Origin of the sequence: Micromonospora arborensis, from assembly GCF_003205615.1 — a bacterium.
In the GTDB taxonomy this organism is placed as follows: Bacteria; Actinomycetota; Actinomycetes; order Mycobacteriales; family Micromonosporaceae; genus Micromonospora; species Micromonospora arborensis.
Map to the genome: position 1 here is coordinate 231,740 of NZ_PYBV01000005.1, position 47,383 is coordinate 279,122.

A 47,383-nucleotide genomic window follows, 5' to 3' on the forward strand; every position below is an offset into this window, starting at 1 on the left:
CGTTCGCGGCGACTGCCAGGCCACGATCGCCGCGAACTACAAGGTGGAGCGGCTCACCGCGGCAAACCAGACCGGGCAGTTGGACCAGATCGGCGAGCCGCACGGCCTCACCATCGCGCCGGACGGCACGGTCTTCTACGTCGGCAAGGCGGCCTGCCCGAGCGGCCCGATCGCCGACTGGAACGACCCGAACGTCGGCCTGGGCTGCGGCACCATCCACTCCTGGGACCCGCGGACCAAGCAGGTCAAACTGCTCACCACCCTGGAGGTGATGGGCAACCGGGGCAGCGGCTCCGAACTGGTGAAGAACGAGGAGGGCCTGCTCGGCATCGTGCCCGACCCCGCGTTCGCCGAGAACGGGTGGCTCTACGTCTACTGGATGCCACACGAGTCGGTCGACCGGGTGCAGCGGGTCGGGCAACGCACCATCTCGCGGTTCACCTACGACCGCCAGGCGCAGACCATCGACCAGGCCACCCGCAAGGACCTGCTGCAGTTCCCGGTGCAGATCCACAGCTGCTGCCACGCCGGTGGCGGCATGGCGTTCGACGCCAAGGGCAACCTCTACGTCGGCTCCGGCGACAACAACTCCTCCGAGGGGTCGCAGGGCTACTCCGGCAACAACTGGACCCAGGAGTACCAGGGGATCTCGTTCCAGGACGCCCGCCGCACGTCGGGCAACACCAACGACCTCGCCGGAAAGATCATCCGGATCCACCCGGAGGCGGACGGCACGTACACCATCCCGGAGGGCAACCTTTTCCCGCCGGGCACCGAGAAGACCCGGCCGGAGATCTACGTGATGGGCGTACGCAACATCGCCCGCCTGCAGATCGACCCGGTGCACCAGTGGCTGACCGCCGGCTGGGTCGGCCCGGACGCCGCATCGCCCAGCCCCACCCTGGGTCCGGCCAAGTACGAGACCGCCACCATCATCACCTCGGCCGGCAACCAGGGCTGGCCGTACTGCATGGGCAACCGGCAGCCGTACCGGGATCGCAGCAGCACCGACGCGACGGTGCTCACCGGTTGGTACGACTGCGACAACCTGAAGAACACCTCGCCTCGCAACACCGGCCTGGTGGACATCCCCGCGGCCCGGGACAACATGATCTGGTATTCGCCGGACGGCGGCGGCCCGGTGTTCCCCAAGCGGACCGACGGCAGCGGCCTCCCGACGTACGTCGCGGCCGACGCCACCTACACGCAGCCGTACCTGCGCGGCGGCGGGCAGGCCATCATGTCCGGCCCGACGTACCACCGCGAACTCGTCGACACGAACAGTGGCGTGGCCTGGCCGGAGCACTGGGACGGCAAGTGGTTCATCGGCGACCAGTCGAACGCCAACAACCGGGTGGCGGTCACCGTCGACCCGGCCGGAGTGCCGCAGGCCGCCCCACCGGTGTACGCCGAGTCGCTGCGGGCCATCATCCCCGGCGGCAACGGTGACACCCGGCTGCAGAGCTGGATGGACGCCAAGTTCGGCCCGGACGGCGCGCTCTACCTGCTCGACTACGGCGGCGGGTTCTTCAGCCTGCACGACAACCAGAAGCTGATCCGGGTCACCTACACCGGTGGTGCTCCCACCCCGGCGCCGGCCGCGACCTCGGTCGCCGTGCAGAACAAGCCGTTGACCATCGCCTTCAACGGTTCCCGCTCCGGCGGCGTCAGCCACCGGTGGGAGTTCGGCGACGGCGCCACGTCGACCGAGGCGAACCCCCGGCACACGTACGCCAAGGTTGGCACCTACTCGGCGAAGCTGACCGTCACGTACGCCGACGGTGAGACCGCGACGGTGCAGAGCACGGTCACGGTGGGCTGCGCGGTGCCGGACAGCCGGCAGAACGTGTGGCTCGGGGACACCGACACCGGGGTGCCCAGTCGTACGGTCGGGCAGGGCTGCACCATCAACGACCTGATCGACGACGAGAGCACCTGGGCCGACCACAACGGATTCGTCCGGCACGTGAGCACGGTGACCCGTGCGTTGCAGGACGACGGCCTGCTCAATGCCCGCGAATCCGGCACGCTGACCCGCCTGGCCGCCGCGTCCGAGGTCGGCCGGGACGGGCACACCGGGTACGAGCCCCTCTACGACGGCACCCCGGAGTCGCTGCTCGGCTGGCAGCAGGCGCCGACGGGATCGTTCAGCATCCAGCCGGACGGGGCGCTGCGCTCCAGCGGTGGCATGGGCATGCTCTGGCACACCAAGGAGTTCGGTGACTTCTCGGTGAAGCTGCAGTTCAAGGACATCGCGCCAGGCACGAATCGGGCCAACACCGGCGTCTTCACCCGCTTCCCGGACCCGCGGATCCCGCTGGAGCAGCGGCCCGAGGGCAGCTGCGGCACCGTCGGATCGGCCCGTACGTCGCAAGCCTGGGTGGCGATCTTCTGCGGACACGAGATCCAGATCTACGACGGCGAGACCGGTGAGCCGCAGAAGACCGGTTCGGTCTACAACTTCGACTCCGTGCCGCTCGCCCAGGCCGGTGTGACTCCGAAGAACCAGTGGAACGACTACGAGATCCGGGTCGTCGGGCAGCACTACACGATGATCCGCAACGGTGTGGTGATCAACGAGTTCGACAACACGCCGGGCAAGCAGTCGTCCCGGGCCGGCGACCCGCCGACCGACCTGCGGCAGTTCCTCCGCGGCTTCATCGGCCTGCAGAACCACGGTGACAACGACCTGACCGAGTTCCGCAACGTCCGCGTGCGGGAACTCTAGGAGTGACGATGACCCGACGACTGACGGCCGCGCTGGCGGCGCTCCTGCTCACGGTGATCCCGTGGACCGCGACGCCCGCCTCCGCCGCCCCGCGCGTCGCCGCCGACCAGGTGTTGACCTGGACCGCCGACGACAACATCACCCGCTACAAGTCCGCACCCACCTCGGCGGTGGCCGGTGCCACCACCATCATCTGGGAGAACAGCGCGGCCACCGGCAACACCACCGGGATGCCGCACACGCTGACCTTCGACACCTCCACCGAGGGTTACAACCACGACGTCACGCTCAACATCCTGGCCAGCCCGTTCGACGCCAACGACGGCCGCCACCAGGCGACCGTCAACCTGACCCCGGGCCGGTACCGCTACTTCTGCTCGATCCCCGGCCACAGTCAGATGGTCGGCGAGCTGGTGGTCACCGAGGGCGGAGGTGGCGGCGACACCACACCGCCGACGGTCGCCGGCACCGTGGCCGGTGAGCGCGACCAGGACGGCAACTACCTCGGTGCGGCCACGGTGACCGTCACGGCCACCGACGCCGACTCCGGCGTGGACACCGTCGAGTACCAGGTCGACGACACCAGCTTCCAGCCGTACACCCAGCCGGTGCAGGTGACCGCGATCGGCGACCACTCGGTGCAGTTCCGGGCCACCGACCAGGCCGGTAACACCAGTGCCGTCGGCTCGGTGTCGTTCCGGATCGTCGAGCCGGGGGAGGAGGACACCACCGCTCCGGTGGCGACGGCGACCCTGGCCGGCGACCGTGACGGCGACGGCAACTACATCGGTACGGTCACCGCCACGCTGGCCGCCACCGATACCGGGTCCGGCGTCGCCACCATCGAGTACTCGTTGGACGGGGCCGCCTTCACCGCGTACACGAACCCGATCGTCGTGACCGCGGCCGGGATGCACATGCTGCACTACCGGGCGACCGACGTCGCCGGGAACACGTCGGCCGAGCAGATGGAACACTTCACCGTCGTTCCGCCGGCGGCCGAGGACACCACGCCACCCGCGGTGTCCGCGACGGTCACCGGCGAGCGCGACAGCGCCGGCGCGTACGTCGGCGGTGCGACCGTCACCGTCACCGCGACCGACGACGACTCGGGTGTGGCGTCGGTCGAGTACGCGGTCGACGGTGGTGGCTGGACCGCGTACGCCGGCCCGGTCTCCGTCCGGACCGTCGGCGCGCACACCCTGCGGTACCGGGCGACCGACACCGCGGGCAACGCCTCCACCGAGCAGTCGACGACGTTCACGGTGGTGGCCGACGGCACCGACGGCTGCGCCGACTCGGACACCCGGGCCACGGTGATCATCGACGGCGACGACACCGGGGTGGCCAACGTCGACACCGGCGACGGCTGCACCATCAACGATCTGATCGACGAACACGCCGACTACCCCGGCCACGCCGATTTCGTCCGGCACGTCGAGGCGGTCACCGCCGCGCTCGTGACCGACGGCACGCTCAACCGGCGGCAGCAGGGCACCATCGTCCGGGCCGCGGCCCGATCGGACGTCGGCGCATGAGTCCTCGAATCTCATCGACAGGGAGTACAACGATGCCCGGACGTACCGTCGTCAAGCTCGCCACCGTGAGCGCCTTCGTCGCCGCCTCGGTGTTGGCGGTGGCGCCCACCGCACACGCCGACCTGGTCACCCACTGCATCGGCACCGGCGGTGCCGTGACCGTGCCCAACGACCTGCTGGTGCCGGCCGGCCAGTCGTGCGCGCTGACCGGCACCACGATCACCGGCAACGTCACCGTCGCGGCCGGCGGCAACCTGGTGGTTGCCGGTGGCCGGGTCAGCGGCGAGATCCGCGTTGCCGCGGACGGCTACCTCGACGCCACCGAGACGACCATCGACGGCCAGGTGGTGCTGGCCGCCGGCGGCTACGGAGTCTTCCTCAAAGACGCCCGCAGCGGCAACGTGACCGTGCGGCCGAAGGGCTCCGCGACCATCGACAGCTTCCTGTTCGTGGAGGAGTCGACGATCGTCGGGACGGTCAACGCGGGCGCCGGTGAGGTGCGGCTCGACCGTGGCACCCAGGTGGAACGCAACGTCAGCAGCACCGGCACCTACTACACCGACGTGCACGACTCCTTCGTCGACGGCACGCTGTCGGTGCTGAACAGCGCCACCGGCAGTGTGGTGTGCGGCAGCGCGGTCCGTGGCCAGGCCACCTTCGCCGGCAACCTGGGTGGTGTGCAGCTCGGCCCGAACGGCACCCTCGACAGTTGCGCCTCCGGCGGCTACTGGGGCCGGGACGTCAGCATCACCAGCACCACCGGTGGCGTCAGCGTCGACGACAACATCATCGACGGCCAGCTGACCGTGACGTCCAACGACCCGGCCGCCCAGGTGGCCGCGAACAACCGGATCCGCGGCGGCGTGACCGGTGACCAGGCCGCCGCGACCACCAACCGGGCCGCCCGGACGGCCGCCCCGGACCGGGAGGACGCCGGCGACCAGCGGGCCGAGACCCGTCGTACCTCGGCGGTGCAGGAGGCCACCGCGGCCGGCGACGCCCGGCTCTAGCTGCTCGACGCGACGGCGGCCGGCCACCCCGGATCGAGGGGTGACCGGCCGCCGCCGTCGTACCGCGTCGCGGCCCGTGCTTGCGTGTCGGTGCCGGCGTCGGCAGAATCCCCGGTCGTGACGGAAGATCACGAGCCGGAGCACGGCGAAGACGAGACGGTCATCGAGAACTACGTCGCCGAGTGCCCCATCGACGCGGAGCTGGCCGATCAGCTGATCGGTCTGGCCGACCTGCCGTGGAACGATCCGGACGCCACCAGCCGGGCGATGCGCGCTCTCGGCTGGACCGCCGACGCGGCGCCGACCGACGAAACTCGCTTCGTCACCGTGGCCGGTCACGCCATCTACGGCGACTACTGCCTCTACATGCCCTTCGTCCACTACTACACGGTGGGTGGAGAGCTGTGGCCGGATGACTTCTGGGGCTCGCAGCCCGGCTGGTCGAGCCAGCCGGACGCCGGTCGCCAGGACTTCGAGGCGTGCGTCGACGCCGCGATCGAACGGCTCACCGAACGGCTCGGCCCCCCGGAGTGGGACGTCCGGACCGAAGGCAGGAACATCTCCATCGGCGGCTACTCCTGGCGGTACGCCGCCTGGCGGCGGGCCAGCAACATCCTTGTCGTCGGCCCGACCCTGGACGGCTACTCCTATTCCCAGGACGAGGAGGCCGTCGTCTACATCGGTCAGTTCGCCGAGGACCGGCCGTTCCCGGACGCCGCCGACTTCCGCAGCCTCATGCGTACGGGTTGATCGTCGACCCCGGGGCCGATACACGACGACCCCGGGTTGACGATCACGCTAGAAGTTGCCTGCCGAGTTGCACTTGACGCCCTGGTCGAGGCAGTTGCGCACCCGTGCGGCGAGCGCCTCGTCCTTCCACGCGTTGAAGAAGTCGGCGTGCATGGAGAACGAGGTGCCGGACGCGAGGGTGATGCCGTCCGTGTTCGCGCTCAACGGGTACGAGATCACGAACGACACCGAGGAGACCGGCACCGGGTGGCTCGTCGGGCACGCGCCGACGCCCTCGTGTCCTAGATGAGCAAGCCCTGACCGGGGGGTGCAGCTTCCCAACCCGATAATCCATCGCGCCCGTGGGTGCCTGAGTGCTACGAAGGGAAAGTGCCTGACCTTGATGCCACGTCCCTGGAGACTCCGCGGTTGTTGTTGCGCCGCTGGCACAGCGATGATCTGGACGGGTTCGCCGCAGTCAACGCGCAGCCCGAGGTGATGCGTTACATCCACGACGGCCGCACCCTGGACCGGGCCGGGACCGCGGAGCGTCTAGCCACCTACCAGCGGCACTGGGACGAACAGGGCTTCGGCCTGTACGCGGTGCAGATCAAGGAGACCGGCGAGCTGGCCGGTTTCACCGGACTGGCGGTGCCGACCTTCCTGCCGGAGATCATGCCGGCGGTGGAGATCGGCTGGCGGCTCGGCCGCGCGTACTGGGGCCGGGGCCTGGCCACCGAGGCTGCCCAGGCCGTTGTCGCCCACACTCGTGCCGAGCTCGCCCTGCGGCGGCTGGTCAGCATCCACGTCGTCGGCAACGAGGCGTCCGCGCGGGTGATGGTCAAGCTGGGCATGTCGCTGGAGCGCGAAACCGTGCAGCCGGACACCGGCCGCCGGGTCCGGGTCTACGCGATGGACCTGTAGACAGATCTTCGCGGCCAGGCCCGAGGCCGCCGACACGAAGGGCGGCAAGAAGGGGGCGTTCAGCACGAAGGCCAGCCAGAAAGGCGGCCGGCGGTGACCGTCGGTCACCTCGATGGCGGCGGATGCGGTGGTGAGCGCTATACCTCAGAGTCATTTTCATACCTCTGAGGTATACCGCTCAACAGCACATCAACATGGCGGGCAGCCAAAGCGGATGGCGAGGGCCCTTCGCAGACCGGTGAGGTCAGTGGGCGTGCGGCAGCCCGCTCAACTCCGGCTTGCCGGGCGGGACCAGGGCCGGAACGAGGATGGCTGCCACAGTGGCGACGATGGCCGTCGCGGTGTAGGCGTCGGTGAATCCGTCGATGGAGGGCGCACTGGTGAGCCCGGCCGCGGCGAGGGTGGAGGCCGTCGCGACGCCGATGGCGCCGCCCAGTTCGTGGAAGGTGTTGAGCACGCCCGAGGCGAGACCCTCCTCTCCGTGGTCGACGTGTGCCAACGCGGACGTGGCGGCGGTGACGAAAACGGGGCCGACTCCGGCCGCGGCGATGACGATCCCGGGCAGCAGCCCGGTGTAGACCGTGCCGTCGGCAGAGAGTTGCGTGAGCAGTCCCGTGCCCACTGCGACCAGCGCGAGGCCGATGGCGGCGACGGCCCGCGTGCCGATGCTGGCGACCAGGCGGCTGGCCAGGTGCGCCCCAACCCCGGTGGCCAGTGCGGCGGGCAGGAACAGCAGTCCGGTCTCCATCGCGCTGAGGTGGCGTAGATGCTGCAGGTACAGCGAGCCGAGGAAGAACACTGAGATCAGCAGCCCAGATCCGATGAGCATCAGGAACGCGCCCGCGACCACGGGTCGGCGGGTCAGCATCCCTACGTGCATCAGCGGGTTACGGACTGTCCGTTCGATGACGACGAACACCGCGTACAGCAGGGCTGCGGCAGCCAGCGGTACCAGGGTTGCGGCGCTGCCCCAGCCGGCGTCGCCCGCGGTGACCAGCCCGTAGATGAGCGAGCCGGTGGCGGCGGTGACGGCCAGCGCTCCGAGGATGTCGATGCGCTGCTTGCCGCGGTGCGCTCGTAGGGTGGCGGGGACGGTCGCCGGGAGGAACGCCAGCACGGTGGCGCCGATCGGCACGTTGACGAAGAAGGCCCATCGCCAGCCGGGACCGGCGGTGAGGACGCCGCCTGCCAGTACCCCGGCGGCGAAACCGATGCCGCCGAGCCCCGCCCACACGCCGAGCGCCTTGTTGCGCTCGCGGCCATGGAAGGTGGCGGTGACAGTCGACAGCGCCGCGGGGGACAGCAGAGCCGCCCCGATGCCCTGTGCGATGCGTCCGCCGATCAGCAGCGTCTCGTTCTGGGCAAAACCGGTGCCGAGCGAGGCGATGGTGAAGACCGTCAGCCCGATGAGCATCATCCGGCGGGCTCCGAAGAGATCGGCGAGCCGTCCGCCGAGCAGCATCAGCCCGCCGAAGAACAGTGTGTAGCTGGTGATTGCCCAGGTGAGCGCGGTGCGCTCCAGTCGCAGGTCAGCGCCGATCTCGGGGAGGGCGACGTTTACCACGGTCACGTCGAGGATCAACATGAACTGGGCCACGCTGATCAGCGCGAGCGCCGCCCAGCGGCGCGGATGTGCCGAGGCCTCGGTCGTCGGTGGGCTGTGCAGCGCAGGTGAGGGATGAGGCATCGGGCTTTCCGTTCCTGGTGATTGGAGGGGCGCGGCGGCGATCGCGGTGCCCGACCAGGCATAAGTCGTACAGGTGTGTTCGCTTTAAGGTACCCCACGGGGTGAGAAGTTGAACAGGGGTGTTCGACTAATTATGATCTGGCCATGGCGCGCACCAGAGACCACGGAGGCCGAGGGGCCGGGACACCCAAGAGGGCCGACGCGGAACGCAACATCGCCGCGATCATCACCGCCGCCACCGAGTGTTTCGCGCGTGACCCGGACGCCAGCATGACCACCATCGCCAAGGCCGCCGGTCTGGGCCGGGTCACTCTTTACGCGCATTTCCCGTCCAGGGAGCAACTACTGCGGACGGTGCTCGCCGAGACGATCGCCGAGAGCGCCGGCATCATCGAGGCCGCTTCACCTGATACTGGGCCGCCCGCCGAGGTGTTCGCCCAGCTGATCCGGTCCTGCTGGCCACTGCTCAGCAGGTTCGGCAGCCTGCACGCCGCCGTGCAGCGTGCCCTGCCCGCCGACGAAGTGCGCCGCCGCCACGATCAGCCATTGGCCCATGTCGAGCGGCTCGTCGCCCGGGGCCAGGCGGAGGGCGCCTTCCGCACGGACCTGCCGGTCGAGTGGCTGGTCACCACCGTCTACACACTGCTGCACGCGGCCGCCGACGAGGTCGCCGCCGGGCGGCTGGCCGCAGAGTCCGTCGGCGAGATCCTCGAAAAGACCCTACTGGCCACGCTCAGGCCCGCGTAGGAGCACGGTCAGTCGCCGGTCCCAGCGCGAGCGTCGACCGTTACCGCCCACTAGCTCAAGACGGGGCTGCGGGCGCAGCGAAGGGCGCTCGCCATGCGCTTCGGCTGCGTGCCATGAGGGTGTGCTGTTGAGCGGTATACCTCAGAGGTATGAATATGACTCTGAGGTATACCGCTCACTACCGCATCCGCCCTGCCGGAGGTGACCGACGGTCACCGCTGGCCGCCGGCTGCGCCCACAGCCCGAGCCGGGGTTAGGACTGTCTCGTCTAGGGGCGTGGCGATCTCATCCGCCTTCGACGGTGGGGCCGGTGGGTGTCGGCCGGCGCTCTGTGACTCGCGCCTTGAGCTGCAGCCGCCCTGCCCGGTTTTCTACCTGGGCACGCCCCGACCTACGTCGTGGTGCGGCAGCGGATCACGGTGTGGGAGCCACCGAGCCGACTGGCGTTTCACATGGAGTCGACGGACCTCCATTTCCACCGTTGCGTCGACCACCTCGGAGACCTATTTGAGTTGGCGCCGATGGACGGCGGCACGCGGGTCATCCGGACCACGACAGTGACGGTCCGAGGGTACCGTCGCGTCGCGTTGGAGCCGCCGCTCTGGGGTGGGCTGAAGTCGGTGCACCGCTTCGTGTTCCGCAACTGGCAGAAGATGGCGTTGTCGCCGCCGGCAGCCGTCTGAGGCTCTGCCGCCGAGGGGGAGTGGTCGGCCCTCAGATCGGGGCGAGCTCCGGGATGCCGTAGTGCTGGTCCAGGACCTGCATGGCGGCGCCCGCCGCGATGACGTCGGCACCCAGACTGGACAGGGTCACCTTCGTGGTGAGCCAGGCCGTGCGTCGCACGTCCGCCTGAACGGCCTCGGCGACTGCCGCGAGATAGGCCTCCGGGTGCCGGAGGAGATCCGCGCCCGCCAGCACCACGTGGGCGAGGTCGAGGGTCTGCAGCAGGTTGACGACGCCCACTGCCACGACCCGTGCGGCGCGTGCGACGTCTCCGGCCTCGGCGGCGTGGTTGTGCACGATCTCCAGACAACCGTGGCGACCGCAGACGCAGCGGGGCCCGTTCAGGTCGACGACCGTGTGGCCGAATTCTCCCGCGTTGGTGTGCGCGCCCCGGTGGGCTGTGCCGCCCAGCCAGAAGCCGCCGCCGATGCCGGACTCGATCATGATGAGAGCCGCGTCGCCGAACGTCGCGCCGTGCCGCCAGGCCTCGGCCGTGATCCCGGCGGTGACGTCCTTGTCGAGGTGCACGGGCAGGCCCAGGTGTTTCTCGGCGATCTCACGCAACGGCACGTCGTGCCAGTGGCGCAGCCCGTGGGCGCCGCGGACCAGGCCGTGGGCGTGGTCCAGCGGGCCGATCATGCCGATGCCCACGCCGGTGAGTTGGCCGCCTCCGAGGTCGTTGACGCCGGTCATCGCCTTGATGCCGGATGCCAGGGCGTCGAGAAGTTGCGGTGGGGTGAAGTCGCGGGGTAGCGGGCTGACCGCCGAATGGTGCACGGTGCCGGCGAGATCGACCAGGACCAGCCGCAGCGTGCGCCGGGCGACGTGGGCGCCGATCGCGTACCGGCTGTGGGGGACGAGTTCGTAGACGACCGCGGGTTTGCCGACGCCGGGGCGGCGGACGCCGGTGGGACGGATCAGGCCGTCGACGGTCAGGCGGGCGATGACCTTCGAAACGGCCTGCGGCGTCAGACCGGTGGCCTGGACCACGGTCGACCGCTCGAACGTTCCGACGGTACGCCCCACCGCCATGACCAGCGCTTGGTTGTAGCCGCGTAGGAAGGTGACGTCCGCAGTGATGCGAGTCATCTCACCACCCTATTACGCAACGCTGTTGCTAAATTCTCTCGGTGATCGAGTTGAGCAGAGGTCGACGGACGGCGGCGCTGGTCGCACTGGCACTGGGTGGCGTCGCGATCGGCCTGACCGAGTTCGTGGCGATGGGGCTGCTGCCCGACATCGCGCGCGATCTGCTCTCCCAGGAGTACGCCCGGTCGTCGTCGGGCGCGGTCGCCCACGCCGGCTGGATGATCACCGCGTACGCGCTCGGCGTGGTCGTGGGCGCGCCCCTGATCGCCGCGCTGAGTGCGCGCCTGCCCCGCAAGAAGCTCGTCCTCGGGCTGCTCGTGCTCTTCGCCGCTGGCACCGTCGCGTCCGCGATCGCCCCCACCTTCGACCTGGTGCTGGTGGCTCGGTTCGCGGCGGCGCTGCCGCACGGCGCGTACTTCGGAGCGGCCGGCCTGCTCGCGGCAACGCTGATGGGCCCCGGTAACGAGGCCCGCGGTTTCGCCATCGTGCTCAGCGGCCTGACCGTGAGCAACGTGGTCGGCGTACCCCTCATCACGCGGCTCGGGCAGACGGCCGGCTGGCGTGCCGCGTACCTGCTCATCGCCGGCGTCTTCGTGCTCACCCTGCTGGCGGTGCTGGCGGTCGTCCCGGAGGTCGCCGCCGCGGTCGACGGCTCGCCGGCCGCCGAGCTGCGGGCGCTGCGAACCTCGCAGGTCTGGCTGGTCGCCGCGACGGGCGCGGTCGGTTTCGCCGGGTTCTTCGCGGTGAACACCTACATCGCACCGGTCACCACCGACGTCGCCGGACTCTCCGCCGCGACGGTGCCGTGGGCGCTGGTCGCGGTCGGTCTCGGCATGACCGTCGGGAATGCCCTCGGCGGCTGGCTCGCGGACCGCGACCTGCGGCGCAGCATGATCATCGGATTCGTCGCGATGATCGTCAGCATCGCCGCGTTCAGCCTCGTCGCGTCGACCCGGGCCGGCCTGTTCGTGGGCGCGTTCCTGGTCGGCGCGACAAGCCTCTACCTCGGCCCGGTCCTGCAGGCACGCCTGATCACCGTCGCCCCGGGAGCGCAGCTGATGGGGGCGGCGGTCAACCAGTCGGCCATGAACATCGCGAACAGCCTGGGCGCCGCCCTGGGCAGCGTCGCCATCGCCGCCGGGTTCGGTTACCTCGCACCGGCCCGGGTCGGCGTCGTCCTGGGCATCCTCGGGCTGGCCCTGGGAGTGGTCAGCTTCGCCGCCGGGCGACGCGTGCAGGAGCGGGTTCCGGCCACCGTCGCGAGGTGAGGTCGCCTTGCTGCCGACCCTCGGTCAGTTGACCTCTCTGGCGAGCAGGTCGCCGACGGCGGCACGGACCGGATCGGGGTTCGACCAACTCCAGTTCGGGTGCGCACGGTTGGTGAGCAGGGCGAGGACGAGTTTGCGGTTGGGGTCGACCAGCAGCGAGGGGCCGGCGAAGCCGGTGTGGCCGAAGGTCCGGCTCGAAGCGAGCCTGCCCATGAACCAGGTCTGGTTGATGACGACCCCGAGGCCGTGGGCCGACGTCCGGTTGGGCCGCTCGGGGTCGATGGCCGGTTTCCCGGCGTTCTGGTTGGTGAGCATCCGCCGCACCGTCGCCGCGGCGAGGATGCGCTTGCCCTGGTGGGTGCCCCCGGCCAGGAGCATCTGTCCGATGGCCGCGAGATCGGCGGCGGTCGCGAAGATGCCGGCGTGACCGGCGACGCCGCCGAGGTGGTTGGCGACATCGTCGTGGACGGTGCCACGACGCACGCCAACCGACCCGCCCGAACGTCGATCGCGTCGGCCCCATCAGACGACACACGGTCACCTGATGGGCACTGACAGTTGGTGTTCGGTGGATGTGCGACGATCGACGGGCGTCACGTCGGACGACCATTCGTACCCCTTGGAGAGCACGATGTCCCTCTCCCCATCCCGGATCTTCGCCGAGCTGAACGCGGTGTGCCCTCCCGTGCAGCCGTCGCCGATCATGGGCACGGCAATCGTGCTCGGCGGCAGTGTCGCCGGTCTGCTGGCCGCCCGCGTGCTGTCCGACTACGCCGACAGCGTCGTCATCATCGACCGGGACGCCCCGCAGGTGACCGGCGCGCGTCCCGGCGTACCCCAGGGGACGCAGCTGCACGCGCTGCTGCCCGGTGGTTTCTTCCAACTGGAGCGCCTGTTCCCGGGGTTCCGCGACCAGGCCGTGGCCCGCGGGGCGGTCGAGGCGCCGCCCACGGCCAGGCGGAACTACCTCGACGGCCGGCCGAGGGTCGTCGTCCCCGACGACGCCGACACCCTGGCCGGCAGCCGACCACTTCTGGAGGGGCTGATCCGCCAGCAGGTGCTCCGCCTGCCGAACGTCAAGACGCTCACCGCCCGTGCCACCGGCCTCGTGTTCGACGGCACCGCGGTCACCGGTGTCCGTTACGACGTCGGTGGGGTGCCCGGTGTCGAGAATGGTGACCTGACGGTGGACGCCATGGGGCGTTCGAGCAGACTGTCGGCCTGGCTGGAGCAGGCCGACTGGGACCGGCCCGTCACGCGACGGATGACCGTGCGCCTGAACTACGCGACGGCCCAGTTCCGGCGCCCAGCGGCGACGCCGGCCTCGACGGTCGTCCTGGCGCTGAACACCGCGAAGACGGCCTCGGACGTGGCCGGTGCCGCGTTCTTCGCCATCGAGGACGGTCGGTGGATGGCCATGATGGCCGGTTACGGCGACTACCATCCCGGCCACACCGCAGACGATTTCGTGCGCCGACTACGGGAGCAGTTCCCACCCGAGTTCGGCGCTGTCGCCGGCCAGGAGATGCTCGGCGACGTCCAGACCTACCACCATGCCGACAGTCGACGACGGGACTTCCACGCGCTGAAGCGGTTCCCGGCCGGGCTCGTCAGCGTCGGCGACGCCGTCGCGTCCTTCAACCCGGTGTACGGCCAGGGAATGACGGCGGCGGGTCTGCACGCGGCCTGCCTGTCGACGTACCTGCGGTCCGGCCCGGATCTGACCCAGCCCGCGCACCAGTACCTCGCACTGCAGAAGGTCGTGGTCGACGCCGCATGGTCGACGTCGACCTCCGCCGACCTGGCGCTGCCCCACGTCGACGGGCCCTACCCGCGCGGCTACCGGATCACCAGCTGGGCCAGCAGGCAGATCATCGCCGCGACCGTCACGGACCTGGCGACCGCGCGACGGTTCAACGAGGTCGTCTCCATGCGGGCGCACCCACTGTCGCTGGCCAGGCCGGGGGTGCTCCTCGGCGCCGTGCGGGCCAACCGCCGCGCACGCTGACGGTTGGCTCGTCCCGTGCGGGCGGCCCACGGCGAGCAGCTGATGCGACTAACCGGCAATAGCCCAGATCACCAGTACCGGCAGGGTTAGCAGATAGGCGCTGCCGCAGACTCGGAACGCTCTGTCCGTGGCGCGACCGGACAGTCCACGACTGCCGGTGAGCACCTGCAGTGGAGTCGTGCCTTCGTTGTCGCCGCCGTCTTCGAAAGTCAACGCACACACCAGGAGCAGGACGTCGGCCGCGATGAGCAGGGGCCATGCGGACTGTGGCGCGGAGAACCCGGCGAAGACCAGCGGCCCCAGCACGATCGCGGGTACGGTGCCGAGCGAGAAGGCGCTCACGATGATCGCGATGATGGCGAACCAGCCGAAGGCTGTCAGTCGCAGAAGCACAGCCAGTCCGACGACCGTGATCTGAATGAGCCCCATCGACACCGCAGTCACCCTTCTACGAACGCATCGCGTACAGCGAGTTGGTCAAACCTGACCCGCGCATCCCTCGGCGGGGCGTCCCCGCTGGTCTGCACCTTCAGAGTTGCTGTCGGGCTGGGAGTGTCCTCGACGATGACCACTTCCGTCACACCGGCCGGCAGGTCGGCAGGCCATCCCGCATCGTCGGTCGGCTCACTGGTCAAGAGGCGCGCGGCACGTCCAATCAGGCCCGTGTCGGTGGCCCGCACTCGTCGCCACACCATCAACGCTGGCCTGGTCGGCTGTTTGACGGACACCCGCAAAGGCGCGGCCGTGCGCGGTGGTGCCCGCCTGCCGTCCGGTCGTCGGCAGCGCCTGGGCCGGTCACTGACCGATCCACATGTGCAGGAGGTCTTCCTTGTCCACGAGGCGACGCTCGGAGAGCTCGGCGAGTAGCTCCAGGTGGACGGGTCCGTCGAAGATCTCCGCCCGGTCGGGACGCAGCGCCCCGCCGAGACCCAAGGCCGGGACAAAGCCATAGATGGTGTCGGGGCCCACCGGGCCACGCAGTGCGAGGATCCGATCGAACAACGGCTTCTCATCGGCGCCGAGCAGGTCAACACTGCGGCGGTCCTGGCACATCAACAGCGCGTAGAGCCGGTCATTGCGGCGATCGTCTGACATCGGGCGGCCCGCCCGATCCGTGTGGACCACCCACCCGTACTGCGCATTGATCGTCAACCGCGAGCCCGTCTGCTGTCCCCACACCTGCAAATCGCCGAACGCACTGCGGCTCACGGCAATCCATCGCTCTTCTCCCGGTAGGGCAAGGCCGCTTGTCCATGCGTCGACCGCCGGCTGCCACACCTCGGGATCACACAACCAGAACGATCCGTTACCGAATCCGGCGAATCCATACCGACGCCAACACGCCAGCAGTAGATCGGGCACGGCACCTGCAAACTGAGCCAGCCGATCGGCGCGGACCGGAGCGGAATAGGTTGGAGGCCCCCATATCTCAGCCAACTCTGCTACTTCATCATCCACCATCGGTGCGCCTCCCCCTCGTGCCACGAACCACCTGCCTGCCCGCCCGACCGAAGCGCCGCGGCCCGTTCGCCGAGTGTCGCGGCATCCCGCAACAGCCCGTGGCTGCCGCAGACGATGTCACACCATCCGGCGTTGTTGCGGGCCGCCGCCACCCGATCGTCCTCCAGCACGACGGGCAGCCTGGCACCCTTGGACTACCCTCGCGCCGTGGAAAGCACAGAGATCGACGCACCTATCGTCGGCGTCACCGTCTATCCGGACCGGGCTCGGGTCACCCGCCGGGGCAGTCCTCGGTTGACCGCCGGCGAGCACCGCGTACGCATCGCGCCACTCCCACTCGGCCTGCGGCGCGACTCCATCCGGGTCGGTGGTCGGGGCGCGGCCACGGTACTCGGTGTGGACGTGACCACCTGGCGGCAGGCCCGCAGCGCCGACGCGCAGATCGTCGGCCTCGAGCAGCGACACCGGGAGCTGAACGACGAGTTGGCCGAGGTCGGGGACGCGGACGGAATCGAGGAACAGCGCGGGGAGTTCCTCACCCGGTTGGCCGAGCGCGCCGGTGGCACGTACGCCCGGGCGTTGGCCTCCGGCGACGCGGCGCCGACCGACGTGGTGGCCTTCACCGATTCGGTGGCGGGGCAGCTCGCCGAGTCACGCAGCCGGCGGCGCGGGCTGTCTCGGCGGCGCACCGAGTTGGCCGCGGAGTTGGCCGCGGTCGAGCGTGACCTGAACGCCGCGCGCGGCAAGCGGACGCCGGACCGGTTGGCCGCCGAGGTGACGGTCTCGGTGGCGGCCGACGGCGCGGAGTTGGAGTTGGAGCTGACCTACCTGGTCGACGGTGCGGTGTGGCGGCCCTCGTATGACCTGCGGCTGGTCGAGGACACCATGACCGTCACCTGGTTCGGGTTGGTCAGCCAGAGCACCGGAGAGGACTGGCCGGAGTGCGAGCTTCAGCTCTCGACCGCCCGGCCTGCCGCGACGACCGGCGTACCCGAATTGTCGCCCTGGTATCTCGACCGGTTTCGGCCGGTGTCAGTCGGGGCCGCGGCGGCGCCCGTGCCGGTCGGGATGCAGCCCCCGGCACCGGGCGGGGCGCCGGCCCGGTCCGCAGCGCCCCGGCCCCGGTTGCAGGAGAGCGTCGCCCAGGTCGAGCAGGGCGTCAGCGCGGCCACCTATCGGCCGGCCCGGCCGGCCGCGGTGCCGGCCGACGGCAGCGCGCACCGAGCCACCATCGCCGTGCTGGAGCTGCCAGCCCGACTGGACCACGTGACCGTGCCGGTCCGCGCCGCCGAGGCGCACCTGCGTGCCACGGTACGCAACACGTCGGATCACACGATGCTGCCCGGTCCGGCGGCGGTGTTCCACGGCGCCGATTTCGTCGCGGCCACCGGGCTGCCGATGTGGGCGCCGGGCGAGGAGATCGAGCTGGGGCTCGGGGTCGACGACCGGCTGCGGGTGGAGCGGAAGCTGCACCGGCGCTCGGAGACCAAGGCCACGCTCGGGTCGACGCGGCGGCGGGAGGTGGACTACCGGATCACCGTCGCCAACCACACACCCCGGTCGGCGACGGTCGAGGTACGCGACCAGTTGCCGGTGTCCCGCGACGAGGCGGTGGTGGTGCGGGAGACGAACCTGACGCCGGCTCCGGCGGAGCGTACGGAGCTGGGAGAGCTGGCCTGGCGGCTGTCGCTCGCGCCGGGCGACAGCGGTGAGATCGCCATCGGCTTCCGGGTGGAGTTGGCCAAGGGGGTGGAACTGACCGGCTGGCGGGAGTAGGCACCGAGTGATGATTCAGGGGCGGGCCGAGCGGGGGAGCTTGCGCAGGATGTCGACGACGAAGCGGTGGTCATCGAGCTGCGGAAGCCCGGAGACCCCCACCCAGCCCACCACGCCGGTGCCCCGTACTCGCAGGGGCAGCGCGCCCCCGGCCGCCGCGTACCGGGAGGCTGGGAGACCGAATCGCTCTGCCAGCGTCACCTGCTTGTCCTGGCACAACCGGGCCATGTACAACGACGAGTGCTCGAACCGCATCACCACTCGCCCCTTGCGGCGCAGCCAACCGTCGTTGTCCGCCGTCGACCCCGGCAGGCCACAGTGGAACAGCTGGCGGCCGGCCCGCCACACGCCAACCGAGACCGGCAGCCGCTGCTCACTCGCGGCGGCGACGGCGAGCATCCCCAGCTCGTACGCGTCCGTCTCGGACAGGCCGGCGAGCTCCAGCTCGGCCTCCTCGCGCAGCAACTCGTCAAGCGTCGGCCACGGGTCACGGTCAACTGACATGTGCTTCTCCTCGTTCGACGGTGGCAAAGTCGGTCACCAGGCGCAGGGCGCGTAGTCCTTCAGGAAGCAGCCGTACAGGTCCTCGCCCAGCTCGCCACGGACGATCGGGTCGTAGACCCGGGCCGCACCGTCGACCAGGTCCAGCGGGGCGTGGAAGCCCTCGTCGGCCAGCCGCATCTTCGTCGGGTGCGGCCGTTCGTCGGTGATCCAGCCCGTGTCGACGCTGGTCATCAGGATGCCGTCGGTCAGCATCTCCTGCGCGCTGGTGCGGGTCAGCATGTTCAGCGCGGCCTTGGCCATGTTGGTGTGCGGGTGCCCCGGGCCCTTGTAGCCGCGGCCGAACTGGCCCTCCATCGCCGACACGTTCACCACGTACTTGCGGCGGGCCGACGCTGCGGCCATTGCCGGGCGGAGCCGGCTGACCAGCACGAACGGCGCGGTGACGTTGCACAGTTGCACTTCGAGCAGCTCGACCGGGTCCACCTCCTGCACCCGCTGGACCCAGCTGTTGACCGAGTCGAGGTCCGGCACGAGTCCTCCGGCGTCGATGGCCGTGGACGCGGCGATCCGTTCCGGCGAGGCCGAGCCGCTGGTCAGGGCGAGCGCGGTGAGCGCGTGCGGGGTGAGCGCGGTCGACTGCGGCCCGGCGGTCAGGCTGCCGACCGGGCCGCCCTGGCTGTCCGGCTTGGCGAAGGTGATCAGCTCCGGCAGCGGGCCGTCCGGCAGGGCCGCGGCCTCCGCGGCGATGAGCTGCGCGTACGCCCCGGGGGAGCGGCGGACGGTCTGCGCCGCGTTGTTGATCAGGATGTCGAGGGGGCCCTGGCTGCTCACCGAGTCGGCGAGGGCGATCACCTGGGCGGGGTCGCGCAGGTCGATTCCGACGATGCGCAGGCGGTGCAGCCAGTCGCCGCTGTCGGGCATGGCGGCGAACCTGCGGACCGCGTCGTGCGGGAAGCGCGTGGTCACCGTCGTGTGCGCGCCGTCGCGCAGCAACCGCAGCGCGATGTACATGCCGATCTTCGCCCGGCCACCGGTGAGCAGCGCGCGTCGGCCGGTCAGGTCGGTACGGGCGTCGCGGCGCTCCCGGTTGAGCGCGGCGCAGGACGGGCAGAGCTGGTGATAGAAGGCGTCCACCTCGCGGTAGCGCTGCTTGCAGACGTAGCAGCCGCGTGGATTGTGCAGGAACCCGGCCGTCTCGCCGGGCACGGAGGACGCGAGCGGGATGCCCTGGGTCTCGTCGTCGATCCGCCCCGGGGCACCGGTGGCGGTGGCCTCCGTCACGGCCCGGTCGGCCGCGAGGATGGCGTCGCGCCGTTCCTCGCGTCGCCGCTGCTTGATCACCTTGTAGAGCCGCGCGGTGGCCCGCTGCACCCGCACCACGTCGGGGTGGTCGGATGGCAGCTCCTCCAGCGCTTCGAAGACGCTGAGGCAGGCCTCCAGCCGGTCTCGGTCAATGCCGTTTTGACCGTTTTCGGTAATGTTGTCCACCGTCATACGTCTGTGTCTCGTCCCGTATCCCGTGCCGGATCCAGCCGGCCCGCCCCAAGTCCGACCCGAAACTGTACGCACCGCGCCGTCCCCACTGCACCCCGCGTTCGCCGGGCGGCGTGAGCAGGGTCTGCGTTCAGTCGGTGTCGGCGCGACCCAGACGCCAGTAGCCCATGAAGGCCACCGCCCGCCGGTCCAGACCCCGCTCGGCGACCAGGTGCCGGCGCAGGTTGCGGATGACGCCGGCCTCCCCGGCCAGCCACGCGTACAGCGGTGCCCCGGCGACCTCGTCGGGCACCTCCCACAGGATCCCGGTGTCGACGTCCACGTCCGGGACCGGCTGTGCGGCGGGCGTCGTGCCGGGGGCCAGCAGTTCCCCCGCCGCGGCGGCGACGGCGGGCACCAGCCGGCTGCCGTATCCGTCGGCACCCCGGGACAGCCAGCGGACGTCGATGCCGGGGGGCGCCGCCAGGGGCAGCACGTCGTCGGCGTCGGGCACCTCCAGCACCACCGTGCCCCGGGCCGCGAGGGGGAGCCGCTCGCAGATGGCGCTGATCGCCGGCACCGCCGTCTCGTCCCCGGCCAGCAGCAGGGTGGCCCCCGTCGGCGGTCGGAACTCGACCCCGCCGTGGTCCCCGTCGTAGCCGGCATCCGGCCCGACCAGGGCAAGCTCGTCGCCGGCACGTACCCGCCGGGCCCAACGGGTCGCCGGGCCGCTGTCGCCGTGCAGCACGAGGTCGACGTCGACCTCGGCCAGGTGCGGTCGGACCGCCCGCACCGTGTACGTACGTATCGGGTTGCGCAGGTGCTCGGGCAGGGCCCGCCACGTCGTGTACCAGTCCTCGCCCTCGGGCAGCCGCACCTCCCGCTGGTCGGGCAGCGGCAGCGCCAGCTTGATCCGCTGGTCGTAACCGTTGTCGGCGAAGCGGTCGAGGTCTGCCCCGGTGAAGGTCACCCGGGTGAAGGACGGGCTGAGTCGGCGTACCGCGCCGACGGTGACGGTGAACACGCGCCACGGCGCGATGGGCAGGGTCTCGGTCGTGGTGCCGTTCTGGGCCTGCATGAGGTTAGGCTAACCTAACCAAGTGGCGGCGTGTCAAGCCGGCCCGAGAGTCCGAGGCCAGCCTGGCGGACCGGCGGTCGTCGGGTCCGTGCACGGGTGGGGGATGCTGGTTCCGTGCAGATCACGACCCTCGGCCCACTCGCCGTCGACGGCCAGCCCGTTCGGGGTGAACGGCTCGCCGCCGTGATCCGCGCGCTCGCCGACGCGCGTGGCCGGGCAGTCTCCACGAGCCTGCTCGTGGACGCCGTGTGGGACGGCGCGTCGCCCGACGACGCGACCGGCGCCGTCCAGGCGCTCGTGTCCCGGGTGCGCCGGCTCGGGCTGGCCGTGGTCGCGGTGCCGGGCGGATACCGTCTGCCCACCGAGGACGTCACCGTCGACGCGATCGAGGCGCGGGCGCTTGTCGATCAGGCGCGGACCGTGTTGGGCAGCGGCGACGTCCGCGCCGCCCGCGGCCTGGCCGATCAGGCGCGTGCCCTGTTCCCCGAGGTCCCGGAACTCGTGACCATCGAGGACACCCGCCTGTTCGCGGACGTCGCCGCGCTGCGCGCGCAGGCGGCACTCGCCGGTGCGGGGTCGTTCGACGAGGCCGACCTGCGCCGGCTCGTCGCGCGGACGCCCCCGGACGAGCCGTCCGCCGCCCTGCTCGTCCAGGTGCTCGCCGCCCAGGGCCGGGAGGCGGAGGCGCTGGAGGTGGTGGAGCGACTCCGGGCCGAACTGGCCGACCGGTACGGTGCCGACCCGTCGCCCGTGGTCGCACAGGTGCATCTGTCGTTGCTGCGCGGCGAACTCACCGCACCGGCCGTCGTGACGCCACCCCGGCAGCCGGCGCGGATCGCCCTGCCCGCCGCGTGGCGGCGACGGCTGACCGTCCTCGTCGGTCGGGAGCGCGACGTCGAGACCGTGGGCGAGGCGCTCACCGAGGCGGCCCTGGTGACGATCGTGGCGACCGGCGGTGCCGGCAAGACCCGCCTGGCCGCCGAGGTGGCCCGGCGCACGGCGGCGGCCGGGCGGCCGGTACGGGTGGTCGAACTCGCCGGCCTGCGCTCGTCCGACGAGGTGCTGCCCACGGTGCTGGCGGCACTCGGAGGCGCGGACACCGCGGTGGCCGGGGGCAACCTGGGCCTTGAACGGCGGGTCCTCAATCCCGAGGAACGTCTGCGCGCCGTCGCGCCGGATCTCGACGGACTGATCGTGTTGGACAACTGCGAGCACGTCCTCGACGCGGTGGCCACCGTCGTCGCGGACCTGCTCGCGGTGACCTCGCCGGAGGTCGCGGTGCTCGCCACGAGTCGGGCCCCGCTGGGCCTGGCCGGCGAGCAGGTCCACCGACTGACCGCGCTGCCCGACGCCGACGCGCTCGCGCTGATCGAGTCCCGGGCACGGGCCGGTGGCGCGGTGCCGACCTGGGACACGGCACGGACGCTCGCGCTGTGCCACCGACTCGACAACCTGCCACTGGCGCTCGAACTGGCCGCCGCACGACTGCGGCACATGCCGATCGACGATGTCCTCGCCGGGCTGACCGACCGGTTCGCGCTGCTCGACGACGCGCTGCGTGGTCTGCCGGACCGCCACGCGAGCCTGTGGGCGATGGTCGACTGGAGTAGGGAACTTCTCGCCCCCGACGACCGCGCGCTGCTGCAGCGGATCGCGGTCATTCCCGCGCCGTTCACCGCGGACCTCGCCGCCGCGGTCGCGCAGAGCACGGACGTACGGCGAGGGCTCGCGACGCTCGTCGAACAGTCCCTGCTGACCCTGGTCGAGGGCGACGGGCCACCCCGCTACCGGATGCTCGAAACCGTCCGCGAGTACGGCGAAGCTCGCCTGGACGCCGCCGGTGACCGTGTTCCGGCGATGGCGGGCCTGGTCGGTTGGGCCCGGGCGGAGGCCGCCGCGCTCGCCGGCCGCTTCGTCGGCCCCCACCAGGTCGAGGCGCTCGACCGCTGCGCCGCCGAGCAGGACAACCTGCTCGCGGGCCTGCGGTGGGCACTGGGGCAGGACGACGAGCCCGCCGCCGTCGACGTCACCACCGCGTTGTTCCACCTCTGGACCGTGCGTGGCCTGCACCTCGAGGTCCTCGCGTGGGCGCGGGCGCTGCTATACGTCGATCACCCGGAGCGGCGACTGCGGTCGGCGATCATGCGGGGCCGGGCCAGCGGCCGGCCACTGCCGGACGCCGATCGACTCGCCTGGACGTGCGTGGTGATCAGCGTGAACTCCGGCATCAGTGGCGAGCTGCGGCTCGCCGCGCTCGCCCGGCGGGCCCTGCGGACGCTCCTGGCCGAGCGGCCCGCCGAGGTGTCGCCCCGGCTGACCGCGCTCGCGTCGGCGTTGCCCGGCTTCGACACGTCCAATCTGGAGCGGAGCCTCAAGAGCGCGGACGAGATGATCGCGCATCCGGACCCGTACGTGCAGGGACTCGGCCTGTTCGCGCGCGCGGCGGTACGGGAGAACAGCGGCATGTCGGAGGAATCGATCATCGACGCCGAGCAGGCGTACCACCGCTTCGAGGTCGTCGGTGACCACTGGGGCATGGCGGTGGCGGCGCAGGCCGCCGGGCACTTCTTCGCCCCGCGCGGTGACGCCCGTTCGACCGAATGGTTGGCGCGCAGCGTCCGCCACATGGATCTTCTCGGCGCGACGCAGGACGCCCGGTCGGTCCGGGTGATGCTGGACGTGCAACTCGCCGTCGCCGGCGACCCGGAGGCCGAGCGGCGCCTGGGTGAGACCGCCATACCAGGCCACGCCGAGCTGACGGACGTCGCGCAGGCACGTCTCGGCCTGGCCCAACTGGCGTGGCAGCGTGAACGCTACGACGACGCGCTCGCCCACGCCGACGAGGTGACCCGCACCCTCGCCGGGTGGACCGGGCCGCCGGTGCAGCCGCGCGTCGTGCTCCGGGTCGCGGTGGCGGTCCTCTACCTGCGCGTGGCCGAGGCACGGCGGACGCCAGGGACCGAGGCCGCCGTCCAGGCCGCCGCGTTGCTGTCGCTCGCTCGCGACGAAGCGCTGGCCTCGAAGGACCTTCCGGTGATCGGGGCGTGGGCCTCGGGCGGCGCGGAACTCGCGGCGTGCCGGGAGGACGTCGGCGCCGCCCGCGCGCTGACCGCACTCGCGACGCGCATCGGCACCCACATCGAGATGTTCTTCCCCGCCGGGAAGGGCGAACGGCTCAACGCCGCCCTCGGGGACGAGGAGCAGCGTGAGCCGTTGCTGGCCGCGTGGCGCGAGCGTCCGGTCGCCGCGGCCGTCACCCGGATCCGCGAGCTGATGGACGACTTGCTCGCCTAGGGCCCGTTTCAGAAGGGCGGCCGGCCAGTCCTTCTGAAACGGGCCCTAGCTCAGATCTTCTTTCGGTACGCCCGCAGCGCCAGGGGCATGAACACCGCCACGAAGCCGGCGCACCAGGCGAGCGTCCACCACACGTGGTTGCCCAGCGGCGTGCCGAGGAACAGTCCGCGTACCGACGCCACCAGGTGGGTCATCGGGTTGACGTCCACGAAGGCCTGCATCCAGCCCGGCAGGGTGTCGGCGCCGACGAACACGTTGGACGCGAAGCTCAGCGGCATGATCAGCGCGAACATCACACCCTGCACGGCGCCAGCGGTCCGCACCTTCATCGACACGAGCACCGGCAGCCAGCTCAGGCAGAGCGCGAACAGCACCGCGAGCAGACAACCGGCGATCGCCCGGAACGGGTCGGTGTCGATCCGGAAACCCATCACGTAGCCGATCGCGAGGGTCGACACGGTGACGATGACGTACCGGACGACGTCGCCGAGGACCGCGCCGACCAGCGGTGCGGAGCGGGGGATCGGCAACGACCGGAACCGGTCGAAGATGCCCTTGGCGATGTCGGTGTTGAGGTTGACGCCGATCGCGATGGCACCGGTGGCGATGGTCTGGGCAAGGATGCCGGGCAGCAGGAACTGCAGGTAGTCGTGGGTGGATCCGGCGACGGCGCCGCCGAAGACGTACACGAAGATGATCAGGAACAGCACCGGTTGCAGGGTGACGTCGATGAGCGCCTCCGGCGTACGCCAGGTCTTGATGAGGCTGCGCTTGGCGAGCGCCAACGAGTGCCGGACCAGCCGGAACGGCCGTGGGTTCGGCACGGAGTTCGAGAGCCCGCGGCTTCTCGTGGGTGGGGCGTCGATCAGAGTGCTCATGCCGCGACCTCCGTGGGGCGGGTGGTGTCGTCTTCGGATGCCGTGCGCCCGGTGAGGGTGAAGAACACCTCGTCGAGGCTGGGCAGGTGCAGGGAGAGTTCGGTGACCGCGATGCCGGCGGTGGCGAACCGCGCGACGCTCTCGGTCAGGGCCGCGTCGTCGGTGACCGGCACCGCGAGCACGCCCTTGCGGATCTCGTCGGCCGGCGCGCCGGAGCCGACCTGGGTGAGGATCTCCGCGGTTCGGGGCAGGTGCGCCGGGTCGGACGGCCGGACCTCCAGGGTCTGCCCGCCGACCACCCGCTTGAGCCCTTCCGGGGTGTCGTGCGCGATGACCCGGCCGTGGTCGATCACCGTGATCGCGTCGGCGAGCGCGTCGGCCTCCTCCAGGTACTGCGTGGTGAGCAGCACCGTCGAGCCGTTGCCGACAAGTGAGCGGACCACGTCCCACATGTCCTCGCGCTTGGCCGGGTCGAGCCCGGTCGTCGGCTCGTCCAGGAAGATCACGTCGGGGGAGCCGACGAGGCTGGCGGCCAGGTCCAGCCGCCGCCGCATGCCGCCGGAGTAGGTCTTGGCCGGCCGGTTCGCGGCGTCGGTCAGGTCGAACCAGTCGAGCAGCTCGGCGGCCCGTCGCCGGGCGCCGGTGCGCCCCAACTCCAGCAGGGTGCCGAACAACTCCAGGTTCTGCCGCCCGGTCAGGTCCTCGTCGACCGAGGCGTACTGGCCGGTGAGGCCGATGCTCTGCCGAACGCGCTCGGCGTCCCGGACCACGTCGAAGCCGCTGATTCGGGCGCTTCCCGCGTCCGGGGTCAGCAGGGTGGAGAGGATGCGTACGGCGGTGGTCTTGCCGGCGCCGTTGGGGCCGAGCACCCCGAGCACCGTCCCCCGGGGCACGGCGAGGTCCACGCCCTGCAACGCCCTCGTCTTTCCGAAGGTCTTGACGAGGCCCTCGGCCTCGATCACCAGGTCAGCTGTCATGTCCCAGAGTGTGCTCGGGCCGGCTGACACCGCCCCGACACGCCACCGACATCGCCACCGACACGACCCGCCCGCGTACAGACCGGCCGGGCTCCCGGTGGGGAGCCCGGCCGGTGCGGTCGAGGCCGTCGTAGAGCTGTCCGGCTCAGCGGGGGGCGTGCTGGGCGGGAGAGGTACGGACGGCGCGACCGCGCTCCGCGCGGTGGTCCACCTGCTCAGCTCGGTAGGCGGCCCCGCGTGGAGACGAAGTGGTACGACATGACGGCGAAGCCGGGGTCACGGACCAGCCGCCGGAAGGCGTTCAGTTGGTCGGGCGACAGCCCCGCCGCGAGCAGGTCCGGCTCCAACTGGCGGGAGTTCGTCTCGTAGAGCGACGCCCCGGTCGAACCACCGGCCCAGCTCTGCGAGTGGGTGATGGTGTCCACCTCGGTCAGACCGGCGAGGGTCATCTCGGTGTGCACGTCCTGTGCCCAGCCCAGGTCGGCGCCGTGCTCCTGCAGGACACCCATTATGGCGTCCATGACCTGCGCGAAGAGCTTCGCGGCGTCGTCGTTCGGCGCGGTCAACACCCGTTGCGGCGCGGTGCAGTCGAACTCCTCGACCACCAGCCACCCGCCGGGGGCCAGCGCGCCGGTGAGCGTGCGGAGCACCCGCCGTCGTTCGGGGAGATGCAGCAGCACCAGCCGGGCGTGGATCAGGTCGAACGCGTCCCCGGGTGGCGGCTCGGTGCGCACGTCGTGCCGGCGTACGTGCAGGTTGCCCTTCGCCACCAGGTGCGCCGGGTCGATGTCGGTGGCCAGCACCTGACCGGTGTCGCCGATCGCGCGGGCGATCCGGCGGGCAATCGAGCCGCCACCCGCCCCGACCTCCCAGCAGGTGGCCCCCGGTCGCAGCACCGCGTGGGCGAGGCGGCGCGTCGTGATCGGATCCAGGAAGGACTCCAGCGCGTGCATCTGGGGAACAGCGTCGGGTGCGCCGTTGTCGAACGTGTACGTGCTGTCGCTCGTAGCGGTTGTCATCGGTGTCCACCTCTCCGAGGGGGTTCAGGTGACTACGGGGTGTCGGCCCAGAGCCGAGGGCCTGGTCGGTTGGCCGGGGGTGGCGGGACGGCGGCGACGCTCAACATCGCCGCCAGTGGGGCCGGATCGACGCGGGCCTCGCCGGTCGGCCGGTCGTAGATGACCCGGCCGTACTCCAGCACCGCCACCCGGTCCGCGATCTCGATCGCGTACTGGAGTTGCTGCTCCACGAGCAGCACGGTCAGGCCGTCGGCGGCGAGGGCGCTGATGAGCCCACGGACCCGCGCCGCCAGGTCGGGAGAGAGACCCTCACACGGTTCGTCGAGCAGCAGCACCCGTGGCTGACCGAGGAGCGCGCGGGCTATCGCCAGCATCTGCTGCTCGCCGCCGGAGAGTTCGCAGCCACGGTGGCGCAGCCGCTCCGCCAGCCTCGGCAGCAGTTCGAGGATCCGGGCCACCGTCCAGCCCTCGCTGCCGGCGGTCGCGGCCCGCCAGGGTGCGGCTGCCAGGACCAGGTGTTCGGCCACGGTCAAGCGGGAGAAGACCCGCCGGCCCTGCGGAACGAGGCCGACTCCGGACTGCGCGATCCGGTGCGGTTGCCGGCCGGCGACGTGCACGCCGCCGATCTCGATGCGACCGCTGCTGGCGGGTACCAGCCCGGCGATGGTGTGCACGAGGGTGCTCTTGCCCGCCCCGTTGCGGCCCACCACGGCCTGGATGCTGCCAGGCTGCACCCGGAAGCTGACCTCGTGCAGCACGATCCCCCCGGCGTAGCCGGCACACAGGCGCTCCACACACAGCATCAGGCCACCCCGTCGGCGTAGGCCTGCCGTACCAGCGGCGAGGTGCGGATCTCGTCCGGTGTACCGGCGGCCAACGTCTGGCCGTCACGCAGCACGGTGACCGTGTCGGAGAGGGCGTACACCAGGTCCAGTCGATGTTCGACCAGCAGCACGGCGATCGCCCTGGGCAGCGCCCGGAGCAGGTCGACCAGCCGGCCTACCTCGTTGGCGGACAGTCCCGCGGCAGGTTCGTCGAGCAGCAGCAGGCGGGGGCTACCGGCAAGGGCCATCGCGATCTCCAACTGGCGTCGTTGCCCATGTGCGAGGTGCCCGGCGGGCACCGCCGCGACGTCGGCGAGGCCCATCCGCTCCAGCAGCGGGCCTGCCCGGTGTTGCGCGGTGCGCCGGCGTCCGCCGGACCACCACCTACGGCGCGGGACGACCCGTGGCAGCGCGGCCACCACGACGTTCTCCGTCGCGGTGAGCGTCGGAAAGACCGCTGGTCGTTGGTGTATCCGGTTGATGCCTCGGCGGGCCCGTGCCGCCGGGCCGAGCCGACTGATGTCCCGTCCAGCGAAACGCACAGTGCCGCGCTGTGGCTTCGTGGCGCCGCCGATCACGTCCAGAAGGGTCGTCTTGCCGGCTCCGTTGGGGCCGATCAGGGCGTGCCGCTGGCCCTCGTGGATGGACAGGTCGACGCCGGCGAGTGCGGTGAGCGAGCCGTACCGCACGCTTACCTCCTCGGCGCTGAGCAGGGGGTTCATGCGCGTAGTTCCGGTACCGTCGCAGCGTCACGGGCGGGCGGCGCCTGCGGGTGGCTCGGCGCGGCGCTCGACGCGCGCAGCCGGACCCGGGCCCGGTTGACGCCGCTGGGCAGCAGGTAGACCGTCGCCACGAACAGCGCTCCCAGCACCAGTGGCGCGTGGCCGGGCAGCACCCCGAACAGCCAGTCCCGAACGGCGATGACGAGCGCCGCGCCCACCAGGGCGCCGCCGATCGAGGCGGTGCCACCGATGACGACACCGAGCAACAGCAGCGCGGACGTGTCGAAGCCGAAGTCGGCGGGGGAGATGTACTGCTGGGCGACGACCAGCAGCGAGCCGGCGCCGCCGGCTATCGCCCCGGCGGCGATGTGCGCGCCGGACACGTGCAGCGGCACGCGGTGCCCGCTGGCCCGCAACCGTGTCTCGTCGTCCCGACCGGCACGCAGCAGCAGCCCGGCCCGGGTCCGCAGCAGTAACAGCGCCGCGCCGACCAACGTGGCCACGACGACCAGGGTGTACAGGTAACGCGCCTGGTCGCTGGCCAGGGGCGGGAGCCCCCAGAAGGGGCGGACCGCGGGCATGCCGGCCAACCCGTCCGTGCCACCGGTAACCGACCGCCACCGACCGAGAATGGTCACGACGAGTTCACCGATGGCCAGCGTGATCATCAGGACGATCACCCCCCGGGCGTGGACGACGAGCGGCACGGTCAGCGCGGCCAGCACCGCCCCGGCACCCGCCGCGACGGCGAGCTGCACGACGCCGACGTCGGAGATCCGGCTGCCGACCACGACACAGGCGTAGGCGCCCGCCGCGTACGGTGCGGTCTGGCCGAGGGTGGGCATGCCGGCGACGCCGGTGAGCAGGGCCACGCTCACCCCGACCAGCGCAAGCGCCAGCGTCCGGGCGAGGATCGCTGTCGTGTAGTCGTCGACCACCCAGGGCGCCACGACCAGACCGGCCAGGACGAGCGCCGCGACAGCGCCTCGTGCTCGGCGGATCACCTCGTCCCTCATGTCGCCCCCCATCGGCTGGCCAGGCCACGCGCCCGCACGGCCAACACGGCCGCCATGGCGGCGAACAGCAGGAACGGCGCGGCGGACGGCAGTAGCGCCACCCCCAGCGTCTGGATCTCGCCGATCGCGAGCGCGGCCAACAGGGTGCCGGCCATGGACCCGAGACCACCGAGGACCACGACCACCAGGGACAGCAGCAGCACGGTGTCGGCGGTGTCCGTGCCGGGGCCGATGATGGGCGCGCCCAGGACCCCGGCCGCGCCGGCCAGCGCGCCGGCGGCGGCGAGCACGCCGGCTCGGATCCGTGCGGGACTCACGCCCAGACAGGCGACCATCTCGGCGTCGTCGACGGCCGCCCGCACCAGCATCCCGGCCCTGGTCCGCCGCACCACGAGGTAGAGCGCGGCGGCGATCGCCGCGGCGACGACGATGAAGACCAACCGGTACGCGGCGTAGCGGTGGCCGGCGACCACCACCGACCCTTCCAGGGCAGCGGGCACCCGGACCTGCGGATCGTCGGGCCCGAAGCCGGCGACGAGCAGGCTGCCGCCGGCCAGTGCCACCCCGAACGTCAGCAGCGCCTGGGTCAGGTGGTTACCGGTGGCGACCGGGGTGAGCAGGCCGGCCAGCAGCACACCCGCCGCGCCGGCTGCCAACACACCGACCGCCAGCGCCAGCGCCAGGCTCGCCCAGCCGCCGTCGAGCAACGCCGCGGCGGTGTACCCGCCGATCGCGTAGAGCGTGCCGTGCGCCAGGTTGAGGATGTTGGCGACGCCGAAACAGAAGACCAGGCCCGACGCGGCGACGAACACGAGCAGCCCGTAGGCGACTCCGTCCAGCGCCGGGATCACGTACGGGTCGATCCGGTTCGTGCCGGCCGCCACCACCGCCATCATCGGCCGACGGTCGCGAGGTCACCCACGACGGTGTTGGACAGCGCCCGGCCGTCCTGGCGGACCTGCCGCAGGTACCACTTCTGCACGGGGGAGTGGGTGGTGGTGGAGAACTGCCAGGTGCCACGCGGGCTAGCGATTTGCCCGAGCTGCCCGATGGCCGTGTTGATGGCCTCCGGAGTCGGGTCGCTCCCGGCGGCGCCGATCGCCCGGTCCAGCACCGCCGCCGCGTCGTACGAGGCGAGTGCGTACGTCGTCGGCGAACCGTCGTGCTTGGCCTTCCACGCCGCGACGAAGGCGCGGTTCTCCGCGTTGTCCAGGTCGGGCGAGTAGTTGAGCACCGAGAAGATGTCCCGGGCGGCGTCGCCCTGCGCGTTGAGCACCCCGCCCTCGGTGAGGAAACCGGCCGCGTACAGCGGGACGTCCTTGATCTCGGACTGCGCGTACTGCTTCACGAAGTCGACGGCCGCGCTGCCGGCGTAGAAGGTGTAGACGGCCGCCGCGCCGGAGGCCTTGATGCGGGCGAAGTACGGAGTGAAGTTGGTGGTGGCCGGGAACGGGGTGAAGGTCGTCTTGCCGTCGGAGTTCGCGAGCTTCCCGCCGATCTTCACGAACGTGTCGGTGAAACCACGAAGCTCGTCCCAGCCGCCCTGGTAGTCCGGGCCGATCGCGTACACGGAGCCCTGCACGGTGTCGCGGACGTGCTGGGCGATCGCCTCCCCCGGCTCGTCGGAGAGGTACGAGGTGTGCCAGACCCGGGAGACGTCCTTGAGCTCGGGTCGGCCGTTGGAACCGACGAGCGGCACCTTGGTCTCCTCGAGCAGGGGAGTGACCCCGGCGACCGAACCACCGCCGACGATGCCGGTGAGCGCGGCCACCCGGTCCTGCTTGAGCAGTTTGGTCGCCGCCGGGACCGCGGTCTGGGCACCGTTGCCCTCGTCCGCGACGACGAGGTCGACCCGTCGACCGCCGAGTTTGCCGTCGTGGGTGTCCAGGTAGAGCTGGAAGCCGTCGCGGATCTCCGTACCGACGGACTGGTACGTCCCGGACAGCGACGCGAGCAGGCCGACCTTTATCGAGCCGCTGGCGCTCGGGCCCGGCCCGTCATCGCCGCAGGCGGTGCCGACGGTCAGCACGACCGCGAGCAGTGTGGCGCCGAGGGCACGGCTGTGCCAAGGGGTGGTGTGAGGCATGTCTGTTTCTCCAGGGGAAGGATGGGACTCCGGCGTGGGGGCGCCGGGGCTGTCAACGGCTGCGGGCGAGGGCCGCTCGGGCCGCGGGGGTCAGGGCGTCCCCGATGCGGTTGGCCAGCTCGGTCATCTCGTAGGAGACCTTGCCGACGTCGCACTCGGGTGCGGCGAGCACCAGCAGCGAGGCGCCGTCGTTGAAGGCCATCGAGAACATGAATCCGCCCTCGAGTTGCGTGACGTTGGAGATCACCGCGCCGGCGTCGAAGAAGGCCGCCGCCCCGCGCAGCAGGCTGACAAGCCCGCTGCCCGTCGCGGCCAGTTGGTCGGCCCGGTCCGGCGGCAGATCGCGGGTGGCGGCCACCATCAGACCGTCGCTGGAAATGGCGATCGCATGGCTGACCTCGCTCGCGCGTGCGGCGAAGTTGTCCAGCAGCCAGCCGAGATCCTGTTGGTCGCTCACGTGCTCTCCTGTCGCGTCATTTGTTGGCGAGGTTGATCGGGGTGCGCCGTCGGTTCGCCACACCCCGCGCGTACGCGGCCATCGCCGTCGCCACCTGGGCCGGGTCGCGGTACTCGGAGCGTTGCTGCTGCTCGGGCACGGTCACGCCGCCGGGCACGAGATGCCGTTGGGGTTGCCGTTTGGGCAGGCCGGCCCTGGTGGTGGTGGCGACCTCGGGGGCGGTCGCCTGGGCGGCCGTGCGCCAGGCGTCGTCCGCGGGGCTGGACCACTCCCGGCCGTCGTGGCCGTCGACGACATCCGTATGGAACCAGTGGTTGACCTGTTCGAAGATGAGTAACTCCTCGGTGGGCGCGTCACCCCGGTCCGGGGGTGGGGGAGCGGGTCGGAACACCGGCGCCGCCGGCAGGAGCCGCTCGGCCGGGGGGCGCCCGGCGGTGGGCTCGGGGCGGGGCTGGTACGGCGGCGGAGGGTTGGCCGTGCGCGCCGCCCGCCGCGACAGCCGGCCGGGTGCGAGCAGGAACTCCTCCGGTGGCATCGACCGGATGATCGCCGCGGGCAGCGTCGCCTCGGCGAGGGTGCCGCGGCGGGGGCCGCGGCGCAGTTGGACGGTGGCGCCCAGCCGCGCCGCGAGTTGACCCACGACGACCAGGCCCATCGCCCGTACGGCGGCCACGTCGATGGCGGGTGGGCGGGCCAGCAGTTCGTTGAGCTGCTGCATCCGTTGCGGGGACAGTCCCACGCCCTCGTCGCTGATCTGCACGATGACGCGGTCACCGAGGCTCCGGCCGCTCACCCAGGTTTCGCTGTCCGGTGCCGAGTACGTCGTCGCGTTGTCCATGAGTTCGGCGAGCAGGTGTACGACCTCGTCGACGGTCTTGGCCGCCACGGCGACGTCCCCGTCGATCATGCCGAGCCGGACCCGCGCGTAGTGCTCGATCTGGGACAGCGCTGCCTGAAGCACCTGTTGCAGCGGCACGTCGCGCTGGCGTACGCGACCGACACCGACGCCGCCGAGCACCAGCAGGCTGGCGTTGATCCGGCCCATCCGGGTCGCCAGGTTGTCCAGGGTGTAGAGCTGGTGCAGCCGGTCGGGGTCGGTCTCGTCCCGCTCGACCAGATCGACCTGGGCCAGCACGGCGTCGACGAGTCGCTGTTCGCGGCGGCTGAGGTGGATGAAGATGTCGGCGGTGTTGGCGCGCATGACGGCCTGCTCGGCGGCGGTCCGTACGGCGGCCTGGTGCACGGCGCTGAACGCCTGGCCCAGCTCACCGATCTCGTCGTCGCTGGACGGTTCGAGGGCGGCGGCGGACTGCTGGCGGGCCAACTGCTGCGGGTCGATCGCGGCGCTGCCCGGCTGCTGGAGTTGGGCCACCACGGCGGGGAGCTGTTCGAACGCCACCGCGTTGGCCGCATCCCGCAGGCGTCGCAGCCGCCGGGTGATCTGCCTGGCGACGGCCCAGGTCACCAACGCGGTGAGGAGTAGCGCCAGGAGGACGCCGACCGCCTCGGCCACGGCCCGGCGACGCTGGTCGGCATGCGCGGTCCGGACGTCGTCGAGGACCGCGCCGTCGACCCGCCCGCGCAGGTCGGCCAGGCGGGCGGCGCGCGTCTGTGTGGTGGACACCCAGGCGGGGGTCTCCAGTTTCAGCTGCGACCCCGGTTGGGCGCGGGACACCTCGTCCTGCATCCGTTGCAGGGTGAGCGCTTCCTTCCCGGTGCCGGCCTGCTCCCACCAGATGCTCCAGTCGGGCGGAGCCAGTGCCAGGAACGACAGGCTCGACTCGGTGTAGCTGGTACGGGCGGCGGTGATGTCCTGCTGCATGGCCGGGGTCAGCTCGCCGCCCGCGACCGCGCGCAGCACGGCGACCTGCTGCTGGCCGATCGCCTCCGCCGTCTTCGACAGCGCCGCGGACGCCCGGATCCCGTCGGCGAGTTGGGCGTCCACCACGCCGTGCGAGACGTTCTCCCGAAAGTTGATCAGGTCGGCGATCGCGATGCGGTAGCTGAAGGTCATCGCCGACACCGAGGCGTGCGCCGCCGTGCGTACCTGGGTGCGCAGCGGGGCCAGGCCGTCCAGCGCCTCGTCGATGCGGCGCAGCAGGGCCTGGTTGGCTTCGGCGTCGGCGGGCAGCAGATCCCGCTGCCGGCGGTAGCGGGCGGCGGCCTCGTCGGTGGCGGCCATCTCCGTGCCGAAGGCGTCCTGCTGCTGGGCTGCGGGATAGGTGAGCAGGTCGGCTGCCGCGATGCGCTCGCGTTGCAGACGGTAGGCCAGGTCGCCGGCCTCGGCCCCGACCCGGGCCAGGACTTCCAGGTCGCTGGCGCGGGCTGTCTGGCGTGCGCTCTCGGTCAGCGCGAGGCCGGCGAAGCCGATCACGGCGACGAGCGGTGCCGCGACGATGAGGCGCATCCGACCGGCAATCTTCCAACCGCGCGGACGGCTCGGGTAGGGTCGGGCCGCGTGGGACCTCGTGCTCGACGCCAAGTTGACTCCCGCGACTCGTCGATGACGGTCTATCCGCACATTGCCAAATGCAAGTCCCATTCGGCCGGAAGCCGCGCTCATAGGCCAGACCTGACCGTGGTACAAACTGCCCGTACCAGTATCTGTACCCAGAGTCAGCAGCCGGTGACGCCGCGGGGCGGCCCGGGGTCGGTGCGGTCAGCGCTGGTCGTCGAGGGGGCCGGCCGGCCGCTCCGGGTCGTCCGGGTCGGGTTGGCCGTTGAGCACCTGGCCGATCAGTTCGCGCAGCTCGTCGATCGCGTCCACCACGGCAGCCGGGTCACGTGCGTCGCGCCGACCACGTTGCTGCGGTGCCAGCGGGGCGGGTTCCGAGGCGCGGGGGCCTCGGCGACCGTCGGCGGCCAACTGCTCGGCCGCGACCTGGGGCCACAGTGCCGCCAGCCGGCCGCCGGTGCGCAGCGCGTCGTCGCACCGCAGCGCGAACTCGTGACTGCCGAACCGGCGGCCCGACTCGACCGCGGCGACCGTTTCCCGGCTGAACCGCACCAGATCCGCCAGGGCGCGCTGCGTCAGGCCGCGCCGGACGCGGCAATTGCGTAGTTCCCACCGGAATCGCTGGCTGGCCGCAGAGTGAGCAGAGCTTGACGGGGACGTGTGCTCCATGCGCTCACCTTCGTGGCAACGGAAGTCAGCAGCGGACCGCAGATCGAACGCGGCCGATGCGCGTGACATTCGTAGAGGGCAATTCTTAACCCAGGAAGCGTTGGGTGTGAAGACGTTCATCGACATGGATCGCCGGGCAATGCGTGGAAGGCCTGTGCCGGACCCGGCGCGGGCGCGGCGTCGCGGCGCGTTCGCGGCAGGCCGCGATGCCCCGCAGACCCGCTGATCGGGTGCAGGCCGGCCCCGCGTGCCGGGCGCTCACTGGTGGGCGGTGTGCATCTCGGCAACCGCCGACTCTCGTGTCACCGGGACCACGGCGGGCGCCGTGATATCGATTGTCGCGCTCAGCGTCTGGTGGGCGCGAAACGCAACATTGGGTTTGAACGAACGACGTTGCTCGGGCGTCAGCCGTAGGCCGGGAATGGCCGCGGCCAGTCGGGTGAGGGCAATCCCGGCCTCAAGTCGCGCCAATCCCGCCCCGATGCAGAAATGTGGGCCGTGGCCGAACGACAGGTGATCCGCCGCGTCGGACCGGTGTGGGTCGAACCGGTCCGGGTGGGCGAAGACCGCAGGATCCCGGTTGGCCGCCCCGATCAGCAGTAGGCAGCGCGCCCCCGCCGGAATGGTGGTCTCTCCCAGGGTGACATCTCGGCGGGTCACCCGGAGCCAGCCGTCGATGGCGGGCGCGAACCGGAGCGTCTCGGCCACGAACGCGGGGACGGACCCCGGGTCCGCGGCGATCGTCGACCACCGCTGGGGGCTGGACAGCGCCTGGTCGAGGGCGTGCGCGAGCAGCCCGGCGGTGGTCTCGTGGCCGGCGACCAGCAGATTGAAGGCCAGGCTCGCTACCTCGGGCACCGTCAGCACCGCGTCATCGTCGTCCCGGTAGGTCAGAGCGCGGCTGATGAAGTCGTCGCCCTGCGGGCCGCTCTCCACCCGCTGCCGGACAAGCTCCTCGCAGTAGTGCCAGAATTCCAGCAGACCCTGCGCCAGACGCACCTGCTCGGCCGGGTCCGGCTGCCCCCAGATGAGGGCGATCTGACCGTCCGCCCAGCTCCGGATCCGCCCGATGTCGGTGTCGGGCACGCCGAGGATATCGAGGACCACCAGCAGGGGAAGCTCGGTGGCGAACTCCGGGATCAGGTCGACCTCGTCGCCCTGCCGGGCGACGAGCCGGGACACCAGTTGATCGACCCGGCGGCTGACGATCGCGCCGTAGTCGGCCTCGACCCGGTCGGCGGTGTTCGCGAAGGTTGCCCGCAGGGCCCGGCGGGTGCGCGGGTGCACCGGCGGATCCGCGGCTGCCGTCGTGGGTGGCGCGTCGATCTGCATGATCACGTTCATGGCCTGGGGGCACACCTCGTAGACCGGAACGAGGGTGAGGGCGTTGGCGAACGTCGCGGCGTCGGCGAGGGCACGACGGACGTGTGCGTGTCTGCTGATCAACCACAGGTCCAGATCCTCGGCGTAGTGCACCCCTGCGGGGTCGTCGAGAAGGTGTCGCCACCTGCTCGCCGGATCGGTGAGATAGGCCCCGGTGAACGGATTCAACCGCATGGAACGCCTCCTGATGCACACGGCGCGAAACCGGCAGCGCCCCCATTGAACGATCCACGTCAGTCGGGCCGATAATGGCGCTCATCTGCCACTTGCGCTTTACGGTGCGCCGACTGGCTGCGCAAGTCAAGATAGGCTGATGTCTATTTATGGTCCTACATATTTGCGGAATGCAGCGGACGGGAGAGCCTGGCCAGCTGCAAGTTGCGGCCCGGTCCTTGCCGTCAGCCGGCCCAGCCGGGCAGGCCCTCCAAGCGCCACATCCGGTGAACGCCACCTGGTCCACTCCGCTTCAGGAAACTCGCGGTGTCCCGGCGACGGAGGTGCCCCGATATGCGCGATGACCCGACGATCAGGGGCGGCTGGGGCGGACAGCCGACCATGATGGACGGTCGCAACAACGCACCACTTTTCCTCATGACCGGAGAAACGACCCCCGGGACGGCGGGTGACGCCGGACGCCCCTGCTGGCGAGGGCCATCTCCGCGACAGGTACCTGCCCCGGAAGTTGTGCGACTCCAGCGACACTCCCGCGCCGGTCGGTCCGACACGCGCGCACCAGGTGGCGTCGGTCCGCATGAGTGCCGAGCCGTCGTCCGGCGAGTTGCGGACCCGGGAGTTCTGGTGGCGCAGGTACTGCGCGAGGAAGTTGATCGACTCGAACGAGTAGCAGCCGCCGGCGGCCAGACCTGCCGGTCGTTCGAGATCCATAGCGCCGGTGGTACGACCCAGAGAGGATGACCCGCAACATCCACGGTTCTAAATATGATGGCCGCTATCTCGAATGAGGTGCGCTCACGAGGCGTGCCATCCTGATGCGGAGGAATGCATGGTTCGCTGGCGTACTCTCACTGGCCTCCTGGCCACCGCGTTGGCCGCGGTGACCGCAGCCAGCCTCACCCTCACCGCGCCGGCCGCCGCGGCCGACAACCCAGTGACGCCGAACGTCGTCGGCGGCACCCGCGCCGCCCAGGGCGAGTTCCCGTTCATGGTGCGGCTCTCGATGGGCTGCGGCGGTGCCCTGTACAGCTCCCGGCTGGTGCTCACCGCCGCGCACTGCGTGGGCGCCACCGGCACCAACACCAGCATCACCGCGACGCTCGGGACCGTCGACCTCCAGTCGTCCAGCCGGATCACCGTCCGGTCGAACTACGTCTACCGGGCCCCCGGCTACAACGGCAGCGGCCGGGACTGGGCGCTGATCCGGCTGGCCACCCCCGTCACCGGGCTGAGCACGCTGCCGATCGCCAGCACCACCGCGTACGACAGCGGCACCTTCACCATCGCCGGCTGGGGCGCCGCACGTGAGGGCGGCGGCCAGCAGCGGTACCTGCTCAAGGCGACCGTCCCGTTCGTCAGCGACTCCACCTGCAACGCCAACTACGGCGGCGACCTCATCCCGGCCCAGGAGATCTGCGCCGGTTACGCCAGCGGCGGCACGGACACCTGCCAGGGTGACTCCGGTGGCCCGATGTTCCGCCGCGACGCCGCCAACGCCTGGATCCAGGTCGGCATCGTCAGCTGGGGCAACGGCTGCGCCCGACCCAACTACCCGGGCGTCTACACCCAGGTGAGCTACTTCGCCTCGTCGATCGCTTCGGCAGCGGCGAGCCTCGGCGGCTGACCGTACGACCACTCGGGCGGCCCGGACGACGATGTCCGGGCCGCCCGCTCGTGCCACCACCGACGGGTGAGTGCCGAGTGGGCCACCTGACAGAAACAGCGGGCCGCGTGTGCGGCGCCGGCCGCAACGGCCATGATGAGCCGGTGAAGATCCTGTCCATCCAGTCGTCGGTCGCCTACGGTCACGTGGGCAACTCGGCGGCAGCCTTCCCCCTGCAACGGCTCGGGCACGAGGTCTGGCCGGTCCTGACGGTGCACTTCTCCAACCACACCGGGTACGGCGCGTGGCGTGGGCCGATGCTGGCGGCGGCCGACGTGGCCGAGGTGATCGACGGCATCGCCGACCGTGGCGTTCTCGGCAGCGCCGACGCGGTGCTCTCCGGCTACCAGGGCGACCCGGCCATGGGCGCGGTGATCCTCGACGCGGTGGAGAAGGTCAAGGCGACCAACCCGGCCGCGGTGTACTGCTGCGACCCCGTGATGGGCGACACCGGTCGCGGGATGTTCGTCCGGCCGGGCATCCCGGAGTACCTGCGGGACACCGTCGTGCCGCGCGCGGACATCATCACGCCGAACCACTTCGAGCTCGACTTCCTCGCCGGCCGTACGACGAACTCGCTGGCCGAGGTGCTCGACGCGGTCGACGTCGTGCGCGCGACCGGGCCGCGGCACGTCCTGGTGACCAGCGTGCTGCACGGCGACCTGCCACCGGACTCGCTGGAGGTGGTGGCCGTCTCGGACGAGGGCGCCTGGGCGGTGACCACACCGCTGCTGCCGATCAACCCGAACGGCGGGGGCGACGTCACCGCGGCGTTGTACCTCGCGCACCTGTGCACGACCGGCTCACCCGCGACCGCGCTGGAACGCACCATCGCCTCGGTCTTCGCCGTCCTCGAGGCGACCCTCGCGGCCGGCACCCGGGAGATCCAGCTGATCGCGGCACAGGACGTGATCGCCGACCCGCCAGCCCGGTTCACCGCCCGCCGACTTCGCTGACCTGCGGTCGAAGCCACGGGCTGGCGGGCCGGGAACACCCGCCAGCGCGGCGGCAGCGGTCAGCGGCCCTCGGGAACGGCCATCTCGCCCAGCAGCGACCAGTCCTCCTGCGCGACGGTGGCATTCACGATGCGCGGCGTCTCGGCCAGGTGCGGCGGCAGGGTCTCCTGCGCCGCGCGGAAGTGGGCGGACTGCACGTGAGCCGCGCCGGCCTGGTCGTCGCGGAAGGCCTCGACGAGCACGTACTCGGTCGGGTCGTCCACGCTGCGGGACCAGTCGAACCACAGGCAGCCTGGCTCAGCCCGGGTCGCCCGGGTGAACTCGGCGGCGATCTGCGGCCAGCGGTCGGCGTGCTCGGGCAGGATCCGGAACTTGGCGGTAATAAAGATCATGGCTCCAGGCTACGTCCTGACGGAGCCCGGGAGCCGGCTACCCAGACCGGCCGTCGTTCGAGTGCGCGCGGGCAATGACCTCCTCGGGGGTCAACGGCGCCTTCGGATGGTGCGTGAGGCACAGCGGAGTACGCACCTTGACGAACGAGAAACCCTCCCCGGCGGCGTAGAACTCACCGCTGTTCAGCAGGCCGATGTCCGGAAGTCGCCCACCCTTGGCCTCAGCGAGCTGACGGGCCGCGTCAATCTGCGCGGGCGCGTTGAGGAGCCCGAAGAACTGCGTCGTCGCGTTGCCGGAGATCTGGTTGTGCAGACCCTTGGGCGCCTGGGTGGCGAAGACCAGCCCGAGCCCGTATTTACGGGCCTGTGCGGCGAGCGCGATCGAGCTGGCCGTGCAGGCCGTGGTGCCGGTCGATGGCGCGAGCGTCTGCGCCTCATCCATCACGAAAAGCCCACCCAGCGGTCGATCACCGGCGGGGTGCCGCTTGATCCAGGCGAAGAGCGCCATCTGCAGCTGGTTGACGAAGCTCTGCCGCTCCTGATCGGACGTGAGGCCGACGAAGCTGATCACCGACACCCGAGCCCGCCGGCCTGGCGACGGCGTCAGCAGCAGCCCGGGGTCAGCCGGTGCACCGACCCCGCCGAAGAGTGGATCGGTGACCATCGCCGCCTTGAGCGCCTCCGCCAACTCCTCGGCGAGCTTGCCGGCACGGGTCAGCCGACTGACCCCCTCGGGCAGGTCGGCGAGGAACTCGGTGAAGCCGGGCAGACCCACCATCCCGCTTCGTGCGTATGCCTGGAGGGCCTCGGTGAGGACGGCCTTGCCCTGCTGGGCGAGCCTGCTCGACCGGTCGACGCCGGCCCGTGGCGCGAGCGCCTCCACGGCGGAGCGGACAGCCTGGTCGAACTCGTCGGGCCAGTCCCGCAGCGAGGTGAAGTCGGGCAGCGGCTGGAAGCTCAACGGCCTCCCGGCGGTGACCCGGGGTGTCCACACCACCACCTCGGTGTGTGCGAGGTAGTCCGTGGCCCGTTCGGCGTCGCCAGGACCCCAGCCGCTCGGCGGCTCGGGCCACGCGTCCCCGAGGCGGGCGAGGTCGTTGTTGGGGTCGAGCACGATCGCGGAGACGCCCTCCCGGGCGCACTCCTCGACCAACCGGCGGATGAGCACCGTCTTGCCCGAGCCCGACCCGGCGAACACGACGGCGTGCCGGCGCAGCGACTCCAGGGGCACCGTGAACGGGTGACCACCGTCGGCGGTCTGCCCCAGCCCGACCGCCGGACCGCCGGCGCTGATCGCGACGGCGGCCGGGTCAGCGGGTACGGGCGCGGCCGTCGAGCCGGTCGACGGACCATCTGCCACGTCGGCGACCGGCACGTTCGTTGGGTCGGAGTCGCTGCCGCCCGACGGTGGCTCGCCGTCGTCGGGCGTCGTCGGCGGGGCAGCGCCGCGCGTGCCGTCGGGCCCGGGCAGGACCGCCCGGAACAGCTCGGTGCCGCTGGCCGGGCGACGGGCCACCAGCCACTCCTGCAGGGCTGTGGACGGCTCGGTGGCCATCACCCGCAACGCCGCGAAGACCCGCAGGTCCGCCTCCGGCACCGCGCACCGCAGGCCGCCGGCCGCGTCGAAGCCCGCCAACACCTCGGTCGTACGCTTCCCGGTCGGCCACGGACCGTTGCGCAGCAGGATCAGCCGCCGTTGTGGCAGGTCCCGGTCCAACCCGGCAAGCGTGCACGCGGCCTTGACCCGCGCGGTGACGGCGACGGCATTGGGGTGCGCGATGGCCCGGAAGCACCAGTGCGCCTCGTTCTCGGTGGCCTCGTCGAGCACCTCGATGAGCCGCCCGTGCAGCGCGGGCTTGCGCCCGGGCGGCGGATCGTACTTGTAGGTGGCGCCGGTCGGCGCCTGCTCGGCGATCCAGGCGGCCAGGCCGGCGGCGAGCAGCGGCGGCATGTGCTCGTCCTCGCCCGCCGGGTCGACGGCGGCCGACACGTCAGCGGCCTCGACCAGTTCGGCGAACCGTGCGTCCAACTCGTGCAGGCGGCGCTCGTCCGTCGTCGGATCACCGGCAGCGCCACGGACGGCGCGCACCGTCGGCGTCGAGTCGGCGCCGTCGACGAGCCGGTCGAGTTCGACCACCTCGTGATGGTCACGGCACCACGCGATGTGGCGGTCCACCCGACGGAGCAGAGCGCGTGGCGTCAGGGTGGGTGCGTCGGCGAAGGCAGCGGGGGCGATCGGCCAGGTGGGGTGCGGTGGCACGAAGCGCGGACCCGCGAACGCGGCGGCGAGACGCTTCGCCACGATCGCCTGCCCGATCTCCGGGGTGGGGATCCGGTCCGGCAGGGTCGACGTTCGGAAGCGGTCGCCGACGGGGGTGGGCGCGCTGCGGGTCATCAGCACCCAGGTGTCCGGCAGGCACGAGACGACGACCAGTGTGCGGCGGGTGATGTCGCGGAGCTTGAGCAGGCCGTCGGCGATCGGGCCGAGCATCTTGGCCTGGCCGTCCTCCAACCCCTGGTGATGGTTGAGCAGCGAGGTGCTGGTCTGGGCGAACAGCGTGTCGAGCTGGTCCACGGCGATGACCGTGGGGTCCAGGGTCAGGGCCATCAGTCGGGAGATGTCCTGCACGACCTGCTGCGGGGTGCGGATCGCGACGCTCAAACCCCACGCCGCCCGCGCGGCCGGGTCACCCGGTTCGGAGATCAGATGGGCGTAACCGACGTCCTGTGCCTCGAAGTCGGTGGCGCCGTGCAGGACGAGCGCCCGAGCGGTGTCCTGGGCGTCCCGCCCGACCTCCCGATCGCGCTCGCGCAGTGCCCGGATGAAGGTGTCGAGCTGCGCACGGGTCACCGGTTGGGCACCGGCGACCGCGTCGCGGACCTCCATCGGCAGGCCGAGCTGGGGGGTGAGTCGACGCAGAAACGTCTTCAGCTGGGTACCCCAGCCGACGTGGGCGCGGCCCATGCCCTCCACCAGGGCCAGGGCGACACTCTCCCAGAACGTCTTGCCGCTGACCATGTCGACCAGGAAGAAGTAGCCGCCGTCGCGCTGGATCCGTTCGCGGACCGCCCCGAGCAGGTGCGTCTTGCCGGCGCCCGCGCGGCCCTGCATGGCCACGCCGAGCGGCATGCTCGTGTCGTCGGTGCGGGCCCGCGCCACCCCGCGCAGGATCTCCGCGGCCACCTTCTCGTGCAGCTCCGGCACGTTGTGCGGGCTCGGTCGCCAGACGTCGTCCGGGGTGACCGCCGGGTTGAAACTGACCGCTTCCAGCGCGATTCGCTGCTCGTCGGAGATCATGCCGGGCCGATCGCCAAAGCGTGGTTGTCCTCGTTCCCGATGCGGACGGCCGCGGCCCGGTCCCGTTCGGTCAGCGACTTGGTGTTCGCCACCGGGATGATGCGGACGTCATCCCGGCCGACCATCGCCCGCAACGCCGCGTCCAGGGCGGCCCGGTCGGTGTCGGCGAGCCGGTCCCGGACGTCGGCGAGGCCGACCCAGGCGCCCGGCGCGGTGGCCAGATCCCGGTACGCCGAACGAACCAGCGCCTCCACCTCCGCCGCGGACACGGGTGCCGCCGCCGCCGGTACCGCCGCAGCGGGTGCCGGTGCTTCGTGCGGAGGTTTGCTGGCCGCCAGCGCCGTTGCTCCGGTCTGCTTGAAGAAGTCGCCGTGGCTGACCCGGAGCCGGTCCAGCGAACGGTGCAGGTTGGACAGGACGACGAACAGCGACCGGGTCGTCGAGCCGCCCTGCTTGGGCGGCGTGGAGGTGTGCAGCTGACGTGCCACCCGCCAGCCCTCGTCGGTCAGCTCGTGGGCGAACGGCCGGTGCGTCCGATCGGTCTCCACCAGGCCCAGGTCGACGAGCTTCGTGTTGTCCTTGCCGGTCAGCGTGAAGCCGGCCAGCTCCTTCAGCTCGACGTTGGTGAGTCGGCGTGCCTCGACCATCAACACCACGAGGGCGTTGATCTGGTTCGGCGTCAGGTGCGGGACGTCCGCCGGGCTCGTCATGATGTCTCATCTCCGTGGGGGTGCGTGCTGCCCGCGCGTCGCCGGGTCAGCAGCCGACGGATCCCGTCGACCACCGCCGGCGCGTCGGTGAGCACCTGCTCGTTGGTGAAGCGGAGCACGTCCAGCCCGAGAAGTTGCAGCTGCACGTCTCTCCACCGATCGTTGGCGAAAGCGATTCGCCCACGATGCTCCGGGCCGTCAACCTCGACCGCAAGACCCTCCACGGGCCAAAACAGATCCAGTCGGTACGCGGCTCCCAGGACGTGCCACTCGTAGGTCTGGTTCCACCGCCGGCCCCGCGCCCAGTCGTGCGGCGCGAGCGCACGTTCCAATGCCTGCTCGGCGGCGCTGTCACCGCGTGGCACGCCCGCGATCGGCGGCCAGACCAACACCGTCGACCCCCGTTCGGCGGCCGTGTCCGGCATTCGATCGGCCGTGCTGGCCAGGTCGGCACAAGGCGCCGGCACCATCATCGGCACCGACCGAACCCGGTCTGCGTGGCGCAAGGGCCCGCCGGCCAACCACACAGTGAGGCCGCCGTGTCGCACGAACCACTCGGCGGCGGCCACCAGCGTCCGCTCGGCGTCCGCATCCAGGTCGGGCAGGGCCACGACGAGTACGCAGCTCTCCCGGTCGTACGCCTCGGCGATCACCCGGGCGAGCCCGGCGGCGCGTACCCCCGGGGCGAAGCGGGACCGGGCGGCGCGGCGGCGCGGATCGCGCAACCCACGCTCGGCGAGGTCGGCGAGGAACGGGCCGAAGTGCCGGGAGTGGGCGGCGGTACGGGCCGCGAGGGCGCGCACCGCCGCCACGCCGAGCGTGCCCTCGCTGTCGAAACGGTCGGCCCCTGCCAGCCAGCGGGGAAACATCGCGAGGGCTGCGGTGTCCAGTTGGTCGAGCAGGGTGTCCACGAGGTCACCGAGCGGGCCTACCACCGTGGGCCGGTAGTGCACGATCGCGGGCGCTGCCGGTGGCAACGGGTCGAGTGTCACCCGCAGCAGCTCCGGGTCGACGCCCGGCAGGTGACTCACTCGCCGCGTCGGCGGGATGGCCCACCAGGCCCCGTTGGCGTCTCCGTTGGCCTGGACGGGATGCGCCATGCCGGCACCCTACGACACGGTGGGCGTGACCGGGGCCCCTCGGCGGCGGCGGTTCAGCGCAGGCGGCGGATGTCGCCGAACGCCCGGTAGAACCCGCCCCGGCTGGACTCGCGGACCTCGGTCACCAGATAGCGGGCGCCCGGCTCGCGGATCCCCTTGGGGAACTGCACGCTCCAGTCACGCCGGTAGCCGTCGGAGAGCACCTGCACCCGCAACCGCCCCCGCTCGTCGAGGCACTGCACGACCACACCGCCGCCCGCGTCGCTGGTCACCTCGACGACCGTCGGCTCGACGGGGCGTGGTGCCTGACGGGGGGCCTTGACGTCGCGTACCTCGGGCACCTCGCCGGCCTGGGCCGCCCGGATGGCCGGCTCGCTCGCGTCGATGCAGGCGAGATGGCCGCCGGTGGTGACAACGTAGAGCCGATCGTCGTGATACTGCATCGAGTACGCCGAGCCGCAGCCGGTGCCGAGTTTCCACAATCGGGTGCCCGCCGCGTCGAAGCAGTAGATCGAGGACTGGCTGTCACCGGCGAAGACGTACCGGCCGCCCTCCGCCGTGGCGCAGGAGAACACCGGGGCGTCGCACAGGTAGCTGCGTTCGAGCCGACCGGCCTTGGACAGCCGCGCCACCTCGCGGGTGCCGGTTCCGGCGAACACGCTGCCGTGCTCCTGCCAGCCGAAGAGCACCGAACCGGTCCTGGTGTGCCACAGTTCGCGGCCGGTACGCCACTCGTAGCCGGTCACCCCCTGCGAATGGCCGTGGTAGATCGCGTCGGTGTCGCACCGCACCATCCAGGCCGAGCGCCCGCGCCCGGGCCGGCGCCACAGGAACTCGTCCTCGTGGTCGACGGCGGTGATCCCGCCGTCGGCGTCCGAGACGCCCAGGACGCCGTCGTGGATGTCCAGCCAGTAGATGTCGATCTCCGGGGCGATCGCGTACGCCACCCGGGGGACCTTCCCGGAGAGGTCGTAGACGTTGCCGTCGTCGCATCCCGCGTAGATCCAGGCGTCGTCGGCGACGATGCACTTGACGCCGTCGGGGAGGCGGACCTGGCCGCGCACCTGGGCGTCGTGGTCGAGCGTGGTGATCACCCCGTGCTCGTTGCCGACCATGCAGTGCCGCCCGTCGACGAAGATGCCGAAGGCGGGAGCGCCGGAGTCGTAGCGCCAGAGCACTGGTGCGGTGTGGGCGGTGGAGCGGGTGCTGACGATCTGCCGACGAGAGACGGTGCGCTTCTGCCGGACGCCGGGGACCGCCGGGGAATAACCCTTCCGGACCTTCTCCCCGATCTTCTTCGCCGCGGCTGCCCGGGCCCGGGCGTTGTCCGGATAGGCGCTCGCCTTGACCTGCCCCTGGTCGCCGATCCGACCGAAGCGCACGGTCAGTGTGGCGTTGTCGACGATGACCTCGTAGAACTTGTGGGCACCGTCCACTTCGGACAGTTCGAGGTAGGTCGTCTCCTGGGACATGGGACCTCCGAGGGGTCAGCGACCGACCCGACATGGCCGGCGCGGCGACAGTGACCACACGCTAACGGCGACCCCCGACACAATCGGCTCGTCCGAGCCTCGACCCGTCAGTGCCCCGACCGGCGCAGTGCGTCGTCGCGGAGCACCGCGTGCGCGCCGACGGTCTGGTTGACGATCTGCGTCACCCGTACGTCGACCGCGACACTGGCCAGCGCCACGGCGTCCGGGCGGCTGAGGCGGTGCATCCGCTGCATCAGGGTCAGCATCGAGTCCAGGGCCATGAACGTGGCGTCGTCGAGGGACGCGCCGACACCCATGGTCAGCCAGGCGCCCGGGATGCGGGCCACCGGCCCGGTGACCGGGAAGTCGTCGCGGACGTCGAAGGTCAACGTCACCTCGTCCATCGGACATTCGATGGCGGTGCCGCCCACCTCGCCGTCGCCCTGTGCGGCGTGCCCGTCCCCGACGGAGAACAGCGCCTCGTCGACCGGGATCGGCAGCAGCAGGGTGCTGCCGGCGGTGAGCTCCTTGCAGTCCAGGTTGCCGCCACAGGCCCGCGGCGGGATTGTCGAATGACGCCCCGGCTCGGCCGGTGGCATGCCGAGCACACCCATGAAGGGCCGGAGCGTCACGGCGTGGCCATGCTGGTTGCGGCCGGTCATCGTCACCGGGTCCAACTCCCAGGAATGCACCACGCCGTCCTGCTCGATGCCGTACCGCTGGTTGAAGCCGCTGGACCAGCCGCCGGCCACGGTGGTGCCCCAGGTGGCCGGGACGACCGCGTCGACGCGTACCGCGAGGGTCTGGCCAGCGCGAGCGCCGCGGACGGCGACCGGGCCGATCAGCGCGTGCCCGTGGTCGGTCTGGTACTGCGGTGCCCGGGGCCGGTCCCGGTTGTTCCCGCCGGGATACGGGCCGGCCGACCACCAGCAGTCCAGGGTGCGGTAGGTGACGGTGTCGCCGGGGTCGATGGTGAGCACGGGCGCGAAGTCGGGGGAGAAGTGGCCGTGCAGGGTGTCGTCCCCGGGCGTGAGGGTGTGTCGCATCAACGCAGGCTAGTGGCAGGTGACCCGCGCCACGGGTGCGGCGGGGGGC

The 47,383-nt window shown here is 71.3% G+C and carries 42 protein-coding genes and 1 pseudogene (1 of these 43 only partly in view); 13 read left to right on the top strand and 30 right to left on the bottom strand.

Translation table 11 applies throughout. The annotated features are described in order from the left end of the window. The 4 genes and pseudogenes from C7C45_RS04085 to C7C45_RS04100 form a co-directional block, all read left to right on the top strand. Positions 1-2,728, top strand: partial view of a ThuA domain-containing protein gene (locus tag C7C45_RS04085; RefSeq protein WP_110562278.1) — the 3' portion only. The gene continues 1,217 nt to the left of window position 1, outside the view; 2,728 of the gene's 3,945 nt are visible here — the last part of the coding sequence; its start codon lies off the left edge, out of view; the stop codon is at positions 2,726-2,728. Between the two features lie 107 nt (positions 2,729-2,835). Then, positions 2,836-4,266 (top strand): annotated as a pseudogene (locus C7C45_RS04090) (OmpL47-type beta-barrel domain-containing protein); the annotation flags it as partial. A gap of 32 nt (positions 4,267-4,298) precedes the next feature. Beyond that, a complete protein-coding gene (locus tag C7C45_RS04095) occupies positions 4,299-5,276 on the top strand; it encodes a hypothetical protein (protein ID WP_110562279.1) in 978 nt (325 codons plus the stop codon). Between the two features lie 117 nt (positions 5,277-5,393). After that, the gene (locus C7C45_RS04100; RefSeq protein ID WP_110562280.1) at positions 5,394-6,026 is read left to right on the top strand and encodes a hypothetical protein; all 633 of its coding nucleotides are present in this window, start codon (positions 5,394-5,396) and stop codon (positions 6,024-6,026) included. Positions 6,027-6,074: 48 nt separating this feature from the next. On the opposite strand, the gene C7C45_RS35460 is transcribed toward C7C45_RS04100, so the two are convergent. Continuing rightward, a complete protein-coding gene (locus C7C45_RS35460) occupies positions 6,075-6,455 on the bottom strand; it encodes a DUF1996 domain-containing protein (RefSeq protein WP_280101367.1) in 381 nt (126 codons plus the stop codon). Between C7C45_RS35460 and C7C45_RS04110 the strand changes: the two genes are divergently transcribed. Next, positions 6,396-6,929, top strand: coding sequence for a GNAT family N-acetyltransferase (locus C7C45_RS04110; protein WP_110562517.1), 534 nt, complete (start codon positions 6,396-6,398; stop codon positions 6,927-6,929). The two genes, C7C45_RS35460 and C7C45_RS04110, sit on opposite strands and share 60 nt — an antisense overlap. Positions 6,930-7,173: 244 nt before the next feature. Here the strand turns inward: C7C45_RS04110 and C7C45_RS04115 are convergent, their stop codons facing one another. Then, a complete protein-coding gene (locus C7C45_RS04115) occupies positions 7,174-8,616 on the bottom strand; it encodes an MFS transporter (protein ID WP_110562282.1) in 1,443 nt (480 codons plus the stop codon). Between the two features lie 144 nt (positions 8,617-8,760). On the opposite strand from C7C45_RS04115, the gene C7C45_RS04120 reads away from it, so the two are divergent. Both C7C45_RS04120 and C7C45_RS33900 read left to right on the top strand, forming a co-directional pair. Next, positions 8,761-9,363 (top strand): TetR/AcrR family transcriptional regulator, encoded by a 603-nt coding sequence (locus C7C45_RS04120; protein ID WP_110562283.1) that lies wholly within the window; start codon positions 8,761-8,763, stop codon positions 9,361-9,363. Between the two features lie 521 nt (positions 9,364-9,884). Beyond that, complete coding sequence (locus tag C7C45_RS33900; protein ID WP_167454638.1) at positions 9,885-10,046, top strand: hypothetical protein; 162 nt, start codon at positions 9,885-9,887, stop codon at positions 10,044-10,046. 31 nt (positions 10,047-10,077) lie between these two features. On the opposite strand, the gene C7C45_RS04130 is transcribed toward C7C45_RS33900, so the two are convergent. Beyond that, positions 10,078-11,175, bottom strand: coding sequence for an ROK family transcriptional regulator (locus C7C45_RS04130; protein WP_110562285.1), 1,098 nt, complete (start codon positions 11,173-11,175; stop codon positions 10,078-10,080). A 41-nt stretch (positions 11,176-11,216) separates the two neighbouring features. Here C7C45_RS04130 and C7C45_RS04135 point away from each other — a divergent pair, with 41 nt between their 5' ends. Further along, positions 11,217-12,443 (top strand): MFS transporter, encoded by a 1,227-nt coding sequence (locus tag C7C45_RS04135; RefSeq protein ID WP_110562286.1) that lies wholly within the window; start codon positions 11,217-11,219, stop codon positions 12,441-12,443. 24 nt (positions 12,444-12,467) lie between these two features. Here C7C45_RS04135 and C7C45_RS04140 read toward each other — a convergent pair whose 3' ends face one another. Beyond that, on the bottom strand, positions 12,468-12,926 hold the full coding sequence (locus C7C45_RS04140; RefSeq protein WP_110562287.1) for a serine hydrolase domain-containing protein: 459 nt from the start codon (positions 12,924-12,926) through the stop codon (positions 12,468-12,470). 148 nt (positions 12,927-13,074) lie between these two features. On the opposite strand from C7C45_RS04140, the gene C7C45_RS04145 reads away from it, so the two are divergent. After that, positions 13,075-14,451, top strand: a complete 1,377-nt coding sequence (locus tag C7C45_RS04145) for an FAD-dependent oxidoreductase (RefSeq protein ID WP_208641061.1) — start codon at positions 13,075-13,077, stop codon at positions 14,449-14,451. A 48-nt stretch (positions 14,452-14,499) separates the two neighbouring features. On the opposite strand, the gene C7C45_RS04150 is transcribed toward C7C45_RS04145, so the two are convergent. The 4 genes from C7C45_RS04150 to C7C45_RS33520 form a co-directional block, all read right to left on the bottom strand. Continuing rightward, positions 14,500-14,886, bottom strand: a complete 387-nt coding sequence (locus C7C45_RS04150; RefSeq protein WP_146247263.1) for a hypothetical protein — start codon at positions 14,884-14,886, stop codon at positions 14,500-14,502. Between the two features lie 5 nt (positions 14,887-14,891). Next, complete coding sequence (locus C7C45_RS35795) at positions 14,892-15,146, bottom strand: DUF7161 family protein (RefSeq protein WP_425271112.1); 255 nt, start codon at positions 15,144-15,146, stop codon at positions 14,892-14,894. A 100-nt stretch (positions 15,147-15,246) separates the two neighbouring features. Then, positions 15,247-15,912 (bottom strand): GAD-like domain-containing protein, encoded by a 666-nt coding sequence (locus tag C7C45_RS04160; protein WP_110562291.1) that lies wholly within the window; start codon positions 15,910-15,912, stop codon positions 15,247-15,249. Further along, on the bottom strand, positions 15,894-16,082 hold the full coding sequence (locus C7C45_RS33520) for a hypothetical protein (protein ID WP_146247264.1): 189 nt from the start codon (positions 16,080-16,082) through the stop codon (positions 15,894-15,896). Before C7C45_RS33520 ends, C7C45_RS04160 begins: the two co-directional genes overlap by 19 nt. Before the next feature lie 37 nt (positions 16,083-16,119). Between C7C45_RS33520 and C7C45_RS04165 the strand changes: the two genes are divergently transcribed. After that, the gene (locus tag C7C45_RS04165; RefSeq protein WP_110562518.1) at positions 16,120-17,688 is read left to right on the top strand and encodes a mucoidy inhibitor MuiA family protein; all 1,569 of its coding nucleotides are present in this window, start codon (positions 16,120-16,122) and stop codon (positions 17,686-17,688) included. Positions 17,689-17,703: 15 nt separating this feature from the next. Here C7C45_RS04165 and C7C45_RS04170 read toward each other — a convergent pair whose 3' ends face one another. From C7C45_RS04170 to C7C45_RS04180, 3 genes are all read right to left on the bottom strand, one after another. Further along, a complete protein-coding gene (locus C7C45_RS04170) occupies positions 17,704-18,192 on the bottom strand; it encodes a heme-degrading domain-containing protein (protein WP_110562292.1) in 489 nt (162 codons plus the stop codon). Between the two features lie 33 nt (positions 18,193-18,225). Then, positions 18,226-19,686 carry an SDR family oxidoreductase gene (locus C7C45_RS04175; protein WP_110562293.1) on the bottom strand — a complete coding sequence of 487 codons (1,461 nt, stop codon included), beginning with the start codon at positions 19,684-19,686 and terminating at the stop codon, positions 18,226-18,228. 130 nt (positions 19,687-19,816) lie between these two features. After that, entirely contained in the window at positions 19,817-20,743 is a 927-nt protein-coding gene (locus C7C45_RS04180; protein WP_110562294.1) for a siderophore-interacting protein, read from the bottom strand. Positions 20,744-20,857: 114 nt separating this feature from the next. On the opposite strand from C7C45_RS04180, the gene C7C45_RS04185 reads away from it, so the two are divergent. Next, positions 20,858-24,037 (top strand): ATP-binding protein, encoded by a 3,180-nt coding sequence (locus tag C7C45_RS04185; RefSeq protein ID WP_110562295.1) that lies wholly within the window; start codon positions 20,858-20,860, stop codon positions 24,035-24,037. Between the two features lie 50 nt (positions 24,038-24,087). Here C7C45_RS04185 and C7C45_RS04190 read toward each other — a convergent pair whose 3' ends face one another. The 13 genes from C7C45_RS04190 to C7C45_RS04250 form a co-directional block, all read right to left on the bottom strand. After that, a complete protein-coding gene (locus tag C7C45_RS04190) occupies positions 24,088-24,915 on the bottom strand; it encodes an ABC transporter permease (RefSeq protein ID WP_110562296.1) in 828 nt (275 codons plus the stop codon). Beyond that, positions 24,912-25,892, bottom strand: a complete 981-nt coding sequence (locus C7C45_RS04195) for an ATP-binding cassette domain-containing protein (protein ID WP_110562519.1) — start codon at positions 25,890-25,892, stop codon at positions 24,912-24,914. The genes C7C45_RS04190 and C7C45_RS04195 overlap by 4 nt, the downstream gene beginning before the upstream one ends. A 215-nt stretch (positions 25,893-26,107) precedes the next feature. Next, positions 26,108-26,911, bottom strand: coding sequence for a class I SAM-dependent methyltransferase (locus C7C45_RS04200; protein WP_110562297.1), 804 nt, complete (start codon positions 26,909-26,911; stop codon positions 26,108-26,110). A gap of 32 nt (positions 26,912-26,943) precedes the next feature. After that, positions 26,944-27,714: an ABC transporter ATP-binding protein gene (locus C7C45_RS04205; RefSeq protein WP_110562298.1), complete on the bottom strand. Its 771-nt coding sequence runs from the start codon at positions 27,712-27,714 to the stop codon at positions 26,944-26,946. Beyond that, positions 27,714-28,457: an ABC transporter ATP-binding protein gene (locus C7C45_RS04210; RefSeq protein ID WP_110562299.1), complete on the bottom strand. Its 744-nt coding sequence runs from the start codon at positions 28,455-28,457 to the stop codon at positions 27,714-27,716. The genes C7C45_RS04205 and C7C45_RS04210 overlap by 1 nt, the downstream gene beginning before the upstream one ends. Then, on the bottom strand, positions 28,454-29,473 hold the full coding sequence (locus C7C45_RS04215) for a branched-chain amino acid ABC transporter permease (protein ID WP_167454639.1): 1,020 nt from the start codon (positions 29,471-29,473) through the stop codon (positions 28,454-28,456). The genes C7C45_RS04210 and C7C45_RS04215 overlap by 4 nt, the downstream gene beginning before the upstream one ends. Further along, entirely contained in the window at positions 29,470-30,369 is a 900-nt protein-coding gene (locus C7C45_RS04220; RefSeq protein ID WP_244200238.1) for a branched-chain amino acid ABC transporter permease, read from the bottom strand. The genes C7C45_RS04215 and C7C45_RS04220 overlap by 4 nt, the downstream gene beginning before the upstream one ends. Beyond that, complete coding sequence (locus C7C45_RS04225; protein ID WP_110562302.1) at positions 30,366-31,559, bottom strand: ABC transporter substrate-binding protein; 1,194 nt, start codon at positions 31,557-31,559, stop codon at positions 30,366-30,368. The genes C7C45_RS04220 and C7C45_RS04225 overlap by 4 nt, the downstream gene beginning before the upstream one ends. A gap of 52 nt (positions 31,560-31,611) precedes the next feature. Beyond that, a complete protein-coding gene (locus tag C7C45_RS04230) occupies positions 31,612-32,016 on the bottom strand; it encodes a roadblock/LC7 domain-containing protein (RefSeq protein WP_088989969.1) in 405 nt (134 codons plus the stop codon). A 16-nt stretch (positions 32,017-32,032) separates the two neighbouring features. After that, positions 32,033-34,423 (bottom strand): sensor histidine kinase, encoded by a 2,391-nt coding sequence (locus C7C45_RS04235; RefSeq protein WP_167454640.1) that lies wholly within the window; start codon positions 34,421-34,423, stop codon positions 32,033-32,035. A 252-nt stretch (positions 34,424-34,675) separates the two neighbouring features. Beyond that, a complete protein-coding gene (locus C7C45_RS04240; RefSeq protein WP_167454641.1) occupies positions 34,676-35,140 on the bottom strand; it encodes a helix-turn-helix transcriptional regulator in 465 nt (154 codons plus the stop codon). 258 nt (positions 35,141-35,398) lie between these two features. Continuing rightward, the gene (locus C7C45_RS04245; RefSeq protein ID WP_110562305.1) at positions 35,399-36,697 is read right to left on the bottom strand and encodes a cytochrome P450; all 1,299 of its coding nucleotides are present in this window, start codon (positions 36,695-36,697) and stop codon (positions 35,399-35,401) included. Positions 36,698-36,844: 147 nt separating this feature from the next. After that, positions 36,845-37,408, bottom strand: coding sequence for an AbfB domain-containing protein (locus C7C45_RS04250; RefSeq protein WP_110562306.1), 564 nt, complete (start codon positions 37,406-37,408; stop codon positions 36,845-36,847). Positions 37,409-37,526: 118 nt separating this feature from the next. On the opposite strand from C7C45_RS04250, the gene C7C45_RS04255 reads away from it, so the two are divergent. Beyond that, the gene (locus tag C7C45_RS04255) at positions 37,527-38,321 is read left to right on the top strand and encodes a S1 family peptidase (protein ID WP_110562307.1); all 795 of its coding nucleotides are present in this window, start codon (positions 37,527-37,529) and stop codon (positions 38,319-38,321) included. A 143-nt stretch (positions 38,322-38,464) separates the two neighbouring features. Continuing rightward, entirely contained in the window at positions 38,465-39,316 is an 852-nt protein-coding gene (gene pdxY / locus C7C45_RS04260) for a pyridoxal kinase PdxY (protein ID WP_110562520.1), read from the top strand. A 59-nt stretch (positions 39,317-39,375) separates the two neighbouring features. Here pdxY and C7C45_RS04265 read toward each other — a convergent pair whose 3' ends face one another. The 6 genes from C7C45_RS04265 to C7C45_RS04290 form a co-directional block, all read right to left on the bottom strand. Further along, on the bottom strand, positions 39,376-39,708 hold the full coding sequence (locus C7C45_RS04265; RefSeq protein ID WP_110562308.1) for a putative quinol monooxygenase: 333 nt from the start codon (positions 39,706-39,708) through the stop codon (positions 39,376-39,378). Between the two features lie 37 nt (positions 39,709-39,745). Next, entirely contained in the window at positions 39,746-43,006 is a 3,261-nt protein-coding gene (locus C7C45_RS04270; RefSeq protein WP_110562309.1) for an ATP-binding protein, read from the bottom strand. Next, the gene (locus C7C45_RS04275) at positions 43,003-43,716 is read right to left on the bottom strand and encodes a hypothetical protein (RefSeq protein WP_110562310.1); all 714 of its coding nucleotides are present in this window, start codon (positions 43,714-43,716) and stop codon (positions 43,003-43,005) included. Before C7C45_RS04275 ends, C7C45_RS04270 begins: the two co-directional genes overlap by 4 nt. Then, positions 43,713-44,816: an endonuclease domain-containing protein gene (locus C7C45_RS04280; protein ID WP_110562311.1), complete on the bottom strand. Its 1,104-nt coding sequence runs from the start codon at positions 44,814-44,816 to the stop codon at positions 43,713-43,715. Before C7C45_RS04280 ends, C7C45_RS04275 begins: the two co-directional genes overlap by 4 nt. A 53-nt stretch (positions 44,817-44,869) precedes the next feature. After that, entirely contained in the window at positions 44,870-46,288 is a 1,419-nt protein-coding gene (locus C7C45_RS04285; protein WP_110562312.1) for a WGR domain-containing protein, read from the bottom strand. Between the two features lie 107 nt (positions 46,289-46,395). Further along, positions 46,396-47,334, bottom strand: coding sequence for an acetamidase/formamidase family protein (locus C7C45_RS04290; RefSeq protein ID WP_110562313.1), 939 nt, complete (start codon positions 47,332-47,334; stop codon positions 46,396-46,398). Positions 47,335-47,383: the final 49 nt, after the last annotated feature.

Excerpts from the sequence above, each read along its gene's own strand:
- C7C45_RS04095 (WP_110562279.1), top strand. The coding sequence starts at position 4,299 with ATGCCCGGACGTACCGTCGTCAAGCTCGCCACCGTGAGCGCCTTCGTC.
- C7C45_RS04115 (WP_110562282.1), bottom strand. The coding sequence starts at position 8,616 with ATGCCTCATCCCTCACCTGCGCTGCACAGCCCACCGACGACCGAGGCC.
- C7C45_RS04120 (WP_110562283.1), top strand. The coding sequence starts at position 8,761 with ATGGCGCGCACCAGAGACCACGGAGGCCGAGGGGCCGGGACACCCAAG.
- C7C45_RS33900 (WP_167454638.1), top strand. The coding sequence starts at position 9,885 with ATGGACGGCGGCACGCGGGTCATCCGGACCACGACAGTGACGGTCCGA.
- C7C45_RS04130 (WP_110562285.1), bottom strand. The coding sequence starts at position 11,175 with ATGACTCGCATCACTGCGGACGTCACCTTCCTACGCGGCTACAACCAA.
- C7C45_RS04145 (WP_208641061.1), top strand. The coding sequence starts at position 13,075 with ATGTCCCTCTCCCCATCCCGGATCTTCGCCGAGCTGAACGCGGTGTGC.
- C7C45_RS35795 (WP_425271112.1), bottom strand. The coding sequence starts at position 15,146 with ATGGTGTGGCGACGAGTGCGGGCCACCGACACGGGCCTGATTGGACGT.
- C7C45_RS04160 (WP_110562291.1), bottom strand. The coding sequence starts at position 15,912 with ATGGTGGATGATGAAGTAGCAGAGTTGGCTGAGATATGGGGGCCTCCA.
- C7C45_RS04170 (WP_110562292.1), bottom strand. The coding sequence starts at position 18,192 with ATGTCAGTTGACCGTGACCCGTGGCCGACGCTTGACGAGTTGCTGCGC.
- C7C45_RS04175 (WP_110562293.1), bottom strand. The coding sequence starts at position 19,686 with ATGACGGTGGACAACATTACCGAAAACGGTCAAAACGGCATTGACCGA.
- C7C45_RS04180 (WP_110562294.1), bottom strand. The coding sequence starts at position 20,743 with ATGCAGGCCCAGAACGGCACCACGACCGAGACCCTGCCCATCGCGCCG.
- C7C45_RS04190 (WP_110562296.1), bottom strand. The coding sequence starts at position 24,915 with ATGAGCACTCTGATCGACGCCCCACCCACGAGAAGCCGCGGGCTCTCG.
- C7C45_RS04195 (WP_110562519.1), bottom strand. The coding sequence starts at position 25,892 with ATGACAGCTGACCTGGTGATCGAGGCCGAGGGCCTCGTCAAGACCTTC.
- C7C45_RS04200 (WP_110562297.1), bottom strand. The coding sequence starts at position 26,911 with ATGACAACCGCTACGAGCGACAGCACGTACACGTTCGACAACGGCGCA.
- C7C45_RS04205 (WP_110562298.1), bottom strand. The coding sequence starts at position 27,714 with ATGCTGTGTGTGGAGCGCCTGTGTGCCGGCTACGCCGGGGGGATCGTG.
- C7C45_RS04210 (WP_110562299.1), bottom strand. The coding sequence starts at position 28,457 with ATGAACCCCCTGCTCAGCGCCGAGGAGGTAAGCGTGCGGTACGGCTCG.
- C7C45_RS04215 (WP_167454639.1), bottom strand. The coding sequence starts at position 29,473 with ATGAGGGACGAGGTGATCCGCCGAGCACGAGGCGCTGTCGCGGCGCTC.
- C7C45_RS04220 (WP_244200238.1), bottom strand. The coding sequence starts at position 30,369 with ATGATGGCGGTGGTGGCGGCCGGCACGAACCGGATCGACCCGTACGTG.
- C7C45_RS04225 (WP_110562302.1), bottom strand. The coding sequence starts at position 31,559 with ATGCCTCACACCACCCCTTGGCACAGCCGTGCCCTCGGCGCCACACTG.
- C7C45_RS04235 (WP_167454640.1), bottom strand. The coding sequence starts at position 34,423 with ATGCGCCTCATCGTCGCGGCACCGCTCGTCGCCGTGATCGGCTTCGCC.
- C7C45_RS04240 (WP_167454641.1), bottom strand. The coding sequence starts at position 35,140 with ATGGAGCACACGTCCCCGTCAAGCTCTGCTCACTCTGCGGCCAGCCAG.
- C7C45_RS04245 (WP_110562305.1), bottom strand. The coding sequence starts at position 36,697 with ATGCGGTTGAATCCGTTCACCGGGGCCTATCTCACCGATCCGGCGAGC.
- C7C45_RS04250 (WP_110562306.1), bottom strand. The coding sequence starts at position 37,408 with ATGGATCTCGAACGACCGGCAGGTCTGGCCGCCGGCGGCTGCTACTCG.
- C7C45_RS04255 (WP_110562307.1), top strand. The coding sequence starts at position 37,527 with ATGGTTCGCTGGCGTACTCTCACTGGCCTCCTGGCCACCGCGTTGGCC.
- C7C45_RS04265 (WP_110562308.1), bottom strand. The coding sequence starts at position 39,708 with ATGATCTTTATTACCGCCAAGTTCCGGATCCTGCCCGAGCACGCCGAC.
- C7C45_RS04270 (WP_110562309.1), bottom strand. The coding sequence starts at position 43,006 with ATGATCTCCGACGAGCAGCGAATCGCGCTGGAAGCGGTCAGTTTCAAC.
- C7C45_RS04275 (WP_110562310.1), bottom strand. The coding sequence starts at position 43,716 with ATGACGAGCCCGGCGGACGTCCCGCACCTGACGCCGAACCAGATCAAC.
- C7C45_RS04280 (WP_110562311.1), bottom strand. The coding sequence starts at position 44,816 with ATGGCGCATCCCGTCCAGGCCAACGGAGACGCCAACGGGGCCTGGTGG.
- C7C45_RS04285 (WP_110562312.1), bottom strand. The coding sequence starts at position 46,288 with ATGTCCCAGGAGACGACCTACCTCGAACTGTCCGAAGTGGACGGTGCC.
- C7C45_RS04290 (WP_110562313.1), bottom strand. The coding sequence starts at position 47,334 with ATGCGACACACCCTCACGCCCGGGGACGACACCCTGCACGGCCACTTC.